Below are 57,671 nucleotides of genomic sequence, written 5' to 3'. Positions count from 1 at the left end.
GAGTTTTCGGCGCCCTGGATGGGGCGGCGAATGCGATGAACCTTGTAGCTCACGTAATTGTCGAGGCTCCGCACGAGAGCGTAGTCGCGCTCGCGGACCCAGGCCTCATATTCCGCTGGGTCGACCCCTTCCTTGAGCGTGCTGATCAGGAAACGGACTGGCATGTGACTTTCTCCTTGGCTGTTTGCCCAATTCGGGTTGATCGGATATTGCCGACGACTTTGACGCGCACGCGCATGGCATTTCCGGGCAGATAGGCGATCGGCGTATCCTCTGCCTCGACCAGGGCAAGCGATTCCGAATCCGCGCCGGCCTCCACTGCCCGGGAATCGGCAAGCTTGCGTGCTGAAGCAACCGCCTCGTCTCGCGTCAGCCCCTGGAACACCTGATCGACTTCACCACTGACCTGCGCAATGGCTGCGCCAACCGCATTCGCGCAGCCCCCGTGTTGAACCCGAACGACACGCCCGACGCCCTGCAATTCTTCCGGAACAAGAAACGCGCCGCCCCCGACCGCAATCAGCGTGACGTCTGAAGCGCTTGTCTTCATCCGGTCGACGTTCTCTTCCAGCATCTCCTTGCAGCGGCGCAGAACCCTCTTCACGTCATCGGCAGTGATGTGTGCCACACGCTTGCGATCGCCAAGGTCGATCAGTCCGGCGGCAACGCCGATGTCGGTCGAGGTCACGCGATTGCCGCCAAACACCAGCGCTTCCGTGGACAGGCGATACCCAACGCTGAGCGGCCCGATGGCTGCCGCTCCAAGGTCGATATGGCTGCCGCCACCAAGTCCGATGGAAACGAGGTCCGGCATGCGGAATAGGGTCCTGACGCCTCCAATATGAACGACCGTGTTGGCTTCACGGGGAAAGCCGTTCCGCAAGTAGCCAAAGTCCGCCGTCGTTCCGCCGACGTCAACCACCACCGCATCTTTGAGCCCGGAAAGATAGGCCGCACCGCGCATCGAGTTGGTCGCACCGGAGGCGAAGCTGAACACAGGGTATGCGGCGGCACGCGAGGCCTCCGCGACGGTGCCGTCGTTTTGCGTGACAAAAAGCGGCGCGTTCAGCCCGACCTTTGACTTGGCTTGCTCAAAAGCCGTGATGGTCTCCCGAGCAAGCGCAATGAGAGAGGCATTGAGAATTGCGGCGTTCTCACGTTCGAGCAATCCGATCCCGCCGAGCAAATGTGCGCAGGTCACCGACACATCGGGGATTTCTTCGCGCAGGATGGCGGCGACCGCTTCTTCGTCGGACGGATCAAGCGGAGAGAACAGTGCGTTGACCACGACGTATTTGAGGCCGAGATTGCCGATTTCGCGCGCAATTCGCTTGGCTGCCGCGATATCCAGAGGGGCGAACCTGCGCCCGTCGTAATCGTGGCCGCCTTCGATTTGAAAGACCCCGCCATTGGCGAGCTCGGCAAGCCCAGCCGGCCAGTCGGTAAAGGGCGGCAGGGAGCTCGTGGCGGGGAGAGCAACTCGGATTACTGCCACTTTCGTCAGATGACGGCGCTGAACGACCGCATTGATGAAGTGGGTCGTACCTATCATCAGCGCGTCGAGACCGCTCGCATGCTCGGCACTCAGATCGAGCGCCCCGATGGCCGCAGCCACACCACTGGTGACGTCGGCCGTGGTGGCGACCTTCACGCCTTGAACGACTTTTCCGCCGTCGATCAGCACGGCATCCGTATTGGTGCCACCTACGTCAATCCCAATGCGTCTCATGAGCAGAATACCGACTTGAAATCGATGCCATAACCAAAAGCGCGGGGGCCGACATGGTCGAGCCCGCGCGGCGAGAGGAAGACCGGAGCCGCCGGCAGCGCGATCACGGTTGTCCGCTGGCCGTAGCGAATGGTTTCCGTTCCGATCGCTTCGCCGGATTCACTGTCGAGAACGCAAATGAGGTCGGGCGTCGAGACGAGCGCCCGCCCATTGCGCCACACGACGATCCACTCGTTCTGGAAATCGATCCGGATCTGGCTGCCGTGATCATCGCCAAGCCCCTCCACGACTGTGCGGCCGCGCAGGAAGCCCTCCGTTGTCCGCCGCTCGACTTCAACGACCTTGCCGGAGAACAGGAACCTGCCGGATTCCGCTTTCAGAATGGCTGCAATCGGGTCAGCGTGCTGCCGGTTGGCCTCGGCAACCGCCCGCCCGAGATTGATGGCTTTGGATGTGGTACGGGGAATGGCCCATTTCTTCACCTCAGCACCGGTGCGCGGCGCCTTGCAGGTCGCGACGATGGACCCGAACTCGGTACAAAGCTTTCGGCTCACACGTTCCATCCATTTCCAGGAGGAGGTTTTGCCAACGATCGCCTCATTACCGCGCGGGTCTACGGAGGTCAGCGGATAGGGAGCGAGACCGCCCACCGCAAAGCTCGTCATTTGCGCCTCAGGATAGGCACGCCCCATCGCATCGGCGTCGACAACTGGAATTTTCAGGTGGACGGCAGCGAGCAAGGACTGCATGCCGTTGCCGCCACCGATTTCGACTGCCATCACCGCCCTGAACTTGCGACCAAGATGCTCCTCCATGGCCGACACGGCGCGCGCGATGAGCCTGCTGTCGACCAGACGCTCCTGGAAAACAAGCGGCGCGCCCATAATGGAGACAACCGCGATCGCATCATCATCGTCCAGCTCGTCGGGATCGATCAGATCTACGCGAACGCCTTCATTGTAGTAACTCCGCATGCTCAAGAGCGCGTGATACGGACTCCCGCCGCCACCCGTTCCGAGAATCCAGGCGCCGACGGAGAGCGCCTCGATATCCTCCGGACTCAATTGTCTCATCTATAGCCTCCGAGCCGCGTCAATTGCGGCGACAAAAAACCGGATAAAGCAGCAACCGGGCCGCCACCACCAAGGGCGCGCTGCGCACGCTGCATGAGAAACTGATCGCCGAAGCGGTGCGCGATACGCTCAGCGGCAGTCGTAAGCAGCGTGATCGCACGATTCCTCTCCTCATCGCTCATGTGCGAGGCTGGATAGGAAATACAGAAGCCCACCGTCTCGCGGATTTCTGGATCGGAGACGCTCACGGAGATTGAGCCGACCCCGGGGATCGCTTCATCGAGGGCCTCGGCCCAGCCGAACCGGCGCGGCTGATCCAGCGCCGCCACCAGCTCGTCGACATTTTGAGGGGCGCGCGGCGAAGGCGGCGTGACGCCTTCAGGATGAAGGGAGCGCACCACATTATCTGGAAAGCGCGAGAGCAGACTGCGCCCAATCGCAGTCGCAAATGCAGGAGCACGCTGGCCCAGCGGCGTGAATACGCGCAAGGCATGAGACCCCTGGTGCATCCGGATGACCAGAACATCCGCACCATCAAGGATCGAGACATAACCGGTATGCCCAGTCTCCCGGGTGATCTCCTTTACGGCCTCATCGACCGCGTCGATCAAGGAGGAGTTCAGCTTGTAGAGGCGCGAAATCTCAAAAAGCAAATTTCCAACCTTGTAGCGCGGAGGATTTTCCGAGCGCGACAGGAGCCCCTCAACCAGCATCGTCTTCAGCAAACGAGATGCTGAACTTTTGGGCATACTCAATAACTGCGAGACTTCTGTCACGGAGACTTCAAGCCTGCCGGGCCCAAAAAGTCTAAGGATTTGCGCGGCATTTTCAATTGCGCCCATTTTTTGATCACCTAGTTTCGTATATTGAAACTTAGTTGACAATAGCAGGACGATGACAATAATGCAAGCCATCGCGCACCGGACGACCGGCAAATCTTTCGCGCAGAGTCAGGAGGGGAATGAGATGAACAGGGACACGCGCCGTCGGGATTTCTTGAAGTTCGCCGCAACCAGCGTCGCGGCGCTCACATTCACGGGCACAGCTCGTTTAGCTGCCGCACAAGAAAAGCGAACGCTGACAGTCGCCTGGGATGCCGACATCGACACGCTCGATCCGGCCTCGTTCAAGACGTCGGCCGGCTACACGGTGCAGGCAAACGTTTACGACAGTCCGCTGATGTGGAAGGTGCAGCCGGTCGAGGGAAAGCCGGGAGTGTCGCAAGCAAAGCCTGGCGAGATCGAGGGCGGCATCGCTCAGTCCTGGTCCTTCGAAAATGGCAACGCCACGCTGGTGCTGAACATCCGCAAAGGCCTGAAATTACCGAGCGGCCGCGACGTCAACGCCACGACCGTGAAGTATCTCCTCGACCGCGGGCTGCAGTCGCCGGGTTATATGCGCCTCCTGTTTCCGCGCCTTCTTGGGGTAACCAAGCCCGAGCAGTTCAAGGTGCGCGACGACTTCACGATCGAGATCAATATGCCCTCGCCAAGCCCGATGGCGCTGGACATGATGGCGCTTATGAACAACGCGCTGCTTGATCCGGATGAGGTCAAGGCGAATGCGAACGCAGACGATCCCTGGGCCGCCAACTGGTTGAAGCGAAATACGGCCGGCGTCGGGCCGTATCAACTAGTCAAGAACCAGCCGGGCGTCGAAGTCGTCCTGGAAGCGCAGGCTGATCACTGGCGTGGTCACCCCTATTTCGATCGGATCGTTCTCAAATATGTGCCGAACGAAGCCGATCGCGTGCTGCTGCTCAAGCGCAAAGCCATCGACATGGTCGTCGGCAGATCAACGCTGTCTCCGCGCAATGTGAAGAGCCTCGAGGCGGAGCCAGGTTTGAAGACAGTCTCCGTGCCGGACACCCTGTGTCACTGGCTTTGCATGAACACGCAGAAGGCTCCGCTTAACAATGTCAAAGTGAGGCAGGCCATCAACTACGCCATCCCGGTCCAGGCGATCATCCCGAGCGTGCTGTATGGTTTCGGCACCGAGATGAAGAGCCCTGTACCTAGTTTGACGCCCGGTTACGACAACACGATCAGTCCCTACAAGTACGACATCGCAAAGGCCAAGGAGTTGATGCGCGAGGCGGGCTTCGGCAAGGATCCGGTTCCGATAGACCTTGCGGTACGCGCTGGATGGCAGCCGCACGAGCAGGCCTCGATCTGGCTCCAGACCGAGCTGGAGAAGATCGGCTTCAAGGTGAACATCGTCAAGGAAACCGAAGCCACCTTCCGCCAAATCGCAACCAAAGGCGATCACCAGCTTTCGATCGAGTCCTGGCAGTCCTGGATCAACGATCCCTTCTATCACCTGTTCTTCAACTTCCACAGCACAGCGAAGGGCACGAACACCTCGTTCTATTCCAATCCAGAAGTCGACAAGCTGATCGATGAGAACATGCATGAAACCGACACCAGCAAGCGTCTGGCGGCGGCAAAACGCCTGCAGGAGATCATCATCGGCGACGCCGTTTGGGGGCACCTCTGGTACGAGAACTGGACCCGCGTCATGCGATCCGACCTCGTTGGCATTGAGAAGCGTTGGGATAGTTATGAGCGCTTTTTCAGCATGAAGCTCGCCTGAGCACGTCATCTTCGTATTAAACGGGAGAGCGCTCCAATGGGTTTCTTCAATTATGTCATGCGACGGTTTGCGCTGGCTCTGCCGACCTTGTTCGGGGTCAGCGTGATCTGCTTTACCCTCACCTACCTACTCCCGGGCAATCCGGCCATGGTCAAGGCGGGCCCGTTTGCCACGCCCGAACATCTCGCTGAAATGGAGCACCAAATGGGCCTGGATCGCCCGTTTCCAGAGCAATACTACCGCTACGTCTCGGGCATCTTCAAAGGCGATCTTGGCGAGAGTGCCTCGACGGGACGGCCGGTGTCTCAGGACTTTCTGCAGCGCCTGCCCGCCACTCTCGAGCTCAATCTGGCGAGTCTTCTCATCGCGATCGTGATCGGACTGCCTCTTGGGGTCTTGTCAGCGGTGCATCGCGACACATTGATCGACCATATCGGACGAGTGGTCGGCATCATGGGTGTCGCCATGCCGAGCTTCCTGACCGGGCTCCTGTTCGTTTACGTCTTTTTCTACATGCTCAACATGGCCCCCTCACCGCTGGGGCGCCTCGGATCCGGCATAGAACCTCCCGCACACATAACCGGACTTTATGTGATCGACTCCCTGCTTACCGGCAATTGGACCACCTTACGATCAAGTCTGCATCAGCTCATGCTGCCTGCAGCGACCCTCGGGCTCAGCGCGATCGCGCCAGTCGCACGCATGGTGCGGTCCACCATGCTTGAGATCCTCGAGTCCGACTACATCAAGGCGGCCTGGGCGGCCGGATTGCCGCGAAGAACGGTGATTTATCGGGATGCGCTGCGAAATGCGCTGATACCTGTCATCACTATTTCCGGAATCGTTTTTGGATTCTTGATGGCCGGAAATGCGGTCGTCGAAAGCGTGTTCTCATGGCCCGGCATTGGCAATTACGCGGTGACTGCATTGCTTACGAAGGACTCGGCTCCGATCCAGTCTTTCATCCTCTTCGTCGCAGTGACGTGTGTCATGGTCAATTTGGCAGTCGATATCGCGTACGGCCTCGTTGACCCCCGGATTAGGTTCAGCTGATGTCCTCATCATTCTCCTCTTCGATTTCGCAACCGGCTTCATCTCTGGTGTGGCAGCGGCTTCAGCGCAATCCTGTTTCCTTTGCGGCACTGTGCGTGATCGTGCTGATCGCGGCGGCTGCGATATTGGCGCCGATTGTGGCGCCCTACCCGCCCGATGCCACCGACCCTGCAGCTTCTTTGCAGCCGCCTTCCTGGCAGCATGCGCTTGGAACTGACGAGTTCGGCCGCGATCAACTCTCGCGAATCATTTTTGCGGCCCGGGTCGACCTGCTGGTTGCCTTTGCCGCAACGTTTGTTGCCGTTTCAATCGGAGGGTTGCTTGGAGCAGTCGTCGGATACAGCCGGGGGTGGGCTGATACGATCGCGATGCGCGTCGTCGACGCTCTGATGGCCTTCCCGGCCTTCGTACTGGCCATGGGCATCACGGCAGGGCTTGGCAATTCCACCACCAATGTCGCAATTGCCATCTCGATCACACAAATCCCGGCTTATCTGCGGCTGACCCGTGGAGAGATGCTTCGGCTCCGGGAGATGGAATATGCCGATGCTGCTCGCACGCTCGGCAATCCGACCTGGAGGATTGTGTTCATTCACCTGCTGCCGAACTGCCTTCCCCCGCTGATTGTGCAGGCGACCCTCTCGACGGGTTTTGCGCTTCTGACGATGGCCTCGCTCTCCTTCATTGGCCTTGGAATTCAGCCGCCACAGAGCGAATGGGGCGTGATGACCGCGGAAGGTGCCTCACAGATCGTCACGGGAGAATGGTGGCTGTTCCTGTTTCCTGGCCTTGCCATCATGATTTCCGTTCTCGCATTCAACCTTATCGGCGACGGACTCCGTGACTTGCTTGACCCGCGCATGAGGGGATTGAGATGACCGAGCTGCTTGAGATTTCTGATCTGACCGTCCACTTTCAGATAAACCAGCGTGCCATTGAAGCAGTCGACCACATCAACCTGACGATCCGCCGGGGCGAGGTTCTCGGGCTGGTCGGCGAGTCCGGGTCGGGAAAGTCAGTCACGTCTTTCGCCATTCTGCGCCTGATCCGTCCCCCAGGGCGCGTCGTCTCCGGAAGCGTTCACTTTGACGGAGTTGATCTGGGTACGCTCCCTGAGGAACAGATGCGGCGCATGCGCGGCGCAAAGATCGCGATGGTATCGCAGACGCCGCGAACCGCCCTCAACCCGCTTCTGACCGTTGGAAAGCAGATCTCACGCTTGCTGATGGTCCACGCCGGCTTGTCGGCACGAGAGGCGGACAAGAAAATGCTCGAGATGCTGCGCCTTGTGCGCATTCCGGCGCCGGAAAAGCGAGCCAAGCAATACCCGCATCAGCTCTCGGGAGGGATGTGTCAGCGGATCATGATCGCTATGGCTCTTGCAACCTCACCTCAGCTCCTGCTCGCGGACGAGCCAACGACCGGGCTCGACGTTTCAATCGCGGCCAAGATTCTCGATCTGCTGCGCGAATTGAGCGCGAAAACAGGTGCGGCGATCATGCTGGTCACGCACGATCTCGGCGTCGTTGCCGAGATATGCGACCGCGTTGCCGTTATGCATGCGGGCCAAGTGGTGGAATGCGCCCCCGTGCGGGAGCTGTTCCATAATCCCGCCCATCCCTATACCAAGGCGCTCGTCCGATCGATACCGAGGGTCGATCGGGACGTCGTCCTAGAGCCCATACCGGGGTCGGTTCCTTCCCTGGTCAACCCGCCGAGCGGATGCCGTTACGCAGGACGCTGTGAGTGGGTAATGGATCGCTGTCGCGCGGCACGCCCTGCGATGATCGAGGCCGCCCCCGGCCATGTTGTAGCATGTTATGGATTCGAGGAACGCCGTGGCACTTGTTGAGATACGTGATCTGCAAATGCACTTTCCGCTCGGCGGGATGGCCGGGACGCTCGCACGCCTGCGAGGTCAGGATCAGCCCGTCGTGCGGGCAGTTGACTCTGTCTCCTTCGATATAGAAGCCGGCGAGACGGTTGGATTGGTCGGCGAATCCGGCTGTGGAAAATCGACAGTCGCGCGGTGCCTGGTCCGGCTAATCGAGCCGACGGCGGGATCTGTCTGCTATGATGGCACGGACATAGCGAGGCTTGATGCGCATGCCATGAAGCCTTTGCGCCGCGACATCCAGATGGTGTTTCAGGATCCTACTGCCTCGCTCAATCCCAGACTATCGGTGAGACGGATGGTGGAGGAGGCGCTCACGCTTCATACCAAGCTTCCGGCGAAGGAGCGGCGCGACCGCATCGAGGAGCTCATGCAGGAGGTGGGGCTCGGCCGCGATCTATTGGACCGCTATCCGCACGAGCTTTCGGGCGGTCAACGCCAGCGGGTCAATATAGCCAGGGCCATTGCAACGAATCCCCGCTTCGTTGTTCTTGACGAGCCAACCTCCGCACTGGACGTATCACTACGCTCGCGGGCAATTCTTCTGTTGGAGAAGCTGCGTGAACAACTCGGGTTGTCCTACCTCTTTATTTCCCACGACCTGGCCACTGTGAAGTACCTGGCGAGCCGCGTTGCGGTGATGTATCTCGGCAGCATTGTGGAGATGTCGGGCACAAAGGATCTGTTTGCAAAGCCCTTGCATCCCTACTCGCGCGCTTTGCTGGCGGCCATTCCAGTTCCGGATCCCGACGCAAAGCGCGACGATTTCGCTTTGTCCGGGGAAATTCCAAACCCTATCGATATCGCGCCTGGATGCAAGCTGAGAGGGCGTTGTCCTTTAGCCAAGCCTGTCTGCGCGGAAAGACCGCCTTTGAAGGAGGTTGCGCCCGGCCGGTTCGTCGCCTGCCACCTGGTCTGAGACGGATGTCTTTACGTTAGAGCCGCGATACTGAGGAGCCCGTGGGACTATATCGAGCGTATCGAGGTGACTGATCGCGCGGTCTACGAAGCTGAACTCGCCCTCGCCGGCAAGGAACTGATCGACCAGCGAGAAGTATCGGGGTAAATCGAAGACGATATCGCTCTGGTCGGAACGTATCGAGCCGTAACACCCCCGGCGAAGCGTGGGCTTGGTCTGAGTGCGTCTCCTTCGGATCTTTGGGTTGTAATGCATTTACTAGTCATCCGCGCGAGTTCGCTCAGGGGATGATTCACGTTGATTCGATCCCGTGGGGGATTTCATAGCTATCCAAAAGTAGAGGGCTTCCACCTCCAAGCTGCCGAACATGCCGGGCACAAAAAAAGGGCCACTCCAAGGAGCGGCCCTTAAGTGAGGGAGGAAACGTCCCATTGGGACTTCTGGGATCAGGCCGCAGCCTGTTCGATCGGGGAGAATGGCAGGCCGAGGCTCTCGGCTACAGCCTTGTAAGTAAGCCGGCCGCGATACGCATTGAGGCCTGCCCGCAGATGCGGATTCTCGAGCACCGCCGCGAAACCCTCGTTGGCGAGCGCCAGCCCGAAGGGCAGTGTGGCATTGTTCAGTGCCTGGCTCGATGTGAGCGGGACGGCTCCGGGCATATTGGCGACGCAATAGTGAATGACGCCATCCACCTCGTAAGTTGGATCGGCGTGCGTGGTCGGGCGCGATGTCTCGAAGCAGCCGCCTTGATCGATGGCGACGTCAACGATGACGGTTCCCTTGCGCATTGAGCCTAGCATGCTGCGGCTCACGAGTTTCGGTGCGCTTGCACCGGGGACGAGGACCGCGCCGATGACAACGTCGGCTGCAAAGACCTCCTCTTCGAGGGCATCTATGGTCGAGAATCTGGTACGAACGCGGCTTTCGAACAGTTCATCCAGCTCGCGAAGGCGGGGGATCGAACGGTCGAGGATCGTGACCTCGGCGCCCAGGCCAGCGGCCATTCGGGCCGCATGTGTCCCAACAACGCCGCCTCCGATCACGACGATGCGGGCCGGCTGCACGCCAGGAACGCCGCCGATCAACAGCCCTCGCCCGCCGCTATAGCGCTTCAGGGCGCTGCCTGCCGCTTCGACCGCAAGCCTTCCCGCGACTTCGCTCATCGGCGCAAGCAGCGGAAGCCCGCTATGCGCATCCGTCACGGTCTCATAGGCGATAGCGGTGCATCCAGACTTGAGGAGTCCCCGCGCCTGTTCCGGGTCTGGCGCCAGATGCAGGTACGTGAAAAGGATCTGCTCCTCGCGCAGCTGAGTCCATTCAGAAGGTTGCGGCTCCTTCACCTTTACGATCATCTCGCTGGATGCGAAGACCTCACGAGCTGAGCCGACAATCGTCGCGCCGGCCTTGCGATAAGTGTCATCGCTCGCGCCAATGCCGGCACCCGCATTGGTCTCGACCAGTACATTGTGACCGGCAGCCACATATTCGCGGACGGCGCCAGGGGTCAGACCCACGCGGTATTCGTGCGTCTTGATTTCCTTAGGGACCCCGACCTTCATATGCAATCTCCTGTTTGGCCCCTCCTTTTAATCGAAAGGCCAGGTTGTTTCTCTGCAAAATCGCGAAGAATGGGCGACATAACGGCGACAATATGCGCTGACCGAGATCGTTCTGCAGAATTCCAAACAAACGCGGCCAGCCCGGCAAAGTCACACGATCCACTGCACGGGGGCGACACGATCAGTAAAAGCTCTCTCATCATTGTTGGAAGGCGTCCTGCAAGCGGACCGCTGGGCGTCCGCTCGGCTGGCGGAGGTTCCATGTATGGAGACAGCGGTCAACCTCATGCGGCTGGGTCTCGTCACTGAGAACGGTTTAACCTCGGCCGGGCTTGAGGTCTTCGTCGTCGCTTTCAAAGCGCAACGTGACGCGCCTCAGCGGGAGTTGCTGCCGTAAATCACGCAGCGTTACCAGAACGCCAAGCCGGCTGAGAGATCTATGTTCGGTTAGACGGGTCGGTGCGCTGCTGCGCCGGACCCGATGCCAAGCCAAAAGTGGTTGGCGGCTTGCAAGCCCAGCAGCATGGTGCCTGATTCGGCAAATATCGCGATCATTTTGAGCAAGCTTTCGCACGGCGACGGAAACTGTCGCGGCATTGCGCGGTGACGAAGTCGGATTAGACTTTGCTTAAGTCAGATCGGCTGCCTGCACTGGATCTGGTACTGTCTGTCAGCGCGAAGCGGTCGCTGGCCATGGAATTGCTACCATTGAACTAGACGCCTTCCGTGCCGGTAACTCTACTCAGGCGCTATAGGTGATTGAATCATCGTCCCTTCGGCCGCTGGCCGCAAACGCGCCACCTAATTGCCTCGTCGCCCATCCCGCATCCTCCGCAACGTCAAACTATTTTTCAAATCGCTCGAGATCATACTCAGAAAATAAAAGCCCTATTTTATATCACGATGCTAGCTTCCGCGCGCTGGCGATATGCCGGTCACTCTGGAGAAAGTGGATGAATACAACCGCTATCAATGAAACCGCTATCAATGACACGGTGCAGGACCTCGGGGACGCCACCGAGCTCACAAAAGGCTTTGGGGGCTCGTGGCGCGCAGAACACACGACCGGCGATTATTATTTCGTGGATGAGTCCGATTGACGCGGACCGTCTTGATGGGATGGGCTTCGGCCCATCCCATCAGTTTGAGGCGGTGGCCAAGGGATCGCTGCTGTGAGCGACATATTTCATGCGTGGTCTAACGGGCGTTGGATCAGCCTCGACCTGCAATCCAATCGTTACAGCATGGCGAGCACTTCTGCAGCTTGTCCGGAGGAGCGTGAACGGCTAACCGAGACGACGGCCAAGTTGCGCGATTGCCTGAGTTCACCGCCAGCCTTTCTCCCACCCCTCCATCTGGTGTGGCACTATGCGCGTGCGGCTCATGCTGCTCGCTTCGTTCGCAGCCAGACCATCGCTCGTCAACTCGACTTTTTACGTGCCTCGCGTCGGGGAACAGCACCGGCGTCAATGGGAGTCGAAACAATCGATTACTACGCCAGCGTATTCCAACATCTGCGCAATCTTCGGTTCCGCCGCCCGCGCTGCCTTGAGGATTCCGTAGGGGGGTATCTGTTTTTCTATCCCTACATCGCATCGCTCGAGCTCCTCGTTGGTGTGAAGCAGCCCCCTTTCAGAGCCCACGCCTGGCTGCAATCTGGTGACCTCATTTTGAACGACGCGAAGCGTGCTGTGGAGGACTACAGCGTCATCTTGAGCTTCGCGAAATGAGACTCAATGTAGATGGGCTCTTGGATTCAGCGAAGGAGCTTGCCACCATCATTGTAGACGGCCGCGTGGAAATCACGGTGCTCAACGATATTGTTGACGCCGAGACCGGCATGCCGACTGAATTGGAACCAACACACTTCAAAGACACGTCTCTGCCGGAGATTGTCGCCTTGCTGCAGGAGCGGTACGCTGGCGATGCGGCGTTCATTGTTCGCGCGCCAAGTGGCATCGCGATCGTACGCCCACCTTTCTCGGAGATCTCCATCTTCTACCAGGTCAGAAATGATGAGATTGAGTGCTGGGCAGGACTGAAGCTGCCAGATGCCGCCTTGGCGCAACGCCACGCCTTCAACTTTGGCTATTTGACTGGCCTGATACGCAACGCGTCTTGGTTGACCCCGGAAACAGGGTTGTGTGGGATTTTTGAGCTACTGAGTGGCGCGGCGCTCATCGTCTCAAGGGGGACTTTTCGGCAAGTCGATTTTCTGGCGGGCGCCGTAGCCAGGCTCAACACCTCGACGTTCTCTTTCAAGGATGACGTGGCCAGTTTTCGCCAATTGATCTCAGCGAGCGTCGCTCACAAAACCCGCCACTATGGCGGTGCTTTCAGTATTCAATGTTCCGGGGGCCTTGATTCGTCGGTAGTGGCGCTGGCTGCGGCCGACCTCCATCGAGGCAGGCCCCTTTCCCTCCTGAACAGCTACTCAGAGACGGACGTCAATGGTGACGAACGCTTCTTTTTTGCCGCGCTAGCCGAGCAGGTGGGCGGCGCGCCAACCTATGTCGAAACGAATGCTCGCTCGTCGATGACCCATCTATCGTCAGAATTGCTGGCTCCAACGCCGCGGCCTTGTAAGCTAGCGGCCACGATCGCCACAACGGCTCAACTTCACGAGGCTGCGCAGGCCGCAGGATCGCGCCTGGTGCTCACAGGAGACGGAGGCGATCAACTATTTCTCAGAATGCGCCGCTTGACGATGGCCAGAGAGCTGCTTGCCGAATCCCGATCGCCACAAGATGCATTGCGCGAGCTCGCCGGCCTTGCGATTCAGGCTCGAACGTCTGTCTGGCGTGTTCTTCGCGAGGTGATCACCGGTCGGAGCGGCCGGGACTTACGCCGCCATATGCTCGGTGATCATCGGCCGCAGTCGCCTGTCGCGTCAGTGCGGCCGGATTTCGGTGCAGAGCTCGTACCAGGCGCCAGGTCCCTACGCCACCTGCCGACGACGCGACTGTTTCAGTTCTTCGGCATGCGTCATGCGGAGCTCAATCGCATCGCACTACGAGACATTGCGGTAGAAGAGCGAAAGGCGTTTGTGTTCTGGCCGCTCATCAAGGCAAGTCTCGTCACGGCTCGCCGACATCATCACTCAAATGGAATTGATCGTGCACTTGAGCGCGAGGCCTTCCGGGAACATTTGCCCGACGTGATCTACTATCGGGTTGGCAAAGGTGCCGGGCGCGACATGCTAATGCGGTACGAATATGGCGCCTTAGTGTCACGTGTCGAGCGTAGTGCATTGTATCGGCAAGGCTTGATCTCCCGCGATCTCCTCCGTTCAGCTATCGACAATTTGTCATACGACGCAGCGTTTGCACTCGTTCGTCTCTGCGCTGTTGCCGATTGGATGGACCTTCATGAACTGGGGTAAGCCGCTCTTGCCCCCGCTCCAATGGGACATCATCAAGACGAGCCTGCAATCTTCCCGCGTTCTTGTCGCGGGCTTCTTGCTCACGACCATTGCAGCGTCTGCCTGCACGGTCGCCGGGCCGCTCTTGTTCTCACGGGCCGTCGCCCGGCTGGCCAGCGCGCCGCCGCTTCTTACGCTCAGTTTGTTGTTGCTGTTTGCCGTTACGACCGCACTTGCTCGGTGCTTGCAGGAGGTCAAGGCGGTTCTGTCGAACAGGCTGGAACAGGACGTTCGTAATCTCTCCAGCAAGAAGATCATGGCCGCTCTGGTGAGCGCCGAGGGCTCGCTGTTTGCTCAAAACAATCCGAGCAAGATTTCGGCAATGGTAGAGAGTTGGCACCAGTCCAATAAGATCTACATTCAGCTCTATTTGATGGTGCTGATGGGCGGGGTCGCCGATGTTGCGTTCTCGTTCCTTGCCGTCGGTGGAGCAGCAAATTGGTTTGTGGCGCTGTTCGTTCTAGCCTACGGCGCCGTCCTCGTGTTGATAACGTGGAAGAGCAATAGAGTTACAAAGGTGTATCAGGCTGAGGCGCAGGCCTCAAGTAACGAGGGCTCGAACGTTTTAGGAAATGCAATCGAGAACATCATTTCGATCAGGGTGTTCCGCGCTCAACCCTGGATAGCTGAGTTGTATGACCGCCAGGCCGCCGCCACGCGCCGAGCCTGGCTCTCGTTCTATGGCGCCCGGTTGCGCTATGGCGCTTTGCAAGCGACCCTCTTGTTCGTTCAGTATGCCTCGATCTTGGGGCTTTCGCTGTGGCTCTATGACCGATCAGGCGAGATAGGTGGGCTCGTCATGGTGAGCATGATCCTGGTTCAACTGAACCGGCCCTTCGAGCTTATTGGCATGTCAATTCGAGACATCATCATTGCGCGTGGCATGGCCCGGCCGCTGCAGGCGCTGCTTGATGCCCATGCCCCAGCGGCACGACCCGCTATGCTCAAGCGTACTATGCCGATATCGGGCTCACTCGCCATTTCCATCAGCGCGCTTTCGTTTGGTTATGAGCGCGCCGCCTCGCCGCTTCTCTCTGGGATAACGGGCGAGTTCAAGCCCGGCGTCATCAACTTCATCATCGGACGCTCGGGCGCTGGCAAATCGACGCTTATGCAGCTCCTGCTAAAAATGCATCAAGGCTACAGCGGCCTGGTACGCGTTGGCTCTCTGGACCTGGCCACGATCGATCCGGAAGATTACTTGGCGCACGTAGGTTACGTGCCCCAAGAGCCTATGATGATGAATCTGAGTATCCGCGAAAACGTTCTGCTGGGCCGCCCGTTTCCCGATGCGGACGTGTTCCACGCCCTAGAATGCGTCCATCTGGCTGATAAGGTGACCTCCTTGCGGGACGGTTTGGACTACCGCGTCGGCGAGCGGGGCCAATTGCTAAGCGGCGGCGAGAGGCAGCGCCTTGCGATCGCCCGTGCCCTCATCGCAAGGCCTCGGCTGTTGCTCCTCGACGAGGCCAGTTCCGGGTTGGACGAGCAGACCGAGCGCGGAATCTTCGACGAACTTCGGCAACTCGCGTCGGACACGACGATCATAGCAATCACGCATCGCCGGGGCGTGATAAGTCCACGTGACTACGTGCTAGATTTGTCGTGGTCGGCATCCGCGAGAGCCTCGCTTGTGCTCGCATAACTTCCGTGACCCGGCGCCTGAAAAAGTCCTGGATGGCACGGGCTGCGCCTTTGTGCTGCCCTTCGACCATCAACGCACTGATACTTTGACTTTCGACAAGCAACTCGCTGTAGTACGTACGTGTTCCCATTGCGCGTGAAAGGTAGACATAAACGACGTCCGCGACGTGATCCGCAATGTGGCGATGCTGTTTGACCAGCAACGCGCGCCGATAGCACTCGCCTGCTTTCAAGAAGAGTTTGGCGGGATCCTCATTGCTTGCGTAGATGGGCTTAATTTCACCGCAGAAGCTTGCCGCCACTTCATCAATCAGCTTCGCCTTGGTGAAATCGCTGATGCTATCGACATACATTTGCGACAGCATGTTGCAGAACAGGATGGCTTGATGTGGGTCGATCGGCCTGGCGTTGAACCCCTTGTGGTCGACATTTTGCACCACATCGCGCTCAGTCAGCCGTATCAAAGCCTCTCGTACGGGCGAAATTCCGACGCGAAGCTCATCGGCAATGTCGGCAGGCTTCAAGGCTGTGCCGGGTAGCCAATGGCCCAGTAATAGACGCTCGCGCAAGGCCTGGAATACTGGATGCTGTGTCTCAAAAGCCATGATTACTCGCCCGTTCAAGCGGCCTGACTGAGGCGGTCAAGGGAGCCTCACCTCTTGGCATAGCTCATGCCGCCCCGGAAACCATGCGCGGTCCGGTCCGCGGCGAAATGGCTGCTAGCATAGGCCGCCATGGCAGGCCGTCCGCTAGGGCCACGAAGCTCTGCTGCCGAGTAGGAGGTGGGTATGTCCAAAGCGGAATAGGCGGTCGCAACGGGTAGAGGCGATGATCGAGCGGCATTTCTGCCATTGTGCAACCCGCCCAAGAAACAGCGTCGCTGCCACTGGTGCCGACGTCGGCGCCAACATGTTGGTTTCGCTGTTCACGATATTGCGTCCGCACTCGCGGTCCGCCGCCCAAAATCAGGATAGATTCGCCGGTCATCATGGCTCCCATTTCGTTCATCAAAATGTTAGTCGTTTGTTGGATCGGTGGAGAGCTCCAGCTCCGCTCGTCGCGCAGCCGCGTTCGTAACGAGATCAGCATCGGCGATTCGTAAGCCGCCACTTGCGCAATGGCGTGTTGGTGCTCCGAGGTGCATCCGAAGGGGAACGGGCCTGCATCGGGTGAACAACACCGCCACCATCGCTAAAGAAGAGCGTGCCGTTCAAACCGCCCTGCTTTCGCTGATCACGGAAGTCCTGCGGCGTGAGTCTAAGAATTGAAACATTCGCAATCCTTTTCGCTCGTTGGATAGCCTTGGCGTGGTCGGGGGCCGTCCCACCCATCTGAGATACAACTTGACGCTACGTACGATTCAAGGGATCTGAGGCCGTCAAACTGGACCATTTTTGGCTAGAGTTTTCGCCGCCGAATCCTCTCGGCTCGGAGCTTAACAACGGACTTAATCCCTCGATCTTCGAAATTTGCACTCGGCACGAATGCAGGTCGTCCCCGTGATGCCGTGTCTTTCGTTCTACCCGGAGACGTAGATTTTCCTTACGGCGTGCATGCCGCTTGGCCTCGCGGTAGTTGAGTACACACAATCGAAACAGAGCGCCCACAGCCGGGAATATCGCTCCGAAGGCGTCTTTGCGTTCTCAGACTGCAAGCCGCAAATTCCGGCTGCCTATCTTGCCTCACTATGAGCGACACGACACTGAAGGGCGGTCGGATTTCAGCCACGGATGTAGCTTCCTCATGATCGGTCTCTCTTATCCTTGGCTTGAGCTCGAGTGCTCGCCAAGACTAGGCGCGACGTCGACCTCGCCGCGCTGCGCCACCCGCGCACGACGTTCGACGGCTTTGCCTTCATCGCAATCGCAGCGATATAGACCGATACATAGCGACTCGCTCTTGCACATCACACTTAATTTTGGAGCCATCCCGTCGCCGGCCATGCAGGCTTAAATGCCGGCTCCGATGATCAGATCAAAGAGCACTTTCGATTCCAGGCTGAACGTGTCGGCCGCATCGCCTGAGCTCAACGAACTGACGGCGCATGATAAACAGTGCAATCATCCCGGCGCCTAGCTCCGCGATGGCTTGACTGGCCAATACTCCGCTGAAGCCAGAGATGGCAGGGAAGAACAGTACAGCCGGAATGAAGAGATAATGTCTCGCGAAACACACAACCGCGCTGAGACGCGCTCTCCCGAGCGATTGAAGCATCGCCGTGACGACAGTCTCAATACCATACAGTCCAAAAAAGAGATGGAAGACGGTGCAGGCAGAAACGGCAATTTCCCTGACGCTATCGCTATCGCTGAACAGCCCGACCAAAGGACGGACAAAAACCATAACGGTCGCGGAATACGCAAAGGAAAGCGCAACCGTGATAGAGAGCATGACCTTTGCAGCCCTCAGTACGCGAGCAAAATCGCGTGCGCCCCAGCCAAAACCCAGGATAGCTTGAGACCCCATACAGAAACCGCTGATAAGCAGTGCGCCAATCGTTAAGAGTCGCACGGCTATTCCCACGGCCGCGATGGACTCTTCGCCGAAGGGCGCAGCTGCTCCGTACAAGAGCACGACAGTAATAGCAGATAAGATGCTGGTCATGGTCGCTGGCGCCCCCACGAACGCTATCTGTCTGATGCGATCTGCTCGCAACGAGATGTGAGACATCCTGACGACGACCATTCCGCGTCGCTTGGTAAAATACGCGATATAGAGGCTAATAGCCGCAGTCTGAGACACAAGCGTTGCGAGAGCGGCGCCTCGCACACCGAGGTCCAGCACGGATATGAGCACTGGATCAAGGCCAGCGTTCAGTATGAAGGCGGTCATCATCGTCCACATGCTAAATCGTGTATCGCCTTCGGCTCGGACGATGAAGCCGTTGACGATATTCAGAAGCATCAGGGTGCATCCGAACAAAAGTGTGGTCGCGTAGTCGAGCGCCAGGGGCATGATGGTTGGAGTTGCGCCGAGCGCTAGGAAGATCTCTCGCATGTTTAGAAACAGAGCGACTGTGACCGTGATGCCGACTGGCGCGGCGAGCGCGAGAGCAGTACTGGCGCCTCGACTCGCCTCTAGGTACTCACCAGCACCAAGATGACGAGATATGAACGACGCTGCTCCAACTCCTATCCCCTGTCCGGCCGCCGCGAGCAGGACCACGATCGGCAAGGTCATGCTGACGGCTGCGATCGCCGGCGCGCCGAGTGCGCCAACAAAGATTGCGTTGACGACCTGCTGCAACGCGTTGATCGACAAGCCAACAACAGACGGAATGGCGAGCCGTAGGATAAGTCTGAACAGACCGGGGTCTGATAGATCGATGCGCGCGTTCTTGTTCGGCATCACATCGTGATCGGCCTCGGCGGCGAATTCCGCATCGGGCTCATTCATGGATGAAGGTGTCCCGAGATCTTCCGAATTTCATTGATCGTCTGCAACAGCTCCTGTTGCAAGACCGTGCAAAGATGGCGGGTCACCTCATAATCGACCATGCTCGGATCATACGTGGTGTCAATCTGTAGATCGCCCGATTGATATCCGACATCGAACCAGAAGACGTGGATCGCCGCCGCTTGATGCATGTGTTCGCCGATCCAAAGTGGAGAAGGTTCTGTGTCTAGAAAACGGCGTGGGAAATGGCGCTGCAAGCGGGCGCGATAATTCACCCCAATTCTGGGCAGTGGCAGGCGATCGAGCCGACGCCGCATGGCTGGATCTCGGTTTAGGAATTTCAGGGCCCGAAAGCCTATTCCCCCGCGCGGCAGCGCATTGCGCTGCCGGTATATCAAACGAGCACGGTCGGAACGCGACTCCCTTCCTGTGACATTCAGTGAAAGCGGAACGAGCTCGCTGAGAAGACCAATGATCTGAGATGAATCGAAATCGTCAAACAGCCGGCCTCGTGTCGAGGTCAGGCTATCAATCCAGAGCGAATAGTTTCCGAACAGGGCGCCAAACGCACCCGACAGGGCAGCAAGAAACACATCAAAGTCCTGACAATTCGCTGATCTGGCTCCAATACTGAGGAGACTCGCTGTCCCTTCCCGGTCGATCTCAAGATGATACTTGGCCCGATCTACCCGAAGCGAACGGCCATCCGCATCCTCGCGACGACCTTTAAGACTTGCATCGTGAAGCTCTCTCGCGCTTCCTTCGGCAACACTCGTGCGGCCCGATGACGCGTCGCTGACACGGAAGTTGAATTGATCGTAGTCAATGCCTTCCCAGTGCTTGAGTTCGTCTGGTGCTTCGCTGTTCGCGTAGTGCTCGAGCCGCTTCAACCAGGGAGAGAGCCTTTGTACGGCCTCGGCACCATTCACATCATGGCCTGCAGCAAGAGCGTTGTATGCGTCCTCCAATGCTTCCAGGAATAGCCGATAGCCCATCCCATCCACTACGAAATGATGCACCAGTACCAGCAGATAATAATCGCCGCTTTCCGAAGCACGGAAGGCCACGACGTGAACAAGAGGCGTGTGGCCGTCAAACCGAAACATGTGTTGACGTCTTGCCGAGACGCTCTCGATTGTCCTGCGCTGGTCTGGGCCGGTCATCCGGACGAGATCGATCTCCTCCACGATGCGCTCGGCCGGACAAGGGCCAATCCCCAGCCGTAGTCCATCTTGGGTTCGGGCAACGCGGAGCCTGAGGCCTTCGTGCCTCTCGATGACATGGGCCAGAGCGCGGTCCAGGATCTTGATGTCCAGGATGCCGCCGCGCAAGAAGAACAGATCGCCTAGGTTAAAATGCTCGTCAAAGCCGACAAGAGAATTCCAAAACGATATTACGGGGGGCACAGGCAGTAGGCCGTCCGCGGAAGCCGCGTTGTGGGGTGCCGCCTCCGCTTCCCCGGCCGCCAACTCCCTGATGGTCGGTGTTCGATAGAGCAGGTTGACAGTGAGATTCAGCCCGGCTTTGCGCGCCAGCGTGACGCAACGTACGCTCAGAAGAGAATCGCCGCCGATATCAAAGAAACTGCTGTCGATTCCCACCCCCTCGGCGCCTAATAGATCCTCCCAGATCCGAGCAAGAACCCGCTCGTTCCTGGTGCGGGGCTCAGCAGATGGACTAGTTTCTATCTCGCGGTAAGGAACGGAGGAAAGGCGAGCACGGTCTATCTTTCCGCTTGTCGTCAGGGGAACACTGTCAACCAATCTGAAGGCTGTGGGAACCATGGGAGATGGCAATCTGTTGCGCAGGTGGGCGAGAATCTCTCGAGAGCTTAGATTCTCCCGAGCGGGCTCCAGGCTCGCCGTCAAGCGGCGATCCTCATCGATGCCTTCTGCGAAGACCGCGGCCTTTGCGATTGCCGGATGAGACTCAAGGGCAACTTCGACCTCCTCCGGCTCGATGCGAAAGCCCCTCACCTTGATCTGGTTGTCCGATCGGCCGCAAATCTCGAGAAGGCCGCTGATTGAGATGCGTGCGATGTCCCCACTTCGATAAAGCACATCGTATTGTCCGCCATCATACGGATTCGGCAGGAAACAGCGGTCAGTCCGATCTTGATCCTGCCAATACCCAGCGCTCAGACAGCGGCCCGCGATGCACAGTTCGCCGGAGGCTCCAACAGGCACTCTCTTCAATCGTGCATCGAGCACGTAGAGTTTTACGTTGTCGATTGGCCGTCCCACTGGGATAAGCGCCGAGTTGCCATCCGCATCCGATGTTTCGTGCACGGCTGCATTGGACGCACATTCCGTCGCACCATAGAAGTTCCACAAGGGCACGCCCGGAAAAGACCCGCGCCAGCGAGCAGGCAGCGAGGAAGGCATCGGTTCGGCGCTGCTTGTGACCAATCTCAAGGCGGTCCTTTGCGGTTGCCGTTCCTGGGACCCAATGATACCGGACAGGAGTGGCGGAGAGGCAAAAAAGCGTGTCACACGATGTTTTGCCAAACTGCACAACAACAGATCCGGATCTAGCACCTGCCCTTGGGTGAGGATCAGCGTGGGTACACCTCTCAGAAGCCCACCAAAATACTCCCAAGCGGACGCAACAAGGGAAGCGGACTTCTGGACAACCATCACGTCGGTACTATTGAAGGGAAAGCGTCGCCACATCCAGTTCAGCCGATTGAGAATGGCCGATTCCGGAATAAGAACCCCCTTCGCCCGCCCTGTTGAGGACGACGTGTATATAAGATTCGCAATTTGGTGATCTGAGGGTGAGTCGCTGGATTCGAAATTATCCGTCAGCGCCCTGCACCTGTCTAACGTCAATAGAGAAATCGAAGGTATGTCAAAGCCAGTCTCCGTGGTATTTGCGTGAACCAACACCTTTGCCTGACTATCTCGCAGGATATGTTGGATCCGATCAGGGGGATAATCTGGCGGTATCGGCACGACAATAGAGTGCAAAGCTCGCGCCGCCAGCATAACAGCGGCAACGTCAGGCGACCGGTCGACAAGCATGGCGACCATATCGCCAGCGCCCACGTCCAAATCCAGCAGGAAGGACCTGATAGCTGCTACGCGCTCACGCAGCTGGCTGAATGTGACTTCCCCGAACTCGCCAAAATATGCTACCTTGCTGTGATTGGAGACACTGATCTGCTCGAAGGCTTCTACAAGCAGACATTCACACTCATATGGCTGCCTGGATCCCTCCAGTGAGTTCAGTAGAGTGACGTCTGACGCGCTGAGGCAGCTCAGCTCCTCAATGGGCGCAAGCGGTCCGTCAACGCAGGCGGCAATCAGACACCGCAGATTGTTGGCCATGCGGACAGCCAGATCACTCGAGATTATGTCTTCCGCATACGCGAGCTGGAGCGCAATCTCGTCGCCGTCATCTTGCGCGTACAGTGTTAAGTCGAATTTGACATAGCCTGTGTCGTATTCGCGGAATGTCAGATCCAACTCGTCCCGACCAACGGGTTCGGCGGCTTCGGAGTACATGTTGAACATGACCTGGAAGATCGGTGATCGCCCCGGTTCGCGACATAACCTTGTATCCCTGACCATCCATCCGAATGGATAGGCCGAATTTGCGATGGCATCGCTGACCAGGCCCTGGATGCGCGTGGCATGAGCAGAAAAGGACTGACCGGCATCGATCGCGGCACGGATCGGTAGCATATTCAGGAAAAAGCCGACGATGTCGGCGCTGCCAGGTTGATCCCGTACAGCGTGTGGTATGCCGACGACAATGTCGTCCTGACCGCTATACATTCGTAGCAGCAGCTTGAAGCACGCCAGCAGTGTTGTCGACGTGGTGCAGCTGTTTCGGCGCGCAAATTCTCTTACACGACTGGAAAGATCGCCGCCAAGCAGCACTGGATGCGAGGCGCCGCGGTATGAATTTGTCTGCGGGCGCGCTCGTCCCGTTCCAAGCGAAAGCACCGGCGGATCATCACCAATCTGACGACGCCAATAGTGACGTTGGCTCTCCAGCGCCTCTGGAGAAACGTGTCGTTTTTCCCACGCCGCGTAGCCCGAGAGTGACGCACGGTTCTCTGGGCAAAACGCCACGGCATCTACGTACCTTTGCTGAAGATCTCTGAGCAGCACAGAGATGGACCAGGCATCGACGATGATTTCATGAGCGGTGATCAATATGAGATGATTGTCAGGACCAAGCCGGACCATGCGCGCGCGAAACAAGTGGCCCTGTCCGAGATCGAAATTGTCTTTCAGCTCCGTTCGCCGAAACTGTGCGATGAGCTCCTCAGCCTCGGAGGAGGTGAGATGAGATACATCGATCAATTCAAGATTGGTGCATGGCGGAGCATCAAAGCATTGAACCGGACCGTCTTTGTCGATAAAGCGCGCCGAAAGTGCCTGGTGGGAATGAATGACCTCGGTCCAGGCGCGATTGAACCGAGCTAAACTGATGTTTCCCTTAATGCGCAGCCCGCCTTGAATGATGTAGTTCCTGGCAGATGGATCGAGCTGCGCCAAAAACCAAAGGTGCTCCTGGAGGTGCGTCAGAGGTGATCGGTTTAGCTTTCGGCATGTCAAAGCCGTACACGGATTGAGCTCAGTGCGCCCCTCGATCGAAGCGGCAAGAGATCGAATTGTGCCATTCAGGACCAGTCTGAAATCCGCTCTCACTCCTAGCAAGGTCTGCAACTGTCCCAATATAAGCATTGCGCGGAGCGAGTCTCCGCCAAGGCTTATGAATTGGTCATTTACACCTATGTTCTCGATGCGCAAAATGCCGGACCAGATTTGACGTAGCCGGACTTCGAGGTCTGATTGCGGCTCCGCGAAGGGCGTTGACAATAACGGCCGAACACTGGCCGGGTCAGGCAACGCTGCAAAATCGACCTTTCCGTTCCTGGTCAGTGGAATATCGTCCACATGGACGATTCTTTCCGGAAGCATGTAGCTGGGGAGTGCCTCAGCAAGAAACTTCCGAAGATCGCTTTCCGCCAGTTCAGCTGGAGCCGACACATACGCGACCAGACGCCGCGATTCGGCTTGCGCCTCCGACCCAGCTATATCTCGCGCCGTAAGCTTTACACCTGCGCAGACAGATGCGACTGCGACGGCGCCATGCACCGAGGGATGAGCGGACAAACGAGCTTCGATTTCTCCCAGCTCGATTCTGTGCCCGCGAATTTTAACCTGACGATCCCGTCGACCGAGACATTCCAGAAGCCCGTCGGAACGAACGCGCCCAAGATCACCTGTCCGGTATAGGCGCCCGAACGACGGGTCGTTTGAGAACGGGTTCGGCCCAAACGCATTCTTGGTGCGGACATGGTCATTGACGTAACCGGCAGCGACACCGACGCCGCTAACACAGATTTCGCCGACTTCTCCTACACTGCAGAGCCGTGGTCCGTCCGCGACATAAACCTCAACGTTTTGAATTGGCCTGCCGATCGGCACATAAGGCTCAGCCAGCGCAGGCGGAACGGAAACCAGATGATGCGTCACGCCGTCGGCGCACTCGGTCGGCCCGTAATGATTGAGAATGGAAACGTGGGGATACAAGGCAAGCCACGCACGCGCCAATCCGGGCGTTAAAGGTTCTCCGACCGTAGAAATAATCCGCAAGCCGTCCATGGCTCGCTCTGCCGCGGCAAGCGATTGCAGATATTCAACAAACACTGCCAGCATCGACGGAACGAGTTGGACGATCGTAGCGCCGCATCGTTGAATTGCTTGAAGGAGCGATGAGGGCGATCTCAGTGTCGAATCATCGATGATTGATGTAGAGGCTCCGACGCAAAGCCCAGAAAGAAGCTGCCAAAGCGAGATGTCAAAGCAGTGCGATGCCGTTTGCGCGACGCAATCCGTCCGAGTGAGACTTAGGGCATCGATCTTTGCCGCCAAATGATTGTTTAGGCCGTCGCGCTCGATCATTGCGCCCTTAGGCTGGCCCGTCGAACCAGACGTAAACAGAATATAGGCAAGTCCATCCGCGTTCGGGGATGGCACAACAGACGAGGTCTGCACCCGGCGCAGAGCCGCCTCTATAGCTACGAATTGCGGAGCTGCTTTGCTGCTCTTCTGGAATAGGCTGAGCGAATCCGGCCGGTCTCGGCCCATCAACAAAGCGCAGCGGCTCTGCTCGATCATGAATGATGTACGGGAAGCCGGCAGCGATGGATCGAGCGGTAGGTACGTTGATCCAGCTTTCAAAATTGCGATGACCGCCGTCGCCCAGTCGAGGTCCCGCCCTCCCCAATAGCCGACAACCGCGCCGCGAGCACCCTGCTCTCGTAAGGTCCTTGCAAGGGCATCCGATCTTGATCGTAGCGCCTCATATGTGAGTTCGTCTGCGCCGTGCCTCAGCGCAACTCTCTCCGGATCCGAATCTGCAAGCCGATCGATCGCCGTGACCGCGTCAACCGGTTGACGTTCCATAGACTGCTTCTTGCCTGATTGATTTTCCGTAGGCACGCGCCCCGCCATTCGTCGCCTTCTTCGGCGCCCAAATCGGAACGCCGGAGCTCGTCATCGAGGTGACATGCGCAGCCACCCTGATTCCGCACGTCGGTTTTGTCCGTATGACCTTCTCGCTGTTCGCTTCTGGCTCGATGATCGGCAGAGGAACAGGAGGACGCTAGGACCCCGCGTCCACTTTGGCACCTACCCACTCTTGTAGTGGACCTGCCATCGTCTGCATGGCACTCGCGATCGACGCGCCCACAGGCTCGTTACGGCTTGTGATTAGCGTAATTGTCCGATTTCGCGGCACTTGAGCCGGCACCACCAACCCATCGAGAGCGTGTAGGCCACCCCGGCGATACAGCTTGTACGGACGAAAGGCTTCTTACCGTAACCACCGCCAGACCGATGGTGTTCAAGCCGGTGATCGTCGCCACAGGGACCCGGCGGCGCCTCAACATTCCAACGAGTTATCGAAGCTCGCAGCAGCAGTCCCAAGCACGGCCTTGAGGTCATCCAAGTGCTGGCACCGGCAAACAAAGCGCCCGATCACCTCGTCACCTAAATCCGAATAGCTCCGCTTATTTGGCCGTTAGTCAACGGAGATTTATTTATGACGATGACAACGCGAGCTGGAAATTGAGGCGTCGTGTCATCGCCCAAACTGGTGTGGATAGGCGCCGAGGGCACATTTTCCGGGCGGCGAACGGTTGAACGGCTGGCCGTCCGCAGCGACGAATGGCTCACAGAGACTTCGATCGACAGAGACGCAGCCTGCCCACGGGCCCTCTGCGTGAGGATTAATCCATCGCAATGCGCTCGCCAGACTTGCTTGATGAGCTACTCGACCATTTTCCACGACCTTTGCGGTTTCGGGCGCGGCAAATTCCTTTCCGCTTAAGATCATCTGGTGAAATGCGAGCGTCGCGTCCTTGCTCCCGATCGGCAGACTTTACCAATCAAGCACTCCGATTTTGCGCTCTCCGCTCAGCTATTCGGGCCCGTCAATTGATGATGTTGGGCTGCATGAGCAGCATCATCCACGCCACAAATCTCATCCTGCTGATGCTGCTAACGGCGAGCACTAGTTCGGCTTGTGCGGTCTGCTCAGCGTATTTCCAGGCGCCATTTGTGCCCCCCGGGCAGTCCGCGGTACTAGATGTGATTGCGACCTTAGTGGCCTGGGGGAGACTTGAGACGTTTGGCGTTAGACTGAGATTTTTTGTCCGCCAGCCAACACAACGTGGTGGCAGGTTTGGTGGGGCAGTGCCAGCGCTCGCATGAACGGTGACCGATGTCACGAGGCCTAAATGCCGCAGCGGGACCTCTCCTGAGCGATCGTGACCGCGGCAAGGCCGAACATCACGTCGCGGTTGATGCCGAAATGGAGGCGATAGAGCCACCAGATTGCGCAGCACCGGTCGAGATCGGAGAGTGCCCGAGCGCGGTTTATTGCTGCTGCGACCCGCGCTATTGGCTTCATGACACGTCTCGTCTGAAAACCTGAACGTCTCGGGACCAGTGCTCTAAATTTGGTGAGTTCTTGATCGGTGACGGTCGGCTGTCGCGCGCATGCGTCGGCAAAGGATTGGAAGCTTAGATTCATGTTTGCCATGGCATTGCGCGTCTCGAAGCTTGATGGGAACACGCATATGCGTATCCGGCCTTTCCGTAACCTTACGAGGCAAGTACTGCTTCCCCCAACACCCAGATCTGGTAGCGACAATTGACAGCACTCTTATGCGGTAGTTACGCGGTGGCGCGCGTTAGTTCGCAGACCCGATGCTGTCGCATCGAAGCGATCGGAGTCGATGGCGTTGGCTGCACCTCGGAAAACGGGGCGGCGCGGCCCGGAGCCATGTGATATTGCCTCGACTCATCGATGGCAGGTAGAGCTCCTGAGAGAGACGGTGATGCACTGCGACTTCCTGCCGCTGTGGGGATGCAGTCAACGAATGTGAATTCGTCATTTGAACAACTCGCCAGCCGACCACCTAACGGATTGACACGCGACATAGCCAGGGTAGCAAAGCTGCCCGCCCACAACACTAGTTCGGTACGGTCGACAGCACGTTGCGCAGCCTGTTGCGGCCTTCTCGAATATGAGGCCGAGCGAATACAAATTTGGCGCGCACCACCCACTCTCTGAGGACGATCCTTCAACTGAACAGACTACCAATGCATTATCATGCTGTGGGCACACGCATGCTCTAAGACCAATTTCCCGGTCGCGATGACCGGGTTTGTTGAAGTCTGTACTTGCCCGCCTACTTCATTCTTCTCCATGTCAGCCAGCTCGAAGAAGCCCCGCCGCGCATGGGCAATGCAAAACGCCAGTGTAATCGGCCGCACCTTCTTCTGCGGGTCGAACAGCGGTTCGAACCCGCTGTAGCACCGGCGTACAGCATGCCGGCGAACGCGGCCAGCTTCTTCTGGAGATGCTCGCCTCGTCGGTTGCTCGAGGCGTACTAGACTGCCGCCGCCGGCGCAGGCCCGGTGGCCGGCCACCGCACACAAGCGCAGAACCGCCCGGTTGTACCTTGCCCTTCGCCGGGATACGGATGGTGTGGTGAAAAGGCCGGCGGGATTTCACCTCCAGCCTCTCGCAGAACCGGGCGTATTGGACGGAATGCGCGCCGTTTCTAATCCGCAAGCAGACGCTGCTGAGCACGGTTCTGACCGAGCTTTTGTCGATGGTAACCGCTTGCTGCTGGGTTAGCTACCCACAACGAGCTTTCATCCCGCTCGACTGAGCGCTTGTTATGTTCGAGACCAATGTCGGAAAGTTGACGATACGCACGCTCAGACAAAGCGCAAAAGCAGCGATGTCAGTTTGGCATGCGGATTGCTGTGTCATCACCGATCGCTTCCAAGGCGACGGCTAGGTAGAAACATTTAGCAGAGGCCGGGCTATGTCGCAGGCTGAGGTAGAACGGTCAAGAATCTAGCGAAAGAGGGTAGTCTGCTCGAAAACGTTAAGCAGAGTGCTACAGGTCTTCGCGATCGGAAAGAGCCACGGCTACGATTTCACGCTTGATGAGGTTAGGAGCAGCATCCGAGTGCCACGCCGACATGCGTTGATGCAGCTCGACGCGATTGTCGGCGGCAAGCAGGATTTGAGCGGTGTAGGCTTGAGGAGGATTGTGCATACCACTGCGTTGGCTAGTTCCACGTCGGAGGCACCTACGACGCCGTGCAAGCCGCGGAAGCGGGCCGTGACCTAGTCGCTGTCGTTTTGCTTATTGTAGTTTTTGTCGCTGTCGCGGCCTGACGTATTTTCACTCTGATCGCATTGGCTCGTCCTGAAGGAAACGATCCGGTGCGAACAGAACTGAAAGCACGCCTCGTCAGGAGTGAGATCATTGCTTTCAGGCCTAGAGATGCGGCTTCAGGGCGTACCCGTACCTTATGACGCACACTGCGACCGAACACTGCCGACGGATTTTTGACCGGCGTACCCCCGAGCAACTGCGCACGTTGTCACACGTCAAGCGCTTCATGGAGCGGCTGGCCGGTGACTTGGAGTTCCGCAGGGCGCTTTCGGAGAACGTTCATTCTCCTCGAGCGGTAACAGAGCGCTACGGCATCGAAGTTGCCCCAATGAAGATGCTTCCTCTCTGGCGCGGCGGCTACCTGAAATACCGCTTCAAGCCGGAGTCTACGCCCTGGCCCCTGGCTATGATGTGGGACGAGTTTATCTGCGACATGTTGCGCGATCGCGACCTCCTGCGCGAAGAGGGCGAAATGTCGACGATCAACCCTCGCTTTCATGCCTGGCGTGAGCGCCAAATCCGGCGCTGCAACGACGAATTGGGCGGAACGGCGGCCTCGGTCACGTACCCCATCATCGCTTTCGAGCTGAGCGACGGCTGCACCATCGGTTGCTGGTTCTGCGGCCTCTCGGCCGACCGCTTCAAAGGCTATTACGAATATAGCGAAGAGCATGCAGCGCTTTGGCGCGCCGCGGTCGGTATTGCGAGCGAGATGTTTGGTTCGGCAGCCCGTACTGGTTTCTGCTACTGGGCCACAGAGCCTATGGACAACCCCCATTACGACCGCTTTCTATTCGACTATTATCAGATCACGGGCGCATTGCCACAAACAACGACGGCGGCCCCGCTCAGGGATCGCGCACTCACCACGCGCGTGCTCGAACTGTTCCAGCGCTATCGCACCGTGACGAACCGTTTCTCCGTGCTGAGCACAACACATCTCGACCAGATTCACATGGCGTTTTCGCCTGAGGAGCTGATCGGTGTCGAACTCGTCCTGCAGGGCAAGGAGGCGCTGACTGCAAAGGCTTTTGCCGGGCGCGCGCGCGGAGCGAGAAACTTAGGGCTGCCAACAAAGATGATGCAATCGCCTTGCTGGAGAGCGATCACACGACCATCGCCTGTGTTTCCGGCTTTCTCGTGAATATGCTGCAGGGACGTTTACAATTGGTGACGCCGGTGCCCGGTAGCGAACGCTGGCCTCTTGGCTACCGCGTCTTGAGTGAACGCTTCTTTAGGAGGTCTGACGAGTTCCGCGAGGGGCTGCAGCGCATGATCGACCAGCATGTGCTCGAGAGTCCAGCTCCCAAATTGCCGATCCGCTTCCGCAGGGACTTGCAATACGAGGCTGGGAACCGATGCTTTCATCTCCGGTCCCGCAACATGGAACACCGGGTGCTGGACGACATCGCTCCGACTTCCGTTGGCCATCTAATCGCCTATGGCAACTGCACAGCGTCGGAGCTGGTTAGGCAGGTCACGACTGACGGAACGAGCGTGCTCGCAGTAGCCGACCTGCTCGATCAGTTATGCACGGCCGGGGTGATTGAAGAGGACTTAGACGACAGCTTCGCCTGGCAGACCAGCTCACCTGTTACTGCGCTTTCATCGGGCAGCGGTTAGAGTTTCGGATTTTGTACGCCAGTGAGTCCGCCGGAAGAATTTCATTCTCGAGTTGCCCAGGCGAACGGTGCGTGATGCCCCTGCAGTTCCACCGCGCTGTCGAAAACATGGAAATTTGGAGTGCGCGCAGCGGCGGCTACTCGTTCGTTATAAGCTTGCAGAGCCCGACCGGTCCTGGCTTCCGCGGAAGGTTCGGCTACGTCGCTTCGTGGCGTCCGCTTGACCAGAGCCGTGGCGCGATCAGGGTGCTCGGCTCGCCCCTGCAGAGCTTGGCTGAGGCCGAGGACGCCTGCAATAGTATGCTCAATTACCTGAGAGACTGAACTGATTCCTGGTCGCGGAAAATGGAAGCAGCTTAAAGATGCTGCAGTCGCGTCGGGTGCTACCCAGGATGTTCACGGGGTCGAGACGTACTTTGTAGCGGCTGAGATTATCGCGCCCGATTTGAGCGGGCGCTACACGTTCTATCCGTCGGACGGGCTTGCTTCCAAATCGAGCTCATCTGGATTATCTTGAAGATCATCTGCCGTCCCTCACGCCGGTCGGAGCAAACATGTTCGTCGAAGGCTCGACAGATTTGTTCGCGTTTCCCAATCCGGTAGCTAAGCCGTACATCAGGATCGTGATCCACAAGACGCCCCTAGCGAACGGCTGCGCCCTACCGGATCTATTCACGAAATGATCATCACGATCCGTACACGGATGCGAGCCAGAACAGCTTGATGACAAGGGCGGGACAGGTCGTAACACCGTAGTCCCAATGACTTCACTGATTTTGCCGTCCTGCCACGCCTGTTTGCAGCGGCTGCGGTAGTCGCTCCTCAATCGCGGTAGCGCTGACAATGCTGCTAAAAAATACCGTCGCGCTTAAAAATGCTTTCAGCACAGCCAGGACCCTTTAGATTAGGAATAATCAAGCGGTACAAAGGCGATATTACCCTCGGGCCCAGACGATCGCCGTAAAGCGCCCCGGCCATTTCCGGAAACCGCGAAGTGAAGATTGAGCCGCCCATTCATTTCTTGCACAGAATATGTCAAGTTCGGGTGACCTGCCACTGCATTTTCATCCAGCGGCAGTTAGAGTCTCGGGTTTTGTAGCGAGACCGGACTTTGGACCACCCAGAACTAGAGTTTTGCGCTCTTATCACGTTGGCGGGCTGGTGGCGCCGGCGTGATTTTGCAGCAAAATCGGCGGCCGATTGCCGATGGCTCCATGGGGCCGCTCCTCGTTGTAGTATCTGCGCCAAGTCTCCACCTTTTCCCGGGCGTCCGCAAGCGACAGGAACCAATGGGCATTGAGGCATTCGACCCGGAAGCGGCCATTGAACGCTTCGATAAAGGCGTTGTCGGTCGGTTTGCCCGGGCGTGAGAAGTCCAGCGTGACGCTGCGTTGGTAGGCCCAGAGGTCGACGTCACGCGACACGAACTCGCTGCCTTGGTCGACGCGGATTGTCGCCGGGAAGCCCACTTCGTTGCAAACCCTTTCCAACACCTCCACAACATCGGTGCCGCGGAAAGTGAGCCGCGGCTCCAGGGCGGGCGAGAAGCGGGAGAAGATATCGATAATCGTGAGCACCCGGAGCTTGCCACCATTTGCCAGCTGGTCATGAACAAAGTCCATCGCCCAGGTCTCGTTGGCGCGCGTCGCTGGCCTGCGGTCATCGCGCAGCTTGGCCTTGACCCTCCGCTTCGGCGACTTGTTACGCAATTGCAGGCCCAATTCGCGATAGATGCGACGGGTCTTGTTCTGCCCACCGACTGGTCATTGCTCGGGTTGCAAAACGGCATACCGGCGGCGCCGCAGGTGCACGCACGGGTGCCAAGCCACGGTTGATCCGAATCGTTCTCGCAAATCTGCCTTCCGCGATTCGTTCCTCGTTCATTCGCTCTCTCATCGGCTATTCGCCAAGGAGAGGGTAATCCTTTTCGCCGACGGGGGCTCATTGCGCGAGCTTGTATTCACCCCCGACTTTCATGGCGAGTTTGATCTTGCGCTGATCGCAATTCGAGACAGGAACGCCTCAAGCTAGACCAGGCGACACTGGCCAAGCGGATCGGCGTCAGCCGTCGCCAATCAAAATACTTGCAGCCGCAGCGAATTATCTATCTGAAACCCGGGCGAAAAATCCGCCTCGCTGTAAGTAGGATGACGCTCAGTCAACAACTTCGTCCAGAGTCCATTGGAGATCCAAGCTATTTGGAGTTAAAATGACGAGGTCCAGATCGATTATTTCCGCCGCGGCTCAGGCCGCGGCGGAATTTTTGGCCTGAAACCGATACAGGAAGTCCGCCGCCCGCTGGACGAAGTTTGAAGATCGCGCGTTTGTCGTTCTTCAGCACCTTGATCTAAGAGGGCATATAGGAGGCGTGCCCCTCCCTCACCTCCGGTATCAGGCCCAATCGGCGGACAGGAAGGCCGCGCCAAGCTCTGCGACCAACTTTTCCATGGCATAGCCTTCATCGCCGAAGCGCTTGCGGCCGAACTCGCGACTCAGGCGGCTCTCGTGGCGGTATGTAGTGTCCAACGCCACTCATTGCGCGCGTCGCGGCAGAATGGAAGTACGTGGCCCTCACCTTTTCAGGTGATGTACCGACCTTCGCCAGAGTACCTGCGAAGCTTGTCGGAGATAGCAGCGGGATTGGTCGGGGCAAGATGTAGAAACAGTGCGGGCGCGGCTCGGTGCTAACCAACCCGGGGGCTGAAGCCAGGCCAACTAGTCCCTACCACATCCGCACTGCCGTTGAGACTAGCGGAAAAGTGACTCGGCGCCGATCGATCTGGAGCGATAACGCTGTCCCTGTCACATCCCGTTAACCCCAAGGGCTCTGTATCTGTCATAGCTTACCGCAAGCTGACAGGCCTTTTGCGCAGTCGGTCAATAATAATGGGGTATCAACACCCCTCAATCCGCCACGGAAATTCCTGCAACCACTCAGACATGCTCTCTGTGCTGTCAGTCGTCACGACTTCAGGATCACCCGGACGGTTCAGGCTGCTGATCAGTGAGACATTGTCGGTTGAGGACCACACCATCGTAGATACTCCGCCCCGTTAGAGGGCAGGTCTCCTGTGGAGTCAAATTGCGAATTCGGTGCTTTGCGCCCCGCCCATCCCTCTGCCGTGCATATTGTACTGCCATGTTCGTCGCACTCCGCATATCGGTCGATTGTCGGAGTGCATTTGTAGAATTCCAGTAAGCCTAAACCGGGGAATCCTGCGGATGACGAAAAGCGGGCCAGATCATGATTGCACACGAAATTGTAGGCTCTGGGATGTGAGAGAAATACAGCATCGCACGACTGAGCAATATAGGCGGGTCAGCAATAGATGGAACGCAGCGCCGCCTATCGAGGCTGCCAATGATGTTAGCCAGGAGATCGAGAGGCTAACGCACCGGCTTTGCCTTGAGGGCTGTTCACACGAAATGCCTGGTGGGTATTAACGAGAAATCGGCCTTGGACTGATAGGGTAGACTGAGGGCGTAGGTGATCGCTCAGATTCATCCCCGGGGAGATACCATCGTCCGCCGAGAATGAGCAAAGACGGGCTTGCTGACGCCGCTGCCTGCTCCGGACGAACTCGATTCAAAGTCGATTGCGCGCGCCATCGGGCTGGGATGCGCTCGATGCACGATTTCTAAATTCCGCAGCGGGATCTCTCGTGGGCAACCGAGACCGCGGCGAGCCCCAACATCACGTCGCCGGTGAATCCGAAATGGAGACAATAGAGCCACCAGATTGCGCAGCACCGGTCGAGATCGTACATGGCGAGTGCGCGCCTCGTTGCTGCGACCATCCGCGCCATCGGGTTCATTCCGCGTATCATCTGGAAACCTCGGCGTCTCGGGGCCAGCGCTCTCCGTTCAATGACTTTTAGGGCGGTGATGGCCCGCTGTCCGGCGCGTGCACCTGCAAGAGATTCGGAATTAAGATTGATGTTCGCCATGGCATTCTTTTCCGCGTTTCGAAGCTGCATGCGATCTGTGTCGTAATCCTACGGTTCAGGTGCTGCTTGCAAAACGCCCAGATCTGGTAGTGCCAACTGATAGGATTTCCATCCGATAAATACCGCTCACGCGATTGCACTGCCACGCAAAGCCACTTGCGACCGTCGTTCTCGGTTACGCGACCTTTGCTGCCAGCTCCTTGAGAATACCTCCGCGTCCGCGAGTTATTGACGCTCGCACAGGCAGGGCCTACGCCGTTTCCGAGTAAGCCCTCCACGGTCACCGGTTTCGCTGCCCAATTTGCGCGAATCCAGCCGACGTCGAGCGCTGGTTGGCGGCCGAGCCCCGTCTGAGGGCGCTGGCAATTCTCGGTCGCCTCGCTGAGCAACGCCCCAAACAGTTCGGCCCGCAGCACACCATCGTGCAGCGCTTGTTGGGATGGCTCCGACGCAAATCAGCCGAAACGATCATCCCGCACGGCGCAAAGCTGCGACGCTGGCCGCGTGTAATGGGCATTCCGCGACGTCTCCAGTCCCTCCGATTCTGCGCGCCATCGTGGAATCTCGGACTGGCCCACAGCGGGAGCTACATCGTTTAAGCGAAAGTCACACCGGCAGGGGAGGCAATACGGGCGCAATATGGCAGGCCGGATGACAGGCCGGCACCACGCAGATGAAATGGCAAGGATGACCGTGCATCTCGTGGGCTGCCAGGGGGTCCAATGATGCGTACCCACTGGCGGCGCGAACAGTCCACTGTTAAGCGGCGAATGTCTCTCCAGGTAAGGACAACCGAAGTGATCGCAGGCCTCCAGTCCGGCGCGATCGCTTCACCGTCGGGTTGCGTCTCATACCCTTGTAAGCCTAACGAACCCTCCTTCCACTAATTCGGCTTTGTAGGCCCGATTGTTAAGTAGGATTGTGGCGGGGTTATCTGCGGTCGGCATGAAACCTTCTTCGCGCAGCTTGTCCATTAGGGCAGGTGTGGCCCATTGCTGTCCTAGCGGCATTCCGTAGCGCCATTTCTCCGCAAAGAAGGCTCCGAAGTCCGGTACTCCCGCCCGGCCGGCCCCAACCACTTGGTCCTCCGCGGGGTTATGAACAAGACGAACGCGATTGGACTCATCCAAACCGGCCGTGTAGCGGTGACCTTGGATTTCATAGGTCATCGTCGGCTGGTCCGAGTCCGGCAAGAGACCGTGGTGGAATAGCCTCTCAACCATGGCGTCAGGGGCGATTTGCGAACCGTGTGAAAATCTCTGTGGAGCGGCGAATGAGACATCTACCGCTTCCTCAGGTGCGGCAGGTGATGATGGTCCAGCTTCATTCATGATCTGACTGAACAAATCATGATCTTCCTGTGTCCAGATGTGCGCCGTTGGCGATTCCGGTGAACGGGCATTATCGATCGGGTTCGGATCCATAAAGCTCTCCTTTCTGTTATAAGAACAAAGGCCTCTTGAAGATCTGCCCCCAGGGAATGAGCTGAAGTTCGTCACGAATTCAGAGATGGGTGGCTTCGTCATCGAGAGGCCAAGTTCGAATGTTAAAGAGGCTGGCTTTCGAGAAGCTGACAAAGGTCGAAAAAGGAGACAAACCCGCGGCCGCATCTGCCCCCTCTCATGCGATCATCTCCGGGCCAAGTCTCATTCCGCCTGGCCTCGCAGTCGGCGCGCGGGTCTGCGTCGTGCATTGCGTTCACCTGAGCGTAAAGCTGGTTAGGAGGTCCAGGTGATGCGGACCGCGACCAGACTCAGTCTTGCACCGAACATGTGCATTTCGACCTCTGCCCTCGACCCGTCGTTCTGGCTGACGCTTCGAGCCTATGCTCGGGGCCGCTAACCAGAATGGCCACGATAGTCGCGCGAGCGCGAGAACAGACGAGAGCGAGACCTACGTGAGAGTCCGGCAAGCGCGGAGCGAAGTGTTCACCTGAGATAACGAAATCGCTGAGACGCAAACCAGCCGAGACGATCATCCCGAGCACGGCTAAAGGTGCGGCGGTGCCGGTGATCCGGGGACTGCGGCCGCCGCTGCGTGTAGTGGGTAGTCCGCGAAGTCCCCAGTGCCTCGAACCCTGCGCGCCATGATACAACATCCGAGTGACAGCCGGAGCTACATCGGTCAAGCGGAACGCTACGTCCTCAGGTGAGGCAATACGAACCGCCAACTTTGTCCCGGCTGCTATCGACGCTCTGCGTCATGCAGATGGCACTCGTGTCAGGGCGTTGGAAAGAGATTCACTGGTGTCCTGAATAAGGAAAATCGTCGTAATTCGTGCGCGCGGTGGCGAGGTCGCCGCTGAAATGTCCGCTTCCTCCAAGCGTCCGTTGGCGAAGAACCGTAGGCCACATTCGTGCTCGCCCGTTGCGGGCGCACGAACAGTAGCTCCTGGGGATGCGTCACTGGTTTGCCTTAACAGCTCTCTAAGTGGTTGACCAAGATGTACGCCCCCTGAACCTTTGGCAGCGCTCCCCGAACGACTTGAGATCGGCCTCGTCGGCGTCGGGGCCGAATAGCCGGGCCTTCTCCCCGTCCCGGCTGATGCCCTCGCGCAGGAGATAGCCAAGATGCGCGGGCGAGCGGCGCCGAACGCACGTTATGACTGGACGACCTAGGTCTTGATGGTCGCCAGACGCGAGCGTCCCGCGAGCAGGCGTTCGCCCACTCGCCGGCGACCCGGCCGGGACGCAAAGGTGGAGCACTGATGATTGGTGGATCTTGTCCGCCGCGCGAGAGAGAGCGGCAGGAGCGCTGAGCGGCGGCAAGCGCCTTGGCGACGAAGGGCGTGGCACGCTGACTCCTTAAGGAGCGGACGCAACCTGGCCGAGGCTGAAAGGGCGCGAGACATCGCCAATCGTGTTCGGCGCCCGCCAATTTGTCCCAAACTCGCCAAAGCAGCGCGATGTCTGGGTGCCCGACAACTATAGCAGGTCTCATATTTGTCTTGCCGGGAAGGCCAGCGATCAGATCAAGGGTAAAATGGGCCACGAAAGGCGGGCATTTTTATTGCAGAGCTTACCGTGAGGTTCGTCGTGACACGCTTCAGCCTACATGTGAACAGGCGATGGCCGTGAGGACGAGCTCGGGCAAGTGGAATGCAACTTTGCGCGACCTGTCTGGTCGAAATGTTCGGGCCATGGATCGCGCTCCAGATCAGGTCGAGGATGGCGAGGCAATTTACTCCAGAGGGGCTGGAGCCGGTCCTCGGTCCGGCAGACGAACGCTTGACACGCCGCGCGGTGTTGGGCGCAACCATCGGCAACATTATCGAATTCTACGACTTCGGGACCTATAGCTTTTTCGCAATACAGATCGGTCAGGCGTTCTTCCCGGCAACTGACCAGTTCGTCAGCCTCATGCTGTCACTCGGAACCTTCGGCGCAGGTTTTGTAACCAGGCCGATCGGAGCCATCGTGCTCGGCTCGTATTCGGATCGGGCCGGCCGCCGACCCGCGATGACCGCCAGCTTTGCCATGATGAGCGCCGCGGTCCTGTTATTGGCTATCACGCCATCGTACGAGACAATAGGACTTGCCGCTCCGTTGCTAGCCATTTTCGCACGCTTGCTGCAGGGCTTTGCTCTCGGAGGTGAAGTCGGTCCAACGACAGCCTACTTGATGGAAGCGGCCCCCACCAAAGCCCGCGGTCTTGCGGTCTCCTTTCAGCCCGCGAGCCAACAGGTAGCTGCGACGGCCGGAGCGTTGGTTGGAGAAATACTCTCGCTCACCATGACAAGCGAAGCGCTCAATGCGTACGGATGGCGGGTCGCGCTGTTGCTCGGCGCGGCTACGTTGCCGTTTGGACTTTGGTTGCGGAGCGTCCTGCCCGAAACGCTGCACCGCCCCGAGGCGCCGGTTCTTGTCACCCAGCCCGAGGGGCGACCACCTACCGATCGCCGCATCATGAGCTTGGGATTTGTCATCTTGGCCAGCTGCACGATCACGACTTATGTTACGGGATACATGACGACCTACGCGTTGAACACCCTCCGCGTTTCCACGCCTCTCGCCTTTGCTACTACGCTCATCAGCAACACGGTCGGAATTTCTGCAGCACTGCTGGGCGGCCTGCTCGCCGACCGCGTAGGCCGTCGGCGTATCATGATATGGCCGCAGGTCACTGCATTACTGATGACCTATCCGGTATTCTTGTGGATTGCAGAGAGCCGCAGTGCCTTGGCACTTCTAGGAGGTCTCGGCGTCCTCACCCTGATCGGAACGATTCCGTATAGCGCCTTCTACGTGAGCATGGCCGAAGGTTTGCCCAAGTACATTCGTGGTCGCGCGTTCGCGACGATCTACGCTTTTGCGATAGCGATTTTTGGAGGCACAGCTCAACCGATCGTCACCTGGCTCATCCACCTTACCGGGAGTGCACTCGTGCCCGCCTGGTACATGCTCTTCGCGGGCGCGGCCGCGCTTTGTGCCATGCTTATGATGCCGGAGACGGCGCCACTCAATTATGTGCCCGACCATAGACGAATGGCCGTAACGCCACGACCGCTGCCCTAGTCATGCCCGAACAGGTAAGGATGACATCTATGATGTCCGAAATGCGAAACATCGACCCGGAGGACGGGTATGGGGCCACCACGTAAAAGCAATCTATCCTGAAAATTCGAGCAGCTTTACATCGAGCAGGAGCTCCTGTCGGAGCGCAGCGTCTCCGTCTGAAATGACTTTTCCCCATTTACCCGATCTTGGCCGATGCGGCAGTTGCACGATCGGCGGACGTCACCGAAAGGCTGTAAGTGAGCCGTCACTCTGATCGTCGTTTAGAGAACAAGAAGGCCCGGCTTGTACTATCTACTAGCGCAAGTACGGCATGAGGATGCGGCCGCTGTCGGAGCAGCGGCCGCACGAGGGTCAATCCTCATCTCTGCTTGATATGTTTCCCGCTGTCAGTGCTGGACGCACGAGGGATCCGTCAAGCAAAAAAACAGATCGCAGATACCATTCAACGGGTCATCCACGCACTCAGGATATGATGTATCGGCTACCGGCGCACTCGCCGCAACCGGCTGCGCGGCAACGTTTGCAGCAAAAGGAGGCATTACCGCCGTTGCAAGCGCGAGGGCGCTCGCGGTCACTAACACAGACTTTTTCATTCGAGATATAGCTTCCCTAGGTTAGCCCCAGCCGCCCTCGAGGGTCTATATGACCACGCTGCAAGCGGTAAAATTGATTTTCTTGATCAGATCTATTGACCGAATGGATAAGTACGCAGCAATCGACGATCGGCTCATCGATGCGATGGGCGACGAGTTTCAAATTTGGCTGAAGCAACGGCTGGCCGAAGCGGGTCTGACGGACGATGCCGAGGTTAAATCGTCAACGAGATCGCCTGCGAGATCAAAAGCGAGATGACGCACCGGGTGCTTAGGGAGCACGGCATCCAGCTGTAAAAGCTCGGCCAGGCCCGTCTTACGGATTGCTGTCGCGAGCTCGCGCCATGACTCGATGAACAGTCCCACCAAGCTGATCGTGCGGCGCAGCCTGCTCTTCCGACGGTGCCACCGTTGCTCACTCGTGGCGGCGAGTGAAAAAAGCAGGGAAATGACTGACCATACGCCGGTGTACTGAAATTGTCTCCGCGGCGCCCGGCGCCATTGCAGTTGAAACGAAGAAGCTCCGACTTACTCGGATTGAGACGCTCAACGAAGAACGACAAGCCCAGCATCCTTTTGGGGGGCCAAGGAGGCGTGATGCTGGGGCCGTCGTAGGCTGATGCTAGAGTAGCAAACAGGCGGCGTTGTTGTGCACCGCCCGGCTTGATTCGTCAAAGCGGCCGGGACGCTCAGCTCCCGTACATCCGGACCATCCGCGATCCGTTGAAGCTCGCCCGAAGAGTTTGCGCGCCAGTTCGCCGCGGGCAGGCTGGTGAAAGCACTGTGACACCGGGCGTATCGCCGCCAGCATCTGGTATATCTCCCGCCTGCAATAGTCAGCGGCCCAGCTTCTCGTCCGAGCGCCGATGTTCGCCACAGCAGAGAATGGCAGCTTGCTTGTACGACGACCGACCTCCGGATCGCCAGCCGATACCCCTCCGTAAGCAGTGTTCTCTCCCAGGCTCCAGCCTTCTGTGAGCTGGAGCCCGACGACGCTCAGCGCAGCTCAGGCAATCCGCCGAGCCGGTCCAAAAGGCATGAACTCACGCCGACGGCTCACCGCCGCAAGACAACCAGCTCACTAGATCCCCAGTCGAGCCATCTGAGCTGAAGCGTGCTCCGGGTCGGGAAGGGGCTGCCACGGCTGGCCAGCGGCGGTGCTCAACAAGGACCTACAGAACGCAGGAGTAAGCTTGCCGCGGTGGATCACGACGTTCTCGTGCCCCTCGGCGGCTCGAGCGTTCTGCCAGTGCTGATTGTAGCCGCGCTGTTCGTCAGACTTCACGTGGCAAGCGGCGAATTCGCGATCGCCCAGCGTTGCCAATTGCCAGGCATGTACCGGCCGCTTGGTATGGATGTGTACCCACATCGGCCTTGGCGTCCCGCCATTGCTCAGCGCCATGGGCTGTAGCTTGATTTCGAACAGCGTCCCTGGCTCTCCCTTCAAGGCGCGAGGTGGATCCACTGACGCCAGTTCCCCCGCTGCCCGCAACTGTGCAAGGTATTTCTGCGATGGAAACGCATAGGTCTTCATGCAATCGCTCGTGATTGCTGCCTTTCGCGCGCTCAATGACTTTGCCTGCCCCTGAACCTCGGACCCCATCCTTTGAAGCCGGACTATCTTTTCGTGCACTTCGGGCACCTGCGCAGCCGTGAGCAGGCCCCGTCGGCGAGGCTCCTCCAGCGCGACTACACAGGCCTCAATCTCGGAGGACTGCGTCTGCAAGCGCTTGATCACGCGATTCAGGACATGTTCGGCGTCCTCGGGCTTCATCTGGCGCGCTTGCGAGACGGCGCTTTGCTGAGCCCGCAGATCGAACTGCAGCAGCTCGTCCAATCGCTCAAGTAATCCCGGCAGTGCCTTCCTGGAGGGCGGAGCCTGCCACATCTGGAGGTGATCGGTCGCAGAGGATGACGCAGCTGCCTCCTCCGGCGTGGCGAGTTTCTTTGTACCGAGATCCGAGAGCACGATGACCTTGCCCGTCGCGGCCCCGGCAGCATCGGACCTTCCCAGTTGCGGCGCGGGCGGGCTGGCCGTCGAACTCCCTTCGCCCGCGGCTGCTCCGCGCCTTGCTTTGCCCTTTCTGCGCACTCGAGTGCCTTCACCCACCAGCGCAGTGTTTTCTGGCAGCGCAGCCCAAGCCGGCGGTTCAATCGTCACTTCCGTCTTTGGCTGCAATGCCAGCAGCCGCATGACATCGTTCGCCGTCACCCACGCACCGTCCACGATCTCGCCAAGCAACTGCAAAGGAAGGTCAGCTTCCGTTCCAGCCTCCCTCAGGGGCTCAAGCATGCCCCTCAGTTGGGATGCAAATTCCGAAAGCCGTTCCATGACTCCTTCCAGAACGGCGCGGTGCTCGGCGTCGAGCACCGCTCCTCCGCGAACGGCCTCGCTCGTCGAAATAAATGCCGGAAAAACATCTTCAACAAAGGTCCCGAGCAGACGCACCTGCCCGCTCTCGTCCATGAGGGCGGCTCGCACGTCTGGTGCTAACGTGCTCGCTCGCGACTGAATCAAGAGCTGCGCGAGAGCGATCCGCGATTGCAGATACATGCACCTGGTATTGAGCGCCCAGCCCGTATTGAGCCTGAGTTGGGCCTCTTCGGCCTTGCGCATCTCGGGCGTGCTGCTTGGCAAATGGGCGGTAGCCGCACAGACTGACTGCATCCGCTCGAAGCGCAACGCCTTCTTTCCCCACCAGTCCATGCAGGCAACATACTGGTTCGCGACGCCCGCAACGATGCGGCTCAGCTGGTCGGGCGGAGCGGTGTCTTTGACCTTGTCGAGCAGGGCTTCTGCTTTCTTTCTCCTGTTCTCAAGTGGGTACAGAATCTGGGTGGCTACTTCGTTACATTGGTTGCCCGCATCCAGCGTGTCGTCGCGGAGCCGGCGAGCCTGATCGTCGGGCAGGATACGACGCGCCAAATGGGACGGCAGATTCGCGTAATACTCCAGAACTGTTGAGCCTGCTTCGACCACTCGATCGATCAGCTCTTGCGCCTTTTCCAAGTTGCAGCGTTGCGTGGCCGCTCGACGGCAAGCTTCAAACTTCTCAAGCAGGCTGTCCAAATTTCGCTTTGCCGCCTTGATCTCGTTGCGCGTTGGCGCCGCCATATCTGAAGCCGCAGTTCTGTCTTGAGGCCCGGAGCGCATCCGCTCCAGGACGGCATCGAAGGATTGACCGCGTTCCCCAGGGAAGAGACCAGGCTCCAGGCTCGAACGGCTCAATTCCCCGGCGCTGTTGGCTCCCGCCGCCTCACCCTGTGATGAATCAGCTCGGCCAATACCTTTCATACTTCATCTCCGAATAGTCGAGAGTGCGCAGCCTGTCTGGATAGGCCCCCCAGCTGACGACTAGCTGACCAAGAGCATTCATCTGGATGCACAAGAAAGAAGATCTCGCCTTGTGTTCGACTTCCATCGCAGCTCCTCGTGTTGCTGAACTAGCCGCATCAGTGCCGGTGTGATCAGCTGGGACGTGACCGGGGCCCGACCTGCCCTGCCCGCGAGATAGTCCCGCCCCAATGCGGTGCCTCGGTGCACGCGAACTGGGCCAAGTCATCCCCAACCGCCTCCTGGACGGCAATTTTGGCCAAGCAGGAATGGCTAGCGTATGTCTATCGGCAGACCTGCGCTCGCAACACGCGTCCCGCTATCCAGCAAACAGACTTCGACCGAAGAGCTTACCAAGTCACCAGCCATACACGGGCGTGGCGAGACGCCGGAGGCCATCAGCAACAACATTCTCCAGGTCCGAACTGAGCAGAATCGACGTTGCGCAGCCTTCAAACTACATCTCGCCAAAGCCGGGCCGCGCCGAGGCCGGTTAAATCACACTCATAGAAATATGGCAGCGAGCGTACCAATCGCACCGAACATCAACCCTATCAACGAACCGGCTGTCGGCACGTCTCTAAAGAGCAGGAGGGTGAGCATCGGTTCCACTACCAGAATCGCTCCCATCGATATCGCGACAATGATCCAGATATTCTTCAGATGCATGTAGCCCAGCGCGTATCCGAACACGAGGAGGATGCCGCCGAACGATATCAGGAGAAACATCGGCAACAGCATTGCCAGATCACCGCCGGCCTTTCCAGATTGCCGTGAGGCAATCAGCTCGGCGAATATCGAAAGCGCTTCTCCAAGGAAAATCGCTGCCACCGCTACAATCTTCAACATCAAATTCATCAGCGTCTGCGGTCCCGGCTACCCAAGGCAGCCCGGAGACGCGGCATCGGAGTTACCGTGGCGGTTGGCTTTTCGGCGTCAGGCGCTTTGCAAGTCGTCCGCGCGCTACACTATCGCTCTTCACGTGTACTTCGAACATCTGCCCGGCTGATATAGATTCCTACATGCAGCCATTGTTTCGCGCCGACCAAACCATCTTCGCTGCTTGCAGAAGCGAAGATGGTTCAGGACGGCCCACCCCACCGCGTGCCGGCTGCCAGACCGGAGCGATCAGGGCCTAGGCTGCAATCCGCACGGGGAGAGCGGAATAGCCGTGCACGAAGTTGGACGCAATTCGCTCGGGTTCGCCGACAACCTTGACCTCCAGTCCCGCACCCAAAATCTCTTCCCAGAGGACTCTCAACTGCAGTTCCGCAAGATGTCGACCAAGACAGCGATGGATACCAAATCCGAACGAGAGATGCTGCCGTACATTCTTGCGGTCGATGACGAAACTGTTGGCGTTCTCAATGATCTCTTGGTCCCGGTTGCCGGAGATGTACCACATGACGACCTTGTCGCCCTTCCTGATCTGCTTCCCGCCTACGATGCTATCGGTCGCGGCGGTGCGGCGCATATGTGCGATCGGCGTCTGGTATCGAATAATCTCGGACACGGCGCTCGAGACCAGCTTGGGATTGTCGGTTAGTTTTCTCAGTTCGGAGGGGTGCTGACTCATGAACAGGAGGCCGCCGGTAATCGAGTTGCGCGTGGTGTCATTCCCCCCAACGATCAGCAGAATCAGATTCCCGAGAAACTCATTCGGCTCCATATGGCGTGTGGCGGGCGAATGCGCCATCAAGGAAATCAGATCGAGGCGCGGCTCGGCATTGATGCGCTCGTTCCAAAGCCGTGTGAAATAATCCAGGCACTCGGACAAGATTGTGCTTCGCTTATCCCAGCTGTCGATCGCATGCCCTGCTTTCGGAGTTCCAACAGCTACGTCTGACCAATAGGTCAGGAGTCGCCGATCCTCAAATGGAAAGTCGAACAACGTGGCGAGCATCTGCGTCGTCAACTCGATGGAGACCATCTCCACCCAATTGAAGGCATCATTGCGCGGCAAGCCGTCTAGAATCGCCCTGACCCGAGAGCGGATCAAGATTTCGAGTTTCGCCAAGCTTTCCGGTCCGACTATCGGACTCACGGTATTACGCTGCTCGGCGTGCTGAGGAGGTCCCATCTTGATGAAACTCTGGGTCCAGTGCTCGGCAGGCACGTCGACAATAGTGACACCTTGCTCTGACGAGAATGCTTTGTGGTTTGTGTCTACCGCTACGATATCCCGGTATTTCGTCAGGGACCAATATGGGCCATGAGGGCTGTCTTGACAGTAGTGAACGGGATCTTCCCTTCGCAACCGCTCGAAGCACCCCCATATGCTGTCGTCTTGAAAGCGCTTGGCCTCGCTTACATCCAGATTTCTTAGCGGGATAACACAAGCGTCGTCAGCTCTATAATCTTCCAATCGCCTTTCCATATCATCTCCGCAGATTCTGCTCTCGAGAGCTTTACGGATCCAAAGGTCGCGATTCACCGTTTTCGAGCTGCCGTGACGTTTGGCTGCGACGGGCCGCTCGAGCAGACTATCTCAACGTGCGGCTAGCCGACCCTACCATATTGGGCAGTTCGGTTTGGATTGACTTTTTCAAGTCGATCTACTCAGTGGATCGTGAGAGCTTCACCGCTGGTGGGACGATGGCTGTGCGCTTGGGCAGCGCAAAGCGGAATGCACAGTCATAACGTAGGCGCTGCGTTCAGGCGCGGCCGGGTGGCTACTTTTGTCAAAATCACGACATTCATAATCGTCTGGCTAGGACTTTTCAGGTAGATCGATCCAGATATCCGGAGCGCCATTCAGGAGTGTATCCTGATCCGGAACGTAGATATTATCGAAGACCCTGAGGCCATGAGCCGTTGCCGCTGCAACAATTATGAAGGGGAGCTTGACCTGCTCCAGGTCTTCGAAGCTATCAGCGCCAACAATGCGAACAAAATCGAGTTTAAACTGTCGGAACGCTATTTGAGTTGTAGCCGACGCGACAAGATCCTTGACGCTCGACGCCCCTTGGGCGATCTCTTTCCTCGAATGGTTGAGGGCCGTGAAGAGGCACGAAAGCTCATCAAGCTCGGATCGGCTAAATCTTCGCAAGCGCGACGAAATGGGCACTCCGTTCCTGTATCTCACGGTCGGCACAAATCGTATCTCACAATCAAGAAGCAAGTCTGCGACAGCGCGCTTCACCAGGATCGCCTGACCGATATCCTTGAGACCGAAGTAGCTGCGAGTTGGTCGCGCATAACAAATCCAGCGGATTGCCCCCGTAACGGCTTCCTTCAAGTACGCCTCAGGCCCATCTAAACGCAAATGATAGTCGCCTTGCGATACGAACGTTCGATAGCCAGGCGGGAACATTTCGGTGTCGTTCGAGGAAATCACGGCAGTTGCTCCCGCACGTAGGGCAAGTCCAATATCAGCGTCCAAATCGAAATCGTAGCTCCCACCTGGTCTAAGCTGAGTCTTGTTCGGGTAGACTGTGACAATCGCGACGTCATTCTCCGATGCCGCTCTTCTGATCAGTTCTGCATGCCCATGATGCAGGGCGCCTAGGGTGTGTACCGTCCCAATACTCTGACCTGTTCTCGCCACCTCCCGGATGAACGCTTTGCCTGCGGAAAGACATCCCAGATGCATTTTCTTACTCCAGTTCTTTTAGACGCCGAAAGAGTGGTCTGATCGGTCGGATCGCAGAAGGTAGGCCCTGGGTGTCGTATTGGCCGCGCACGCCACCGAGCCCCAAAGAGCTTTAACGCCCGCTCACAGCTCGGACCACCGCACCAAGCTGCTCTAAGCTCACCGACATTGTACGCCATTCTATTTTGCGATTTCCAAAGCCGTCAGGTCGAGCCTTCTCGACCACGTCTGATCAACGATGAGAATTCAGCCAGATAGCTTGATGGCTCGCGCGGCTGATCAGCCTTCAAAGCGGTCTGCAGTCCCGGACATCGGTCGGCAAAAAACGGTGGCTCGAATGTGGTTATCTTAGCGCCCGAAAAGTCGACCTTTACGAAGCTGGCCTGGAACGGCGATATCCCACTCAGATTCGCGTCGCGCAAGGACGATTGGTTCATGCGAACGTATGCGACGCGCGTTGCCTCCAGGTTGGTGTCGGTCATTCCCGCGGCGAGATATGCCTGAACGAGATTGGATCCTTCGAGATTTGCGTGATCCAATGCCATTGATTGCGGGGGATCACCGGTCATCATCGACCTGTAGAGGTAAGCCTGGGATAAGTCTGCATATTCAAGATCGCAGTCGCGCACAAAGGCACAGCGGCCACGAAAGCCCGTCAATTTGGAGGCTCGCATTGTGCTCTCTGTAATTGAAATGCTTTCGCCTGATGCCCGAGACAGGTCCGCTCCATCGAGCTGACAGGAATGAATAGAGGCACCGTCCAACACAGCACCGATTAGGTTCGCGTTGGACAAGCTTACGGACAGAAGCCGCGCCTTGGTCAAGTCTGCCTGCTCAAGCTCCGCACTTGAAAGATTTGACAGGTGAACATCAGCGAAGGGAGCGCTCAGGGCCCTCGCCGCAATGCGGCCGCTCACCTTTGAGAGTCTCAGATACGGAAGATGAGCGCCTTCTAGGGCGAGACCGTCGACCGAGGTGGGACGCAAGATCGATAAACAGTCCCCCTTTGACTGGAAGAACGAGCAAGCCGCCAGGTGCGCTTTCGTGATCGTGACTTGGCTCAGCTTGGCAAAGCGGAAGGAAGCGGAAGGAAGGAAGCATTCATTAATGGTCGAACCCTGTAATTCCGCGCCATCAAATACAGCATCACTCGCGTCGCACTGGTAAATGAGAAGTCCGCTTAGCATCGCGTTGTCAAAGCGTGTCCTTTTCATGCTGCAACCGTGAAACAGACTGCCGGTTGCATCAATTACACTGCGCAGACTGGCATCATCGAAATTGCAGACCTGCGCTGCAATCGCGTGCATATACGCAAAATCGAGCTTGGCCCCGCGGAAACTTGCCCTCTCTAGCCCTGGGCAGATAAGGTTTGCCCCAGAAAGGTCTGCCCGATCCAACTTTGCTCCGTAGAGCTGCGCACGATTGAGGGTACAGCGTCGCAACGGGAAATCTGACAGGTCGTGACCGTTAAAGTTCTCGGAGGATAGCTGCAAACCAATCCCAGTCCTTCTGATCGCCTCCTCGGTTCGCCTCCCGACAGCGGCCACTGCGCGCAGCCGATCGGCAGCTCGGCTCCAGTACCGAACAAACTCGCCATCTGATGAAAGTTTGTTTTTCGACTCTGACCAGTGCTCTGCCCCTTCATTTGTGGTGCACTCGCTATCAGCGCCGATTGTTTGCGACATGTCGACGATTCCGTATTGCCCGGATTACGAGGGGGCCTGTTATTGACCTCTTTTTGGTAGTCCTTGGAGTTACGCTATGCGATTTGTGGCGAACTCGTCGGCGAAATGGCGACAAGATGCGTCGATGAGACACCTATTGTGTCGGTGGCCTCCGCAGCCGGCACGCTTGAGCACGTCAGCCGAATTCTCGTCATGCGTGCCCACTGCCGCTCGCTGCCATTGTTTATCGAGACCGGCAACGCTGGCAGCGCAACGGTCGTTTGACAGTGCCGATATGTCCAGAAGTTGCGATTTGGCTCGTCAGCTCTTATAGGCAAATCCACATCGCTCTCCATCAAACCGAATGCGAAGAATTCAAGGTCTTGCTTCTTTTTCAGAAATGGACCCACGGCTTGCCGGCGGAAACGTGACCATTCACAGCGCTGCTCTCAGCCTTTCCTCGGCATTACATCAATTTGATAGCAATGACCGTGCCAGCCGCATCAGTCGTATTAATGGCTGAGTAGGCGTCATGAAATCGATATTGACGCCGAATGTTTAGAACCTGACAAACACGGTCTCATTGTCAGAGACCGCACCATCATCGCAAGGCTATCGTGAACGCGACAATTCCGAGCTCTTTTGCCAGAGAGCAAGAGCCGTAATCCTTGCGGGCACCCATCGATGACTTGCAATCCAACACTTGCGGATCGCCGACCTCACGGTTAGCGAGTGTTCGAACTCGGCTAGTCCTGCTCCGCGCGCCCGCCGGTCCATCTAAATGGGAGCCCGGGCCACAGCTGTCCTGGTCGAGCGATGATCGAGCGCGCAATCGTCACCAAATCGGCGCGCAAGGCGAATGCCCGCGATCGGAGATAGACATTTTTATGATAGAGGATCGAATTCGAAGGCATTCACGCGATGCCTTCTTCGAGGATCGTAGATAACTGACCTATCTCTTGCTCGCGCACAAGACGCGGCATGGCGGCGACAAGGCTCTTGGTATATTCAGACAGTGGATTACGAAATATCTCTTCAGTGGGGCCACCATCGACGATTCTCCCCCGGCGCATAACTATGACGCGATCGCTGATATGACGAACAACAACTAAGATCATGCGAGATAAAGAGATAACTTATGACCTCGCCTCGTTGCATGACGAGGATCTCATCCGCCACGCGGGAGACCACTGCCAGATCATGACTGATCAGGATCAGAGCCTTGCCCCGTTTTTTGGTCTCCTCGAGCAGTGCCAGCACATGAGCTTGCGCCACGTTCCGATTGTCTTGGGGGGTCGTTTGATGGTGAAGCCTGACGCCGAAATCACTCATACCTCGGGTCCGCGCGGACGTAACGAAGGGCTGCTCGAGCACGCGCGTGAACTCGTTCAGAACGACTTGTCCGAAAAAGCCGGACAGTTCGAGAGCCAGAGCAAATGTCGGGAGAACGAGTCCCATCGGCGAGCTTTCTCCGACAACTGGAAAAATGCGCAAGTTTACCGCGAACACGACGGGCATAGTTGTAGCTAGCCAGTAAGGCGGCGCGGTTGCCAAGAAGATTTGCGCGCCGCTGAGCAGCTTCGACCATATGTTGTCTCTGCCGGCGATCAACAGAGTAGTCAAGATCGCAATAACCCAAGCCATCAGCAGCGCGGCGATCGCCAGAACAATGGTGGGGCCAATCTGTTCTGCGATGATCGCCGCGACGGGTCGATGCTGCTGGTATGATTCACCAAGATCTCCATGCAGGACGTAATATGTATTTGCCGTATTGAACGGCGAGCGGTTGATCAAAGCCATATTTCGCATTGATCGTTGCGAGCTCGGCCGCAGGTGCCGGCCCGACGTCGCCACTCCTCACATTGATGACATCTGCGCGCGATCGCCGGGCATCAAGCACTGAACTAGGAACGTAAATGTTGCTGCAGCCCACACGACGGCCACACCGGATAAAATACGGCGCGCGAACCAAACAAGCAGGTTGTGGGATACGACCTTCACGGTGTCATTTCTTCTCGTCGAAATGAGCGTCATAGAAGACGGGCTCGCCCACTGACCCGTGGTCCAGCCACACGTCTTTCAGGCGCGGGGTGGTGGCCAAAGTCACGTCCAGCACCGTAAGGCCTATCACAGGAGCCTCATCCACGATCTTCCGTTCCGCCTGCTGATAGAGGCCGGTACGTTCAGCGCTGTTGAAATCCTGCTCCGCCTTTTGGATCAGCTCCCAAAGTGTCGGATCCTGGAAGCGCGATGGATTGAAGCGATTGGGCTCGCCATTCTGGTCCGGCTTCCAGGAAATTCGGAATATCTCAGCGCCGGGTGCAACCCAATAAAGAAGCACGATCTCATAATCGTTGGGCCCTAGGTTTTTTCCGGCGAAGAAATCAGCAGGATTGGTGGGTTGAAGACGTACGTCAAAACCGGCTGCTCTTGCCTGCTGCTGGATAACTTGCAAGGCTTGCTCGCCATCGAGCTTCAGAAACGCGTACGAATAGGAAATGTGCACGATGAGCAAATTGCCGTTCTTGACACGAACGCCGTTAAGGTTGCGCTCGGTCCAACCCGCCTGATCAAGCAGCTGATCGGCTTTCCGAATATCGTACGCATAGGACTGCCCGAGCTCACGCAGGTATTCCGGCGAACTCTGACTTAGCGCACCGTTGCCTTCAAATGGCAAAGAGCCGAGGAAGGATGTGTCGACCGCGACCTTTCGGTCAGTAGGTTAGGCAAAGGCCTTGCGGACGAGCACGTCGTCAAATGGGGGCCGAGCCGTATACAACGCCAGGCGCAGAGGGGTGCCGCCGGTAACGTGTCGCAATACTGGAAAGCGGGAATTGGCGTCCTTCCATGCGATGGCCGAGACATCGTATATAGCATCGGGAGCCGTATCGGACAGTCTGATCTGGCAGAAACTTCCAGCTGATCCCCTCAACGTAAGCCGGCCCTTGATGTTTCGCGGTGGCCGGCGCCGAATTGTAGTCGGGATTGCGGCGGAAGGTGACTTCCCGCCCATGGCGCCACTTGTCGACAATGAATCGACCTGAGCCGACAGGGTTCTCGCAATTCACCGCAAGGCCACGTTTGAGTGCCGATGGCGAGAGAATGCCTTGTGAGGATTGGGCGAAGACGTTCAGCAAGGGCTGGAACGGCACCTTCAAGTTTACCTGCAAGCTCAGAGGAGCGATTGCCCTTGCCGATTCGAAGCTATCGCCGAGATAAGGAGCAGCAGTCGGATTGCGACGATCGGGGTCATTGCTGAGCCATCCGTTGATATTGTCAGCGATGGCCTGCGCGTCGAGGGCAGTCCCGTCGGTGAACTTCACATTCGGCTTTATCTCGAATGTGTACACCTTTTTGTCCTCGGAGATGGTCCAAGACTCGGCCAGCCATGGCAAAATCTTGCCGTCCTCGTTGCGCGCAACCAGATTATCGCTGTACTGGCGTTGCAGATACCATTGTTGGACCCATCCTCCGAACAGGCAGGCAGGCTCTTGAAAATGCCCGTAACGAATGACGCATCCTCGCTTTACGCTGCCGGCTACCCCTTCCTGAGCATGAACGCTGGGCGACAATTGCGACAGGCCCAAGAGCACGACAAGGATAGCCGCCACTGTTCTTGCTTGACGGTTGGATTTGCCAGTGAAGAGCCTCGCTGACCACGCATTCGATAAATGCATATCCGGGCTCCCGAGATTTGGTGTTGAGGATGCGTCAGAGCGGTGAGCTAGCTGTGGCTCGTGCCGCCTCGAAAGGAATAGAAGTGCCGAAATGCTCTCTCAGTGTCTGTCCCAAATATTCTTTGCGAAACAGCCCGCGCTTCTGCAGGATGGGAACCACATTGTCGACAAACGCTGAAGTGCCATCGGTCAGAACATCCGGAATGATGTTGAAACCATCGACCGCGCCGGCGCGGAACCATGTCTCAATCGAGTCCGCGATCTGCTCGGGTGCACCCACAAGCAAGCGGTGGCCAAAAGCTTGAACGCTGCTGATGATCTCGCGAACCGTCCGACCTTGACGCGCCAGAGCTTCAATCGTGCGATGGTGACCGACAGAAAACGGAACATGATCTGCATCAGGCAAAATCTCCTCCGGAATTGGCCGCTCGAGGCTGAGCTTCTCGACCGCCACACCCATGCTTCGTGCAAGGGCGCCGATGGCGCGCTCCAGATCGATCAGTCCATCAAGCTTTTCTTTGCGACGAGCCGCTTCTTCCTCGGTGCCCCCGATACAGGTGACAAGACCCGGCAGGATGAGCGGAGCCGCAGGGCGGCCGAATTGCCGAGAGAGCGCACGCAGGCGCTCTGCCTCCCGCAGAGCCGTCGTCAAGTCCCCGGCTGCCGCAAACACGACATCTGCACTGCGGGCACCAAGCCGTAGTCCGGGATCCGAACCGCCCGCCTGAACGATGACTGGGTGACCTTGGGGCGAAGCGGGATGCGTCAGTGGCCTCGGATGCCGAAACTATTGGTATCGGGATCGAGCAGGCGGAATTGACTCTGATCTGCGTAAACTCCCGCGGCCTGATCGGCGATGACCATCTCGTCGCTCCAGCTCAGCCAGAGAGCACGGACGGTTTCAACGAAGTCCTCGGCCCGTCTGTAGCGATCCGCTCGCCCGACTTCTCGACCGCCGAAGTTTGCTACCGTCGCCGGGCTCGACGTCGTGACTGCGTTCCACGCAACGCGGCCACGGCTGATAACATCGAGCGATTGGAAACGCCGAGCGAGATTGTATGGTTCATTGTAGGTCGTCGACGCTGTCGCGATCAGGCCAATCCGCTGCGTTTCGCGTGCAATCACCGCAAGAACGAGGGTAGATTCGAGCCCATTCAGCGGTGGCTGGTGCGTAATGTCGAAGTTTATCGCGGGAGTATCGGCGAGGAATACAGCATCCAGCAGACCACGCTCCGCAACCTTCGCAGCCCGGACGTAGTGCTCGATATCGAAAAAGGCGCTTGGATTTGTACCCGGCCAGCGCCACGCGGCGGAATGGCCACCAGCGCCATGAACATTTAGACCAAGATGAAGCATGGAGTTAACCGAAGACATCACAACCCCTAATGCGGCGCCCTCTGAGCCACTTGGTGGGCCTTGAGGACAAGTCAATGTCGGCGACCACCCTGCCCTTTCGCGCAAGCCACGCTGAATGTGCGCCGGGCAGCCGATTTGAGCATGGATAACAAGCCGTCGGCTGATGTTAGAGGACTCTCACCGAAGAAGATTCCGCTACGTGCTGTGACGTTCTGCGCACGGGCGCAGCCCAAAAGAGCTTCGACCGCGGTGGTTGGCGATTGACGCCGTCGTGACAGCCAATTTCCAGCGGCTAGTTGATCCCACACGAGTACACTCACATCGGCGCTCCAGAATTCATCAACAAGCCAGCTGCTTCTCAGGAAGGAGTTCTGATGCCCATTCGCGATCGGAACGTTTGGACTCGCGACCGAGCGAGCAAGGAGCGATAGAGGATCTTTAGAGGTCGAAACCACACAAACGCAATAGTTGAGTATTTCAATCTACTATTGTCTGTCGGCATCCCCTTCTATTGCGACGTCTATCTGTCCATCGCTTAGCCCAAATGGTCTCTGATCAGGTTCCCGAACACGCGCTGCGTGATCGCCAAATTAAAGTCGCTGCGCCGGCTCAAAGCGAGGAACATGAATTGATGCGCTCGAGAACACACGACAGATTTGGGAGACATTGTTGATCAACCGCATGCTGCCCCGTTGCAAAGCGACATCCGATCAATAATGCCGCGCCAAGACAACACATCTAATAATGCGATGAAAAATTCTGGATTATAGATGCCTCGTTAAGGCAATGCTTGGACGCTGAGCTTTCTTCTGCACCACCGTGGCGCCTGCTGCATTCAAGGATGCTGCGGATCTTCGCTTGATTGTCTTGCAGGCGCCGCATGTTCTCGCTTTTTCTATCGGTATGATGACCGACCGCGACTTTGCAAGAATGCCCGTCCTCGAGGCCCAGTTGCTTTTTGAAGACAAACGCCTTGGAGCGTCAAACATCGGGAGCATCAACGTTCACGACACTCAGTTGGGTATCTGCGTCACTTACCGGCAGATGAGGCCGGGCGCGCCTCTCGCGATGATGAATCGCGGCTTCATCAATGCCAGCTCGAACCGTTCTGGCTAGCCTCGAGGTCTGCGGCCATCTCCGGCGAGAAAGATCACGGAGGACACGCTGCGCGCCAGCATGGTGGACGACCGCAGCCCCGGCGTTCTGACCTAAGCCATCACCGTCCTGCCATTAGCAACAGGAGTGCAACCCGCGAGCGCCAAGAGCCGCTTCCTTCGGCCGTCCCGGCTTTGGATCAACCCAGGAAGACTGATGCTTGTCAAATTTTCATGCGTCGGTGCCTGGTATCTATCGCTACTTTGACCGGAAACGCGCCGGGCTCGGAGGAAGGAGGGGCCGATACGACCGACCGCGGAGATTGCCCTAGGTCTTTTTGTTCAGCTGCGCCTGCAGGTCACACCAACGGCTTGCGCGGCGAGATGTTTATAAGGCGCGACTAACGTTGTGGTGCATTGTGTGGCGCATCGGCTGCAAGCGTCAACGGCCCATTTTTCTTTTCCGAACTGAGGCGCCCGAGCGCCAGTCCTTGCCGCCACGTTCTTTATACACCCGAATCGTTTGTGGCCCCAGCCACGGTTCAACGTCTCGCGGCCGCACAGCCTGTTAACGTTGCGAGTTAAGCCATTAACCGCGTGTTGCGGATGCCTGGATCGGAGCCGCACGCCCGGCTCTTGTTTTACGGCCAGCGCCCCGCGCACCGACGCAAGGCCCTGCATCAGCGGTCCCGACAGAGGACAATGAGCTTCAGCCACCCCAGCCCGGACACGAGCCCGACGGCTGCGGCCAGGCTAAGCTGTTCGGACCACAGCTAGCATCTTGACGAGCATTTAAAGGAGCTCCACTGGGAGCCGATGCAAGCTGGCCCAGGCATACTTCTCCACGCCGCTCAAGCCCACCGATAGCCGCGCTTCCGCCGCGCTGCTTCTCCCGGACCTTCACACGGCGCTGCCGTGGAGCGGATACCGACGATGGTCCCATCTCCCAAACTCCGCTCTGCAATGAACAACAGGCTCGCTGGCATACTCGGAAGGGCCCCGAATTTCTTCAATGAGGCTGGTCAGGTGTTCGACAGCTAACCCTTCTAGCATGGCAAGACTTTGTCCGGACAGGAGGCCGACTTGATGGCCCAAACTCTGGAACAGAAGAATGACTTGGATCCCCGGTCAGTCCAGCCCGCACGCCCTCAACACACCGATCCGCTCGAGAACAGCCTCGGTGTGTTTTATCGACATTGCGCGGGTCTCGGTTTCTGATCCTTATCGGATCAACTTCGTACGAATGATATTGACAAGGCTACCAAAGGGAGAAGGGTATGGACCCATTTGAGGACGTCAACCGATCCGAGGCTCGGATGCATCACCTCGAGCCGCGACAGGAAGAGACAGCGCAAGCAGACTTTGAGCAGCGGCTTAAAGAGTCTCAGCCAATTCCTCGCAGCATCGGCTTCACCCGTGGCTGGATCGAACCGGACGGTAACGGATGGTAACAAGAGAGCGCAAGCTATACTGGAGAATGAACGGTGCACGGCTCCATCCTTTGTCAGAACGCGCGCTCAACTTGCCGCAACGCTGACGTGCGCGAACATTGCGGAACTCAGAAGAGAAATCGAACTCGCTGCGCAAAGATCAGCAAAATGGTCACGAGTGAGTGGATCGTCAGTCGACCGCGTCGATAGTGGCCGCGTTTACGACGACGTGATGGCATCGTCATACCTGGAGCTGCAGCGCTTTCAAAACCACGCCAGTCATTGCAAACCACATGCGCTTGGACCGTCTAAGCGCGATGGCCCATTTGCGTTCCATGGCGGCTTTGCGTTACGACGCCGCCCCTTGGAATATCTGGGGAGGCCAACGACTTGATCTGGGTCGCGCAGCGGCAGAGCACGTGAGGGGCGATACCAGTTGTTCGCCTTTTGTGTCGCTGTCAGAGGAGGCCTCACAACTGCTCCTTTCGCCGGACGATGACAACGAGTATGGCGCCAAAGTCATCGCGGAAAACGCGAATGAGTTGCACACCTACACGGTGCCGAGGGTCACAACTTGGACGGCGGAAGAGATCGTCAGTATTCTCTAGGACGGGACTGAGAATGATGAACCCGCTGTGGCATGGATGACTGATACCCCGACTGAGGAGCGTGAGGTACTATTTCTGGGCGGAAACCTGGACGACTATCGGACCGCTAGCGCATCTAATCCATATAGAAAGTCAGGAACAAAAGGCTGAGTGGTACAGGCTACGGAAAGGGTGATTTGCCTTTTCCGGCGCTCGGAAACATCGAACGCAGCGTTTCGCGCTACCAATAATACTCCGGTCCAACTGGCCAGCGCGGGCGACCGGCCGCGTTCCGCGCTTGGAATGAGAGTTTCAGCCCAAACCTGTATGGTCTCTAAAGTTCGCCCACTTATCCTCGGGTTGGAAGGGCCCGTGCCGATCATTATTCACTTTAGCTTTCCGTCTGGCCAGGTCAGGTTTTGCGAAGCTAACATGAGTAGCGATAGAACGAGGTAGTTATGCCCGCCGACCGCAGCATGGATCGATACAACGAAATCAGCCCAACCGATGGCCGCGCTCTTCTCTTCCGTTGGCCGCAATTTGGCTGAACGAGGTGCTCGTCGGCACCTCGGGCGGATGCTCAAGCTTTCGAAACCACGGATCGTTTGCTCAGAGAGCTTAGATCTGCGCCCGAACGCAGTTTACGAGCGGTGAGCAAACCCATAGCAGCCAGCCCAGATGATCTTAAGCGGGATCGTTCATTCACCTTGTGGCTGCATTCGGCAGTACTGAGATTTCAGGTGAAAGGATCCCAAAAAGAGGCGGATGAAAGATAAGAGCGCACCCGGGCCTAAGGTCGTCATCATTGCGGGCCCGCGGCTGGAGCGACTTGGGAATAATGTTCTTACGATAACCGCAGCGTGAGGACGTCCTTCGAACTCATCTGAAGCGTTCAACTGAGAGCCTTGGGTCCGCCCATAAGACGACTACCTGAACCGCCGACCTTCCAATCCCTGAGATGGAATGGAGATCGGCGGCCCTCATGAGTTACCTGAGCAGCAAGTTCGTACAACTTGATCCTCGTCCGACGAAACGACCGTCAGAAACACTCTGATCTTTCCTGACGATCGAAAGGATTGGTATCCGTGCGAAGGTGTCCGCACGAAAGGATTAAGTCTTCGAAGCGCCCCCTGCTCTGTGCTCTTCGTTACCAGATGAACTTTGCGCCATCCGGCAGTTCGCAGATGAATTCTCCCTGGTTCACGAGTTCGGTGGTCCCGACGACAAGTTTCGAGGCTCGCACCGTCAGCTTGCCTT

37 protein-coding genes and 3 pseudogenes (2 of these 40 running past the window's edge) are annotated in these 57,671 nt (G+C 57.9%); 16 read left to right on the top strand and 24 right to left on the bottom strand.

Annotation, left to right across the window (positions count from 1 at the left end):
• The 4 genes in view from I6F33_RS26005 to I6F33_RS25990 are tightly spaced (each overlapping or abutting the next) and all read right to left on the bottom strand, a layout consistent with a single transcriptional unit that may run on beyond the window.
• A protein-coding gene (locus I6F33_RS26005) for a hypothetical protein (RefSeq protein WP_225131341.1) crosses the window boundary here: on the bottom strand, positions 1-164 show its 5' portion. It extends 157 nt beyond the left edge of the window; only the first 164 of its 321 coding nucleotides appear in the window; the start codon lies at positions 162-164; its stop codon lies off the left edge, out of view.
• Complete coding sequence (locus I6F33_RS26000; RefSeq protein ID WP_225131343.1) at positions 146-1,729, bottom strand: hydantoinase/oxoprolinase N-terminal domain-containing protein; 1,584 nt, start codon at positions 1,727-1,729, stop codon at positions 146-148. Before I6F33_RS26000 ends, I6F33_RS26005 begins: the two co-directional genes overlap by 19 nt.
• A complete protein-coding gene (locus tag I6F33_RS25995) occupies positions 1,726-2,802 on the bottom strand; it encodes a DUF917 domain-containing protein (protein ID WP_225144536.1) in 1,077 nt (358 codons plus the stop codon). The genes I6F33_RS26000 and I6F33_RS25995 overlap by 4 nt, the downstream gene beginning before the upstream one ends.
• Positions 2,799-3,716, bottom strand: coding sequence for an IclR family transcriptional regulator (locus tag I6F33_RS25990; protein ID WP_225144535.1), 918 nt, complete (start codon positions 3,714-3,716; stop codon positions 2,799-2,801). Before I6F33_RS25990 ends, I6F33_RS25995 begins: the two co-directional genes overlap by 4 nt.
• 52 nt (positions 3,717-3,768) lie before the next feature.
• On the opposite strand from I6F33_RS25990, the gene I6F33_RS25985 reads away from it, so the two are divergent.
• Genes I6F33_RS25985 through I6F33_RS25965 form a run of 5 tightly spaced genes read left to right on the top strand, consistent with a single transcriptional unit; the run spans position 3,769 to position 9,260 of the window.
• A complete protein-coding gene (locus I6F33_RS25985) occupies positions 3,769-5,394 on the top strand; it encodes an ABC transporter substrate-binding protein (RefSeq protein WP_225144534.1) in 1,626 nt (541 codons plus the stop codon).
• Between the two features lie 36 nt (positions 5,395-5,430).
• Positions 5,431-6,447, top strand: a complete 1,017-nt coding sequence (locus I6F33_RS25980) for an ABC transporter permease (RefSeq protein ID WP_225131358.1) — start codon at positions 5,431-5,433, stop codon at positions 6,445-6,447.
• Positions 6,447-7,325: an ABC transporter permease gene (locus I6F33_RS25975; RefSeq protein WP_225131360.1), complete on the top strand. Its 879-nt coding sequence runs from the start codon at positions 6,447-6,449 to the stop codon at positions 7,323-7,325. The genes I6F33_RS25980 and I6F33_RS25975 overlap by 1 nt, the downstream gene beginning before the upstream one ends.
• Entirely contained in the window at positions 7,322-8,299 is a 978-nt protein-coding gene (locus tag I6F33_RS25970; protein WP_225144533.1) for an ABC transporter ATP-binding protein, read from the top strand. The genes I6F33_RS25975 and I6F33_RS25970 overlap by 4 nt, the downstream gene beginning before the upstream one ends.
• Positions 8,286-9,260 (top strand): ABC transporter ATP-binding protein, encoded by a 975-nt coding sequence (locus I6F33_RS25965; protein ID WP_225131364.1) that lies wholly within the window; start codon positions 8,286-8,288, stop codon positions 9,258-9,260. The genes I6F33_RS25970 and I6F33_RS25965 overlap by 14 nt, the downstream gene beginning before the upstream one ends.
• Positions 9,261-9,706: 446 nt before the next feature.
• Here the strand turns inward: I6F33_RS25965 and ald are convergent, their stop codons facing one another.
• The gene (gene ald, locus I6F33_RS25960) at positions 9,707-10,819 is read right to left on the bottom strand and encodes an alanine dehydrogenase (protein WP_225144532.1); all 1,113 of its coding nucleotides are present in this window, start codon (positions 10,817-10,819) and stop codon (positions 9,707-9,709) included.
• A gap of 265 nt (positions 10,820-11,084) precedes the next feature.
• On the opposite strand from ald, the gene I6F33_RS38375 reads away from it, so the two are divergent.
• From I6F33_RS38375 to I6F33_RS25940, 5 genes are all read left to right on the top strand, one after another.
• Positions 11,085-11,216, top strand: a complete 132-nt coding sequence (locus tag I6F33_RS38375) for a hypothetical protein (protein WP_275945364.1) — start codon at positions 11,085-11,087, stop codon at positions 11,214-11,216.
• 556 nt (positions 11,217-11,772) lie between these two features.
• Positions 11,773-11,919: a hypothetical protein gene (locus I6F33_RS25955; protein WP_225131368.1), complete on the top strand. Its 147-nt coding sequence runs from the start codon at positions 11,773-11,775 to the stop codon at positions 11,917-11,919.
• Between the two features lie 72 nt (positions 11,920-11,991).
• Positions 11,992-12,549: a lasso peptide biosynthesis B2 protein gene (locus tag I6F33_RS25950; RefSeq protein ID WP_225131370.1), complete on the top strand. Its 558-nt coding sequence runs from the start codon at positions 11,992-11,994 to the stop codon at positions 12,547-12,549.
• A 20-nt stretch (positions 12,550-12,569) separates the two neighbouring features.
• Positions 12,570-14,201: an asparagine synthase-related protein gene (locus I6F33_RS25945; protein ID WP_225144531.1), complete on the top strand. Its 1,632-nt coding sequence runs from the start codon at positions 12,570-12,572 to the stop codon at positions 14,199-14,201.
• Positions 14,188-15,885 (top strand): ABC transporter ATP-binding protein, encoded by a 1,698-nt coding sequence (locus I6F33_RS25940; protein WP_225144530.1) that lies wholly within the window; start codon positions 14,188-14,190, stop codon positions 15,883-15,885. Before I6F33_RS25945 ends, I6F33_RS25940 begins: the two co-directional genes overlap by 14 nt.
• On the opposite strand, the gene I6F33_RS25935 is transcribed toward I6F33_RS25940, so the two are convergent.
• From I6F33_RS25935 to I6F33_RS25920, 4 genes and pseudogenes are all read right to left on the bottom strand, one after another.
• Positions 15,794-16,489, bottom strand: a complete 696-nt coding sequence (locus I6F33_RS25935; RefSeq protein WP_225131377.1) for a GntR family transcriptional regulator — start codon at positions 16,487-16,489, stop codon at positions 15,794-15,796. The genes I6F33_RS25940 and I6F33_RS25935 overlap by 92 nt on opposite strands.
• 1,369 nt (positions 16,490-17,858) lie before the next feature.
• The gene (locus I6F33_RS25930; RefSeq protein WP_225144529.1) at positions 17,859-19,280 is read right to left on the bottom strand and encodes an MATE family efflux transporter; all 1,422 of its coding nucleotides are present in this window, start codon (positions 19,278-19,280) and stop codon (positions 17,859-17,861) included.
• Positions 19,277-25,705 carry a non-ribosomal peptide synthetase gene (locus I6F33_RS25925; protein WP_225144567.1) on the bottom strand — a complete coding sequence of 2,143 codons (6,429 nt, stop codon included), beginning with the start codon at positions 25,703-25,705 and terminating at the stop codon, positions 19,277-19,279. Before I6F33_RS25925 ends, I6F33_RS25930 begins: the two co-directional genes overlap by 4 nt.
• A 2,298-nt stretch (positions 25,706-28,003) precedes the next feature.
• Positions 28,004-28,224, bottom strand: a pseudogene (locus tag I6F33_RS25920) (transposase); the annotation flags it as partial.
• A gap of 913 nt (positions 28,225-29,137) precedes the next feature.
• On the opposite strand from I6F33_RS25920, the gene I6F33_RS25915 reads away from it, so the two are divergent.
• On the top strand, positions 29,138-30,145 hold the full coding sequence (locus I6F33_RS25915) for a radical SAM family RiPP maturation amino acid epimerase (RefSeq protein WP_225144528.1): 1,008 nt from the start codon (positions 29,138-29,140) through the stop codon (positions 30,143-30,145).
• Positions 30,094-30,624 carry a hypothetical protein gene (locus I6F33_RS25910; RefSeq protein WP_225144527.1) on the top strand — a complete coding sequence of 177 codons (531 nt, stop codon included), beginning with the start codon at positions 30,094-30,096 and terminating at the stop codon, positions 30,622-30,624. Before I6F33_RS25915 ends, I6F33_RS25910 begins: the two co-directional genes overlap by 52 nt.
• 1,144 nt (positions 30,625-31,768) lie before the next feature.
• On the opposite strand, the pseudogene I6F33_RS25900 reads toward I6F33_RS25910, so the two are convergent.
• From I6F33_RS25900 to I6F33_RS25885, 4 genes and pseudogenes are all read right to left on the bottom strand, one after another.
• A pseudogene (locus I6F33_RS25900) lies at positions 31,769-32,368 on the bottom strand (IS3 family transposase); the annotation flags it as partial.
• Between the two features lie 499 nt (positions 32,369-32,867).
• A pseudogene (locus tag I6F33_RS25895) lies at positions 32,868-33,134 on the bottom strand (zincin-like metallopeptidase domain-containing protein); the annotation flags it as partial.
• A gap of 1,127 nt (positions 33,135-34,261) precedes the next feature.
• Complete coding sequence (locus tag I6F33_RS25890) at positions 34,262-34,570, bottom strand: hypothetical protein (protein WP_225144526.1); 309 nt, start codon at positions 34,568-34,570, stop codon at positions 34,262-34,264.
• Between the two features lie 848 nt (positions 34,571-35,418).
• On the bottom strand, positions 35,419-35,994 hold the full coding sequence (locus tag I6F33_RS25885; RefSeq protein WP_225144525.1) for a hypothetical protein: 576 nt from the start codon (positions 35,992-35,994) through the stop codon (positions 35,419-35,421).
• Between the two features lie 1,743 nt (positions 35,995-37,737).
• On the opposite strand from I6F33_RS25885, the gene I6F33_RS25875 reads away from it, so the two are divergent.
• Together I6F33_RS25875 and I6F33_RS25870 are read left to right on the top strand one after the other, a co-directional pair.
• The gene (locus I6F33_RS25875) at positions 37,738-39,084 is read left to right on the top strand and encodes an MFS transporter (RefSeq protein ID WP_225144524.1); all 1,347 of its coding nucleotides are present in this window, start codon (positions 37,738-37,740) and stop codon (positions 39,082-39,084) included.
• A gap of 645 nt (positions 39,085-39,729) precedes the next feature.
• Entirely contained in the window at positions 39,730-39,939 is a 210-nt protein-coding gene (locus I6F33_RS25870) for a hypothetical protein (protein ID WP_225129470.1), read from the top strand.
• An 822-nt stretch (positions 39,940-40,761) separates the two neighbouring features.
• On the opposite strand, the gene I6F33_RS25865 is transcribed toward I6F33_RS25870, so the two are convergent.
• From I6F33_RS25865 to I6F33_RS38365, 10 genes are all read right to left on the bottom strand, one after another.
• Positions 40,762-42,975, bottom strand: coding sequence for a hypothetical protein (locus tag I6F33_RS25865; RefSeq protein ID WP_225144523.1), 2,214 nt, complete (start codon positions 42,973-42,975; stop codon positions 40,762-40,764).
• A gap of 543 nt (positions 42,976-43,518) precedes the next feature.
• Positions 43,519-43,872, bottom strand: a complete 354-nt coding sequence (locus I6F33_RS25860) for a hypothetical protein (RefSeq protein WP_225144522.1) — start codon at positions 43,870-43,872, stop codon at positions 43,519-43,521.
• 277 nt (positions 43,873-44,149) lie between these two features.
• Positions 44,150-45,391 carry a cytochrome P450 gene (locus I6F33_RS25855; protein ID WP_225144521.1) on the bottom strand — a complete coding sequence of 414 codons (1,242 nt, stop codon included), beginning with the start codon at positions 45,389-45,391 and terminating at the stop codon, positions 44,150-44,152.
• Positions 45,392-45,724: 333 nt separating this feature from the next.
• Positions 45,725-46,606 carry a pantoate--beta-alanine ligase gene (locus I6F33_RS25850; protein ID WP_225144520.1) on the bottom strand — a complete coding sequence of 294 codons (882 nt, stop codon included), beginning with the start codon at positions 46,604-46,606 and terminating at the stop codon, positions 45,725-45,727.
• Positions 46,607-46,809: 203 nt separating this feature from the next.
• Positions 46,810-48,291 carry a pentapeptide repeat-containing protein gene (locus I6F33_RS25845; protein WP_225144519.1) on the bottom strand — a complete coding sequence of 494 codons (1,482 nt, stop codon included), beginning with the start codon at positions 48,289-48,291 and terminating at the stop codon, positions 46,810-46,812.
• Positions 48,292-49,305: 1,014 nt separating this feature from the next.
• A complete protein-coding gene (locus tag I6F33_RS25840; RefSeq protein ID WP_225144518.1) occupies positions 49,306-50,070 on the bottom strand; it encodes an ABC transporter permease in 765 nt (254 codons plus the stop codon).
• Between the two features lie 205 nt (positions 50,071-50,275).
• A complete protein-coding gene (locus I6F33_RS25835; protein ID WP_225144517.1) occupies positions 50,276-50,947 on the bottom strand; it encodes an ABC transporter substrate-binding protein in 672 nt (223 codons plus the stop codon).
• A 76-nt stretch (positions 50,948-51,023) separates the two neighbouring features.
• A complete protein-coding gene (locus tag I6F33_RS25830) occupies positions 51,024-51,947 on the bottom strand; it encodes an ABC transporter substrate-binding protein (RefSeq protein ID WP_225144516.1) in 924 nt (307 codons plus the stop codon).
• Between the two features lie 34 nt (positions 51,948-51,981).
• Positions 51,982-52,680 (bottom strand): LLM class flavin-dependent oxidoreductase, encoded by a 699-nt coding sequence (locus tag I6F33_RS38370; protein WP_225144566.1) that lies wholly within the window; start codon positions 52,678-52,680, stop codon positions 51,982-51,984.
• Positions 52,681-52,712: 32 nt separating this feature from the next.
• Entirely contained in the window at positions 52,713-53,321 is a 609-nt protein-coding gene (locus tag I6F33_RS38365) for an LLM class flavin-dependent oxidoreductase (protein WP_225144515.1), read from the bottom strand.
• An 840-nt stretch (positions 53,322-54,161) separates the two neighbouring features.
• On the opposite strand from I6F33_RS38365, the gene I6F33_RS25815 reads away from it, so the two are divergent.
• On the top strand, positions 54,162-54,419 hold the full coding sequence (locus I6F33_RS25815) for a hypothetical protein (RefSeq protein ID WP_225144514.1): 258 nt from the start codon (positions 54,162-54,164) through the stop codon (positions 54,417-54,419).
• A gap of 1,725 nt (positions 54,420-56,144) precedes the next feature.
• Positions 56,145-56,435 carry a hypothetical protein gene (locus I6F33_RS25810; protein WP_225144513.1) on the top strand — a complete coding sequence of 97 codons (291 nt, stop codon included), beginning with the start codon at positions 56,145-56,147 and terminating at the stop codon, positions 56,433-56,435.
• Positions 56,436-57,561: 1,126 nt separating this feature from the next.
• Here I6F33_RS25810 and I6F33_RS25805 read toward each other — a convergent pair.
• Positions 57,562-57,671 carry the 3' portion of a VirK family protein gene (locus I6F33_RS25805; RefSeq protein ID WP_225144512.1) on the bottom strand. 331 nt of this gene lie beyond the right edge of the window, so only the last 110 of its 441 coding nucleotides appear in the window; the start codon falls outside the window, past its right edge; it ends in the stop codon at positions 57,562-57,564.

This window comes from Bradyrhizobium sp. BRP20, from assembly GCF_020194215.1.
In the GTDB taxonomy this organism is placed as follows: Bacteria; Pseudomonadota; Alphaproteobacteria; order Rhizobiales; family Xanthobacteraceae; genus Bradyrhizobium; species Bradyrhizobium yuanmingense.
Note: the sequence above shows the minus strand (reverse complement) of the source record. Positions and strands in the feature narration are given on the sequence as shown.

Coding starts and splice junctions, on each gene's coding strand:
- I6F33_RS26000 (WP_225131343.1), bottom strand. CDS start 1,729: ATGAGACGCATTGGGATTGACGTAGGTGGCACCAATACGGATGCCGTG.
- I6F33_RS25995 (WP_225144536.1), bottom strand. CDS start 2,802: ATGAGACAATTGAGTCCGGAGGATATCGAGGCGCTCTCCGTCGGCGCC.
- I6F33_RS25990 (WP_225144535.1), bottom strand. CDS start 3,716: ATGGCTTGCATTATTGTCATCGTCCTGCTATTGTCAACTAAGTTTCAA.
- I6F33_RS25985 (WP_225144534.1), top strand. CDS start 3,769: ATGAACAGGGACACGCGCCGTCGGGATTTCTTGAAGTTCGCCGCAACC.
- I6F33_RS25980 (WP_225131358.1), top strand. CDS start 5,431: ATGGGTTTCTTCAATTATGTCATGCGACGGTTTGCGCTGGCTCTGCCG.
- I6F33_RS25975 (WP_225131360.1), top strand. CDS start 6,447: ATGTCCTCATCATTCTCCTCTTCGATTTCGCAACCGGCTTCATCTCTG.
- I6F33_RS25970 (WP_225144533.1), top strand. CDS start 7,322: ATGACCGAGCTGCTTGAGATTTCTGATCTGACCGTCCACTTTCAGATA.
- ald (WP_225144532.1), bottom strand. CDS start 10,819: ATGAAGGTCGGGGTCCCTAAGGAAATCAAGACGCACGAATACCGCGTG.
- I6F33_RS38375 (WP_275945364.1), top strand. CDS start 11,085: ATGGAGACAGCGGTCAACCTCATGCGGCTGGGTCTCGTCACTGAGAAC.
- I6F33_RS25955 (WP_225131368.1), top strand. CDS start 11,773: ATGAATACAACCGCTATCAATGAAACCGCTATCAATGACACGGTGCAG.
- I6F33_RS25940 (WP_225144530.1), top strand. CDS start 14,188: ATGAACTGGGGTAAGCCGCTCTTGCCCCCGCTCCAATGGGACATCATC.
- I6F33_RS25935 (WP_225131377.1), bottom strand. CDS start 16,489: ATGGCTTTTGAGACACAGCATCCAGTATTCCAGGCCTTGCGCGAGCGT.
- I6F33_RS25930 (WP_225144529.1), bottom strand. CDS start 19,280: ATGAATGAGCCCGATGCGGAATTCGCCGCCGAGGCCGATCACGATGTG.
- I6F33_RS25925 (WP_225144567.1), bottom strand. CDS start 25,705: ATGGAACGTCAACCGGTTGACGCGGTCACGGCGATCGATCGGCTTGCA.
- I6F33_RS25915 (WP_225144528.1), top strand. CDS start 29,138: ATGACGCACACTGCGACCGAACACTGCCGACGGATTTTTGACCGGCGT.
- I6F33_RS25890 (WP_225144526.1), bottom strand. CDS start 34,570: ATGGCGAACATCAATCTTAATTCCGAATCTCTTGCAGGTGCACGCGCC.
- I6F33_RS25885 (WP_225144525.1), bottom strand. CDS start 35,994: ATGGATCCGAACCCGATCGATAATGCCCGTTCACCGGAATCGCCAACG.
- I6F33_RS25875 (WP_225144524.1), top strand. CDS start 37,738: ATGGCGAGGCAATTTACTCCAGAGGGGCTGGAGCCGGTCCTCGGTCCG.
- I6F33_RS25870 (WP_225129470.1), top strand. CDS start 39,730: ATGACCACGCTGCAAGCGGTAAAATTGATTTTCTTGATCAGATCTATT.
- I6F33_RS25865 (WP_225144523.1), bottom strand. CDS start 42,975: ATGAAAGGTATTGGCCGAGCTGATTCATCACAGGGTGAGGCGGCGGGA.
- I6F33_RS25860 (WP_225144522.1), bottom strand. CDS start 43,872: ATGAATTTGATGTTGAAGATTGTAGCGGTGGCAGCGATTTTCCTTGGA.
- I6F33_RS25855 (WP_225144521.1), bottom strand. CDS start 45,391: ATGGAAAGGCGATTGGAAGATTATAGAGCTGACGACGCTTGTGTTATC.
- I6F33_RS25850 (WP_225144520.1), bottom strand. CDS start 46,606: ATGCATCTGGGATGTCTTTCCGCAGGCAAAGCGTTCATCCGGGAGGTG.
- I6F33_RS25845 (WP_225144519.1), bottom strand. CDS start 48,291: ATGTCGCAAACAATCGGCGCTGATAGCGAGTGCACCACAAATGAAGGG.
- I6F33_RS25840 (WP_225144518.1), bottom strand. CDS start 50,070: ATGGCTTTGATCAACCGCTCGCCGTTCAATACGGCAAATACATATTAC.
- I6F33_RS25830 (WP_225144516.1), bottom strand. CDS start 51,947: ATGCATTTATCGAATGCGTGGTCAGCGAGGCTCTTCACTGGCAAATCC.
- I6F33_RS38365 (WP_225144515.1), bottom strand. CDS start 53,321: ATGTCTTCGGTTAACTCCATGCTTCATCTTGGTCTAAATGTTCATGGC.
- I6F33_RS25810 (WP_225144513.1), top strand. CDS start 56,145: ATGGCCCATTTGCGTTCCATGGCGGCTTTGCGTTACGACGCCGCCCCT.